This is a genomic window from Roseibaca calidilacus, assembly GCF_001517585.1.
GTDB classification, from domain to species: domain Bacteria; phylum Pseudomonadota; class Alphaproteobacteria; order Rhodobacterales; family Rhodobacteraceae; genus Roseinatronobacter; species Roseinatronobacter calidilacus.
The window spans coordinates 1,564,398-1,619,772 of sequence record NZ_FBYC01000004.1 but is presented as its reverse complement, the minus strand read 5'-3'; the positions used below and the strand labels follow the sequence as shown (position 1 = coordinate 1,619,772).

At 61.8% G+C, this 55,375-nt stretch carries 53 protein-coding genes, 1 tRNA gene and 1 pseudogene (2 of these 55 only partly in view); 30 read left to right on the top strand and 25 right to left on the bottom strand.

Going from position 1 to position 55,375, the window contains the following annotated elements:
• On the bottom strand, positions 1-70 hold the 5' end (the start) of the coding sequence (locus AWT76_RS11525) for a hypothetical protein (RefSeq protein ID WP_072246477.1). Its footprint begins 116 nt before the window's first position; 70 of the gene's 186 nt are visible here — the first part of the coding sequence; it begins with the start codon at positions 68-70; the stop codon falls past the left edge of the window.
• A 54-nt stretch (positions 71-124) separates the two neighbouring features.
• Between AWT76_RS11525 and AWT76_RS11520 the strand changes: the two genes are divergently transcribed.
• The 4 genes from AWT76_RS11520 to AWT76_RS11505 all read left to right on the top strand — a co-directional run bounded on the left by AWT76_RS11520 (position 125) and on the right by AWT76_RS11505 (position 2,777).
• Entirely contained in the window at positions 125-703 is a 579-nt protein-coding gene (locus tag AWT76_RS11520) for a shikimate kinase (RefSeq protein ID WP_245638811.1), read from the top strand.
• A 5-nt stretch (positions 704-708) separates the two neighbouring features.
• On the top strand, positions 709-1,818 hold the full coding sequence (gene aroB, locus AWT76_RS11515; RefSeq protein WP_072246476.1) for a 3-dehydroquinate synthase: 1,110 nt from the start codon (positions 709-711) through the stop codon (positions 1,816-1,818).
• A gap of 58 nt (positions 1,819-1,876) precedes the next feature.
• Positions 1,877-2,401 carry a DUF3833 family protein gene (locus tag AWT76_RS11510; protein ID WP_082700181.1) on the top strand — a complete coding sequence of 175 codons (525 nt, stop codon included), beginning with the start codon at positions 1,877-1,879 and terminating at the stop codon, positions 2,399-2,401.
• A 91-nt stretch (positions 2,402-2,492) separates the two neighbouring features.
• Positions 2,493-2,777 carry a hypothetical protein gene (locus AWT76_RS11505; protein WP_141655948.1) on the top strand — a complete coding sequence of 95 codons (285 nt, stop codon included), beginning with the start codon at positions 2,493-2,495 and terminating at the stop codon, positions 2,775-2,777.
• Here the strand turns inward: AWT76_RS11505 and AWT76_RS11500 are convergent.
• The 4 genes from AWT76_RS11500 to ilvC form a co-directional block, all read right to left on the bottom strand.
• Positions 2,774-3,109 (bottom strand): cupin domain-containing protein, encoded by a 336-nt coding sequence (locus AWT76_RS11500; protein WP_072246474.1) that lies wholly within the window; start codon positions 3,107-3,109, stop codon positions 2,774-2,776. The two genes, AWT76_RS11505 and AWT76_RS11500, sit on opposite strands and share 4 nt — an antisense overlap.
• 3 nt (positions 3,110-3,112) lie before the next feature.
• Positions 3,113-3,457, bottom strand: coding sequence for a DUF427 domain-containing protein (locus AWT76_RS11495; protein WP_342667167.1), 345 nt, complete (start codon positions 3,455-3,457; stop codon positions 3,113-3,115).
• Between the two features lie 53 nt (positions 3,458-3,510).
• Positions 3,511-5,328 (bottom strand): aminopeptidase P family protein, encoded by a 1,818-nt coding sequence (locus tag AWT76_RS11490; protein ID WP_072246472.1) that lies wholly within the window; start codon positions 5,326-5,328, stop codon positions 3,511-3,513.
• A 136-nt stretch (positions 5,329-5,464) separates the two neighbouring features.
• Entirely contained in the window at positions 5,465-6,487 is a 1,023-nt protein-coding gene (ilvC, locus tag AWT76_RS11485; RefSeq protein WP_072247662.1) for a ketol-acid reductoisomerase, read from the bottom strand.
• A 130-nt stretch (positions 6,488-6,617) separates the two neighbouring features.
• Here ilvC and AWT76_RS11480 point away from each other — a divergent pair, with 130 nt between their 5' ends.
• The 4 genes from AWT76_RS11480 to AWT76_RS11465 all read left to right on the top strand — a co-directional run bounded on the left by AWT76_RS11480 (position 6,618) and on the right by AWT76_RS11465 (position 9,050).
• Entirely contained in the window at positions 6,618-7,076 is a 459-nt protein-coding gene (locus tag AWT76_RS11480) for an Lrp/AsnC family transcriptional regulator (RefSeq protein ID WP_072246471.1), read from the top strand.
• Positions 7,077-7,161: 85 nt separating this feature from the next.
• Positions 7,162-7,617 (top strand): Lrp/AsnC family transcriptional regulator, encoded by a 456-nt coding sequence (locus AWT76_RS11475; protein WP_072247661.1) that lies wholly within the window; start codon positions 7,162-7,164, stop codon positions 7,615-7,617.
• A gap of 39 nt (positions 7,618-7,656) precedes the next feature.
• On the top strand, positions 7,657-7,995 hold the full coding sequence (locus AWT76_RS11470; RefSeq protein ID WP_072246470.1) for a DUF952 domain-containing protein: 339 nt from the start codon (positions 7,657-7,659) through the stop codon (positions 7,993-7,995).
• Complete coding sequence (locus AWT76_RS11465; protein ID WP_072246469.1) at positions 7,992-9,050, top strand: quinone-dependent dihydroorotate dehydrogenase; 1,059 nt, start codon at positions 7,992-7,994, stop codon at positions 9,048-9,050. The genes AWT76_RS11470 and AWT76_RS11465 overlap by 4 nt, the downstream gene beginning before the upstream one ends.
• A 5-nt stretch (positions 9,051-9,055) precedes the next feature.
• On the opposite strand, the gene AWT76_RS11460 is transcribed toward AWT76_RS11465, so the two are convergent.
• The 3 genes from AWT76_RS11460 to AWT76_RS11450 are packed head-to-tail and all read right to left on the bottom strand — an operon-like array spanning position 9,056 to position 11,275.
• On the bottom strand, positions 9,056-10,369 hold the full coding sequence (locus tag AWT76_RS11460; protein WP_072246468.1) for an MATE family efflux transporter: 1,314 nt from the start codon (positions 10,367-10,369) through the stop codon (positions 9,056-9,058).
• The gene (locus tag AWT76_RS11455; RefSeq protein WP_072246467.1) at positions 10,353-10,868 is read right to left on the bottom strand and encodes a PaaI family thioesterase; all 516 of its coding nucleotides are present in this window, start codon (positions 10,866-10,868) and stop codon (positions 10,353-10,355) included. The genes AWT76_RS11460 and AWT76_RS11455 overlap by 17 nt, the downstream gene beginning before the upstream one ends.
• Positions 10,865-11,275, bottom strand: coding sequence for a PaaI family thioesterase (locus AWT76_RS11450; protein WP_072246466.1), 411 nt, complete (start codon positions 11,273-11,275; stop codon positions 10,865-10,867). Before AWT76_RS11450 ends, AWT76_RS11455 begins: the two co-directional genes overlap by 4 nt.
• Before the next feature lie 164 nt (positions 11,276-11,439).
• On the opposite strand from AWT76_RS11450, the gene AWT76_RS11445 reads away from it, so the two are divergent.
• The 5 genes from AWT76_RS11445 (at position 11,440) to AWT76_RS11425 (ending at position 17,517) form a co-directional block, all read left to right on the top strand.
• Positions 11,440-11,838 carry a MerR family transcriptional regulator gene (locus AWT76_RS11445; protein ID WP_072246465.1) on the top strand — a complete coding sequence of 133 codons (399 nt, stop codon included), beginning with the start codon at positions 11,440-11,442 and terminating at the stop codon, positions 11,836-11,838.
• A 24-nt stretch (positions 11,839-11,862) separates the two neighbouring features.
• Positions 11,863-13,635, top strand: a complete 1,773-nt coding sequence (locus tag AWT76_RS11440; protein ID WP_072246464.1) for an acyl-CoA dehydrogenase C-terminal domain-containing protein — start codon at positions 11,863-11,865, stop codon at positions 13,633-13,635.
• 11 nt (positions 13,636-13,646) lie between these two features.
• Complete coding sequence (locus AWT76_RS11435; protein WP_072246463.1) at positions 13,647-13,859, top strand: hypothetical protein; 213 nt, start codon at positions 13,647-13,649, stop codon at positions 13,857-13,859.
• A 242-nt stretch (positions 13,860-14,101) separates the two neighbouring features.
• Positions 14,102-15,313 carry an acetyl-CoA C-acetyltransferase gene (locus AWT76_RS11430; RefSeq protein WP_072246462.1) on the top strand — a complete coding sequence of 404 codons (1,212 nt, stop codon included), beginning with the start codon at positions 14,102-14,104 and terminating at the stop codon, positions 15,311-15,313.
• Positions 15,314-15,324: 11 nt separating this feature from the next.
• Positions 15,325-17,517 (top strand): 3-hydroxyacyl-CoA dehydrogenase NAD-binding domain-containing protein, encoded by a 2,193-nt coding sequence (locus AWT76_RS11425; protein WP_072246461.1) that lies wholly within the window; start codon positions 15,325-15,327, stop codon positions 17,515-17,517.
• A 12-nt stretch (positions 17,518-17,529) separates the two neighbouring features.
• Here the strand turns inward: AWT76_RS11425 and AWT76_RS11420 are convergent, their stop codons facing one another.
• Positions 17,530-18,201, bottom strand: a complete 672-nt coding sequence (locus tag AWT76_RS11420; RefSeq protein WP_072246460.1) for a Hint domain-containing protein — start codon at positions 18,199-18,201, stop codon at positions 17,530-17,532.
• Between the two features lie 94 nt (positions 18,202-18,295).
• A complete protein-coding gene (locus AWT76_RS11415; protein ID WP_072246459.1) occupies positions 18,296-19,030 on the bottom strand; it encodes a Hint domain-containing protein in 735 nt (244 codons plus the stop codon).
• 252 nt (positions 19,031-19,282) lie between these two features.
• On the opposite strand from AWT76_RS11415, the gene AWT76_RS11410 reads away from it, so the two are divergent.
• Both AWT76_RS11410 and AWT76_RS11405 read left to right on the top strand, forming a co-directional pair.
• Entirely contained in the window at positions 19,283-20,908 is a 1,626-nt protein-coding gene (locus AWT76_RS11410) for an AMP-binding protein (RefSeq protein WP_072247660.1), read from the top strand.
• A 67-nt stretch (positions 20,909-20,975) separates the two neighbouring features.
• The gene (locus AWT76_RS11405; RefSeq protein WP_072246458.1) at positions 20,976-22,010 is read left to right on the top strand and encodes a hypothetical protein; all 1,035 of its coding nucleotides are present in this window, start codon (positions 20,976-20,978) and stop codon (positions 22,008-22,010) included.
• Between the two features lie 53 nt (positions 22,011-22,063).
• Here AWT76_RS11405 and AWT76_RS11400 read toward each other — a convergent pair whose 3' ends face one another.
• Positions 22,064-22,798 (bottom strand): alpha/beta fold hydrolase, encoded by a 735-nt coding sequence (locus AWT76_RS11400; protein WP_072246457.1) that lies wholly within the window; start codon positions 22,796-22,798, stop codon positions 22,064-22,066.
• On the bottom strand, positions 22,791-24,086 hold the full coding sequence (locus AWT76_RS11395; protein WP_072246456.1) for an MFS transporter: 1,296 nt from the start codon (positions 24,084-24,086) through the stop codon (positions 22,791-22,793). Before AWT76_RS11395 ends, AWT76_RS11400 begins: the two co-directional genes overlap by 8 nt.
• Before the next feature lie 116 nt (positions 24,087-24,202).
• On the opposite strand from AWT76_RS11395, the gene thrS reads away from it, so the two are divergent.
• Positions 24,203-26,149 (top strand): threonine--tRNA ligase, encoded by a 1,947-nt coding sequence (gene thrS, locus AWT76_RS11390; RefSeq protein ID WP_072246455.1) that lies wholly within the window; start codon positions 24,203-24,205, stop codon positions 26,147-26,149.
• 252 nt (positions 26,150-26,401) lie between these two features.
• Here thrS and AWT76_RS11385 read toward each other — a convergent pair whose 3' ends face one another.
• Positions 26,402-27,292, bottom strand: coding sequence for a hypothetical protein (locus AWT76_RS11385; protein WP_141655946.1), 891 nt, complete (start codon positions 27,290-27,292; stop codon positions 26,402-26,404).
• 260 nt (positions 27,293-27,552) lie between these two features.
• The gene (locus AWT76_RS11380) at positions 27,553-28,203 is read right to left on the bottom strand and encodes a rhomboid family intramembrane serine protease (RefSeq protein WP_072246453.1); all 651 of its coding nucleotides are present in this window, start codon (positions 28,201-28,203) and stop codon (positions 27,553-27,555) included.
• 80 nt (positions 28,204-28,283) lie between these two features.
• Here AWT76_RS11380 and trpS point away from each other — a divergent pair, with 80 nt between their 5' ends.
• The 3 genes from trpS to AWT76_RS11365 all read left to right on the top strand — a co-directional run bounded on the left by trpS (position 28,284) and on the right by AWT76_RS11365 (position 31,029).
• The gene (gene trpS, locus AWT76_RS11375; protein WP_072246452.1) at positions 28,284-29,309 is read left to right on the top strand and encodes a tryptophan--tRNA ligase; all 1,026 of its coding nucleotides are present in this window, start codon (positions 28,284-28,286) and stop codon (positions 29,307-29,309) included.
• Complete coding sequence (locus tag AWT76_RS11370; RefSeq protein WP_072246451.1) at positions 29,306-30,325, top strand: hypothetical protein; 1,020 nt, start codon at positions 29,306-29,308, stop codon at positions 30,323-30,325. Before trpS ends, AWT76_RS11370 begins: the two co-directional genes overlap by 4 nt.
• Before the next feature lie 107 nt (positions 30,326-30,432).
• Positions 30,433-31,029, top strand: coding sequence for a L,D-transpeptidase (locus AWT76_RS11365; protein ID WP_072246450.1), 597 nt, complete (start codon positions 30,433-30,435; stop codon positions 31,027-31,029).
• 149 nt (positions 31,030-31,178) lie between these two features.
• Here AWT76_RS11365 and recO read toward each other — a convergent pair whose 3' ends face one another.
• The 4 genes from recO to AWT76_RS11345 are packed head-to-tail and all read right to left on the bottom strand — an operon-like array spanning position 31,179 to position 35,262.
• On the bottom strand, positions 31,179-31,889 hold the full coding sequence (gene recO, locus AWT76_RS11360) for a DNA repair protein RecO (protein WP_072246449.1): 711 nt from the start codon (positions 31,887-31,889) through the stop codon (positions 31,179-31,181).
• A 39-nt stretch (positions 31,890-31,928) separates the two neighbouring features.
• Positions 31,929-32,876, bottom strand: a complete 948-nt coding sequence (locus AWT76_RS11355; RefSeq protein ID WP_072246448.1) for a glucokinase — start codon at positions 32,874-32,876, stop codon at positions 31,929-31,931.
• Between the two features lie 32 nt (positions 32,877-32,908).
• On the bottom strand, positions 32,909-34,234 hold the full coding sequence (locus AWT76_RS11350) for a GH1 family beta-glucosidase (protein ID WP_072246447.1): 1,326 nt from the start codon (positions 34,232-34,234) through the stop codon (positions 32,909-32,911).
• A complete protein-coding gene (locus AWT76_RS11345) occupies positions 34,231-35,262 on the bottom strand; it encodes a LacI family DNA-binding transcriptional regulator (RefSeq protein WP_072246446.1) in 1,032 nt (343 codons plus the stop codon). Before AWT76_RS11345 ends, AWT76_RS11350 begins: the two co-directional genes overlap by 4 nt.
• Positions 35,263-35,535: 273 nt before the next feature.
• Between AWT76_RS11345 and AWT76_RS11335 the strand changes: the two genes are divergently transcribed.
• The 5 genes from AWT76_RS11335 (at position 35,536) to AWT76_RS11315 (ending at position 41,887) form a co-directional block, all read left to right on the top strand.
• Positions 35,536-36,888: an ABC transporter substrate-binding protein gene (locus AWT76_RS11335; RefSeq protein WP_072246444.1), complete on the top strand. Its 1,353-nt coding sequence runs from the start codon at positions 35,536-35,538 to the stop codon at positions 36,886-36,888.
• Between the two features lie 73 nt (positions 36,889-36,961).
• Positions 36,962-37,939 (top strand): carbohydrate ABC transporter permease, encoded by a 978-nt coding sequence (locus AWT76_RS11330; protein ID WP_072246443.1) that lies wholly within the window; start codon positions 36,962-36,964, stop codon positions 37,937-37,939.
• Positions 37,940-37,962: 23 nt separating this feature from the next.
• Positions 37,963-39,114: a carbohydrate ABC transporter permease gene (locus AWT76_RS11325; protein WP_072246442.1), complete on the top strand. Its 1,152-nt coding sequence runs from the start codon at positions 37,963-37,965 to the stop codon at positions 39,112-39,114.
• 25 nt (positions 39,115-39,139) lie between these two features.
• Positions 39,140-40,777, top strand: coding sequence for an alpha-glucosidase (locus tag AWT76_RS11320; RefSeq protein WP_176699426.1), 1,638 nt, complete (start codon positions 39,140-39,142; stop codon positions 40,775-40,777).
• A gap of 18 nt (positions 40,778-40,795) precedes the next feature.
• Entirely contained in the window at positions 40,796-41,887 is a 1,092-nt protein-coding gene (locus AWT76_RS11315) for an ABC transporter ATP-binding protein (RefSeq protein ID WP_072246441.1), read from the top strand.
• A gap of 73 nt (positions 41,888-41,960) precedes the next feature.
• Here the strand turns inward: AWT76_RS11315 and AWT76_RS11310 are convergent, their stop codons facing one another.
• On the bottom strand, positions 41,961-43,394 hold the full coding sequence (locus AWT76_RS11310) for a DEAD/DEAH box helicase (protein ID WP_072246440.1): 1,434 nt from the start codon (positions 43,392-43,394) through the stop codon (positions 41,961-41,963).
• Positions 43,395-43,626: 232 nt separating this feature from the next.
• Here AWT76_RS11310 and AWT76_RS11305 point away from each other — a divergent pair.
• A tRNA-Leu gene (locus AWT76_RS11305) sits at positions 43,627-43,710 on the top strand.
• 133 nt (positions 43,711-43,843) lie between these two features.
• On the opposite strand, the gene AWT76_RS11300 is transcribed toward AWT76_RS11305, so the two are convergent.
• The 4 genes and pseudogenes from AWT76_RS11300 to bcp form a co-directional block, all read right to left on the bottom strand.
• Entirely contained in the window at positions 43,844-44,443 is a 600-nt protein-coding gene (locus AWT76_RS11300; RefSeq protein ID WP_072246439.1) for a bactofilin family protein, read from the bottom strand.
• Positions 44,433-45,776 (bottom strand): DUF5930 domain-containing protein, encoded by a 1,344-nt coding sequence (locus AWT76_RS11295; RefSeq protein WP_072246438.1) that lies wholly within the window; start codon positions 45,774-45,776, stop codon positions 44,433-44,435. Before AWT76_RS11295 ends, AWT76_RS11300 begins: the two co-directional genes overlap by 11 nt.
• Before the next feature lie 253 nt (positions 45,777-46,029).
• A pseudogene (locus tag AWT76_RS16500) lies at positions 46,030-46,246 on the bottom strand (DUF455 family protein); the annotation flags it as partial.
• Positions 46,247-46,375: 129 nt separating this feature from the next.
• Positions 46,376-46,837 carry a thioredoxin-dependent thiol peroxidase gene (gene bcp / locus AWT76_RS11285; protein ID WP_072246437.1) on the bottom strand — a complete coding sequence of 154 codons (462 nt, stop codon included), beginning with the start codon at positions 46,835-46,837 and terminating at the stop codon, positions 46,376-46,378.
• Positions 46,838-46,928: 91 nt separating this feature from the next.
• On the opposite strand from bcp, the gene queA reads away from it, so the two are divergent.
• The 4 genes from queA (at position 46,929) to lpdA (ending at position 51,493) form a co-directional block, all read left to right on the top strand.
• Positions 46,929-47,999, top strand: a complete 1,071-nt coding sequence (gene queA / locus AWT76_RS11280; protein WP_072246436.1) for a tRNA preQ1(34) S-adenosylmethionine ribosyltransferase-isomerase QueA — start codon at positions 46,929-46,931, stop codon at positions 47,997-47,999.
• A gap of 37 nt (positions 48,000-48,036) precedes the next feature.
• On the top strand, positions 48,037-49,305 hold the full coding sequence (locus AWT76_RS11275) for an MFS transporter (protein ID WP_072246435.1): 1,269 nt from the start codon (positions 48,037-48,039) through the stop codon (positions 49,303-49,305).
• 100 nt (positions 49,306-49,405) lie between these two features.
• A complete protein-coding gene (locus AWT76_RS11270) occupies positions 49,406-49,984 on the top strand; it encodes a DUF924 family protein (protein ID WP_072246434.1) in 579 nt (192 codons plus the stop codon).
• Positions 49,985-50,098: 114 nt separating this feature from the next.
• Entirely contained in the window at positions 50,099-51,493 is a 1,395-nt protein-coding gene (gene lpdA / locus AWT76_RS11265) for a dihydrolipoyl dehydrogenase (RefSeq protein ID WP_072246433.1), read from the top strand.
• Positions 51,494-51,587: 94 nt separating this feature from the next.
• On the opposite strand, the gene AWT76_RS11260 is transcribed toward lpdA, so the two are convergent.
• A complete protein-coding gene (locus AWT76_RS11260; protein ID WP_072246432.1) occupies positions 51,588-51,947 on the bottom strand; it encodes a rhodanese-like domain-containing protein in 360 nt (119 codons plus the stop codon).
• A gap of 216 nt (positions 51,948-52,163) precedes the next feature.
• Between AWT76_RS11260 and uvrA the strand changes: the two genes are divergently transcribed.
• On the top strand, positions 52,164-55,016 hold the full coding sequence (gene uvrA, locus AWT76_RS11255; protein WP_072246431.1) for an excinuclease ABC subunit UvrA: 2,853 nt from the start codon (positions 52,164-52,166) through the stop codon (positions 55,014-55,016).
• Positions 55,017-55,045: 29 nt separating this feature from the next.
• On the opposite strand, the gene AWT76_RS11250 is transcribed toward uvrA, so the two are convergent.
• Positions 55,046-55,375: the 3' portion of an LOG family protein gene (locus tag AWT76_RS11250; protein ID WP_072246430.1), read on the bottom strand. Its footprint extends 231 nt past the window's final position; 330 of the gene's 561 nt are visible here — the last part of the coding sequence; its start codon lies off the right edge, out of view; its stop codon occupies positions 55,046-55,048.

Here is a 55,375-nt window from a genome sequence, read left to right as displayed (position 1 = left end):
GTCGCAGCAGATATTTCATAAGCCTGTTCGTGCCTTCCGGTTGCCCCCTCATTACGGTGGCAAGCACCATGGGGGGTTTTCCTTTCGTCTTGGTGGCAATATCACGACAATGTAAGCGCAGGCCATGAAAACTTGGGCTGTTGCAGATCACAAGGGCGCATTCGGCATGAAACTGCACAAGACCGTTGTTCTGGTCGGCATGATGGGCGCGGGCAAAACCGCCATCGGCAAGCATGTCGCACAGATGCTGGGCGTGCCGTTCCGCGATTCGGACGAGGAAATTGTCGCCGCTGCGCAGATGAGCATCCCAGAGATTTTCGCCCGCGACGGCGAAGCGTTTTTCCGCAACCGCGAGGCAGAGGTGATCGCGCGCCTGTTGCAGGCCGATCCCGGTATTTTGTCGGTGGGCGGCGGTGCATTTCTGCGCGCAGATACGCGCGCGCGCATCCATGACGAGGGCGTGTCGGTCTGGCTGCGCGCTGATCTGGACCTGTTGTGGTCGCGCGTGCGGTCCAAACCCACGCGCCCGCTGTTGCAGACCGATGACCCGCGCGGCACTTTGGCGCGCCTGCTGCAAGAGCGCACGCCCTGCTACGCGCAGGCGGATCTGATTGCAGATGCCGACCCGACCTATTCCATCGCCGATATGGCGCAGGCGGTGTTGCAGGCCTTGGCCACCCGCCCCGATGTTCTGGAAGGATAAAGGCCATGACTGTTCAAACCGTCCATGTTCCTTTGGGGGATCGCGCGTATGACGTGGTCATTGGGCGCGGCCTGATAGCCAATGCGCCGCATTACCTTGGTCCGCTTCTAAAGCGTGACCGCGTGGCCATCCTGACGGAAACGCGCGTGGCAGCGCTGCATCTGGACCGGGTTCAGCGCGCCTTGGGCGATATAGCCAGCCCGGCACTGGCGTTGGATCCGGGCGAGGGGACGAAGAACTGGGCGGGGCTGTCGCAATCCGTTGAATGGCTGCTGGATGAAAAGGTCGAACGCCGTGATTTGATCATGGCGCTTGGCGGCGGCGTGATTGGCGATCTGGCGGGCTTTGCCGCGGCTGTGCTGCGCCGCGGTGTGCGCTTTGTGCAAGTGCCCACCTCGCTTCTGGCGCAGGTGGACAGTTCCGTGGGCGGCAAGACGGGCATCAATACGCGGCACGGCAAGAACCTTGTGGGCGCGTTTCACCAGCCTAGCCTTGTGCTGGCCGATATCGACCTGCTGGATACGCTGCCTGCGCGCGATTTTCTGGCGGGTTACGGAGAGGTGGTGAAATACGGCCTGCTGGGGGATGCCGCGTTTTTCGACTGGCTGGAAGCGAATGGCCCTGCCCTGGCCGCAGGCGATCACGCGCTGCGGCAATATGCCGTGCACCGCTCGGTGCAGATGAAGGCTGAAATCGTTGTGCGCGATGAAACCGAACAGGGCGACCGCGCGCTGCTGAACCTTGGCCACACCTTCTGCCACGCATTAGAGGCCGCGACCGGCTATTGCGACCGCTTGCTGCATGGCGAGGGCGTGGCGATTGGCTGCGCCTTGGCCTTCGAGTTGTCGGCCCGCATGGGTCTTTGCCCGCAAGAAACCCCCAGCCGCCTGCGCGCGCATCTGCGCGCCATGGGTATGGCGACCGATCTGGCCGATATTCCGGGCGATTTGCCCGATGCCGACGCGCTGATCGCCCTGATGGGGCAGGACAAAAAGGTGCAGGACGGGCGTTTACGCTTCATTCTTGCGCGCGATATCGGTCGCGCCTTTGTCTGCGACGATGTGCCGGGCGATCTGTTGCGCGCGGTGTTGCAGGACGGCTTGGCGCGGCGCTGACACTGGCCAAACCGGGCGGGGGCCTTAGCTTTGGGTAAACCCGAAGAAAGGCCGCACCATGCTAATGACCCGCCGCGCACTGCTGATAGGTCCTCTTGCCCTTGGCGCGTGTTCCCGCTTGCCCGCCAGCCCCGACGGGCCATTGCAACCGATCACGCTGGAACAGGCATTCGCGGGCCGCGCGGTGGGGGCGGGTGTGTTCCGGGTGGACCTGACCGGGTCCGAGCGCCGTTTTCGCGCGCGGCTGAACGGGCGGTTGCGGGGCGACAGGCTGACCGTGGTAGAGGATTTCATCTATGACGATGGCGAGGAAAACCGTCTGACATGGGTGTTCGACCGAGCCGGGCCGGGGCGTTGGACCGGGCGGCGCGAAGACACTGTGGGCGTGGCCGAGGTGGTCGAAACCGGCACCGAGATCCGCCTGTCCTACACTGCGGATTTCAACGCGGATGGCGAAATCACCCGGTTGGGCTTTGAAGATGTGATCTATTTTGGCCCCGAGGGCCGGGTCATCAACGACGCCGTTGTGACCCGCTTTGGCCTGCCGGTCGCGCGTGTGCGGTTCGAGATGGTGCAGCGCTAATCCTTTTGGCCTGTGCCAGGCTCTTGTGATACGGACATGTTAACCATATCTTTGTGGGTATAGGGGCAAAGGCACCGTCCAAGGAGCAGGTTTGAAACATTCGACACCCAAACGTCGCGACTCATTCGAGATGTTGGAAGAGGCGCTTCAATCCGGCTGGAGCAGTCTTGAAACAATCCCCTTGAAAGGCGAGGGAGAGTTCCTTGTCCTAACTGTTTCTGGCTTGGTTCGGCTGGCCCGCAATGGCAAAACCTATCGCAAGCCGCGCCGCGCCGATGCCTACGGCCCCGAACGCACCACGGTCAATTCCGTCAAAACCGGCAATTACCTTGGGGCGATGGCGTGGCGCTGGCCGATTGGGGCAGACCGCGCCTAGCGCAAAATCGCATAGCGATTTGCTTCCTCGAACACGTCGATCACGCGTGTCCCGGCCTTTATGCGGGCGCTATGCATCACACCTGCGGGTATTTCATAGCTGTCGCCGGGGCGGCGGATGGCTGTTTTGTCCCCGATGGTCAGTTCTATCTCGCCCGCAATGACCGTGCCCCATTGCGCGCCATGGGCATGCGCGGGCAGGTCCATGTCTTGCAGAAAGGTGAAAAACACCACCAGCCCTTCGGGAGAGCCGACAGCGCGGGCCTGCACCACATCTGCCGGGAAGGGAATATCCAGCCCCGGCAGCGCGTCGATGAATTGAGGAAAGGTCACCGCTCAGACCCGCTCTACCGTTACCTTGCCGGCGTCAAAGGCCAGATAGTCTTTTAACTGTTCTGCCCCGTCATGTGGCGCGGTAATGCTATAGGCGGCATTCTCGATCAGGCCTTCGGGGCTGGAGACATGGAAAAACTCGCCCGTCCCGCGGTCGTCACATTCCAGTTTGCGCGGCGAGGGGTCCAGAACTGCCCCAGCGATATCTTCGCGCGGAAAGTAGATGACGAAGGGCCAGTCACGCTGAACCAGTTCCAGTGCGCGGGTGCTTTCCCCGATGACAGAGCCACCAGCGCGCACAACCCAGGTGCCTTGGGCGGGGTAGATCTTCAGGATACTCATCGGCATGTCATATTCCCTTCGGTCAGAAGCGCAGGTCGCGCAAGGTCAGTTCCAGTCGTTCAGCCCACCAGCGGGGCGCAGGCCCGTTCAAGCCATGCGCGGGTTTCAGATGTGACGAGCGGCGACACGGACATGCAAACGCGCGCGTGATAGGCATTCAGCCAGTCGCGCGCGCCCGCACTCAATTCCGCTGACACTATAAGCCTGCGGTCGATGGGGGCAAGCGTCAAGGTCTCGAATCCCAGCCAGTCGCGCGGGTCTGCCCCACCGGGCATTTTCGCGCAGCGCACCGCAACAAGGTTTTCCAGACGGATGCCGAACGCCCCTTCGCGGTAATAGCCCGGCTCGTTCGACAGGATCATGCCTTCGGCCAAGGGCACTTGGCTGATGCGCGACAGCCGCTGCGGCCCTTCATGCACCGACAGGTAAGCGCCTACGCCATGGCCGGTGCCATGGTCGTAATCCAGCCCGGCCAGCCACAGCGGATAGCGCGCCAGCGCATCCAGATGCCCGCCGGCCACGCCGCGCGGAAAATGTGCGCGCGACAGCGCGATCATTCCGTCCAGCACGCGGGTAAAACACTGCGCTTCAAGCGTGCCCACGGGGCCGATGGCGATGGTGCGGGTAATGTCGGTGGTGCCGTCCAGATATTGCCCGCCACTGTCGACCAACATCAAGTCACCGGGCATCAGGCGGCGGTTGCTGTCTTCTGTCACGCGGTAATGCACGATGGCCCCGTTCGGCCCAGACCCGGCGATCGTGTCGAAACTGATATCGCGCAAGGCCCCGGTGGCCACGCGGCACGCTTCCAGATGGCGCACAATGTCAATTTCGGTCACGACATGGTCTGGGTTTTCCAGCAGCTTTTGCGATTGCTTGTCCAGCCAGCACAGGAATTCGGCCATCGCCGCCCCGTCGCGCAGGTGGGCGGCGCGTGCGCCGTCCAGTTCGGCGGCGGTTTTGCGCGCCTTGGGCCCAAGGCACGGGTCTTGCATGGGGTCAATCGGCACACCGGCCCCTGTCAGGATATCGCAGACCGCCAAGGGCGCGGTGGCACGGTCCACGCGCACCGGGCCGGTCAGGCTGCGCAGCGCAGGCTCGAACGCCGCGCGGGGGCGCAGGCTGATGCCGTCATCCAACGGGATACCGTCGAATTTGGCGGCCTCCGTGAACACATCCACCCGCCCGTCATCATGCAATACCGCCAAGGCCTGCACCACCGGCACGCGCGGCAAGTCTGACCCGCGCAGGTTCAGCAGCCAGCAGATGCTGTCAGGCTGGGTCAGAACCGTCGCCTTTTGCCCGTTCTGGACCAGCGCTTGCGCCGCCTCGCGCCGTTTTGTGGCACTGGACCGCCCTGCAAGGCGTTCGGGATAGGCGATCACCGCGCCCATGGGCGGGGCAGGGCGGTCAGACCAAAGGGGGTCGATCATATTGGCGGCAGGTTGCAGCGTGATCCGGCTGCCTGCCAGCCCGCGTTCCAGCGTCTCGATCTCGTCCGGCGTGTGCAGCCACGGGTCAAAGGCGATGACCGCGCCATTCGGGCAGGCGTCGCGCAGCCAGTCGGCGGGGCGGGTGTCGGGCCATGGCACGATCTGGAACACTTCGGCGCATTGCGCGCGCGCTTGCACGCGGTAACGCCCATCGACAAACAGACCGGCGCGGTCTGGCAGGACAATGCAGAACCCCGCAGAGCCGGTAAAACCGGTCAACCAAGCCAACCGCGCGTCGCAATCGGCAACATACTCGCCTTGGTGCAGATCGGCGCGCGGCACGATCACCCCGCCCAACGCCTTGGCGGCCAAGGCATCGCGCAGCGCGGCCAGTCGGGGCGGCCCATCTTGAGGGCGCGAGGGAGACGTAAAATCCTGAAACATCGGGGCCGGTCCTGCGCAGCAATCTTGCGTCCGATAGGTAGACAGGCCGCGCGCCCCGGTCAATGCCGCGCTTGCAAAAGAAACCCTCTGCGCCCATGGGGGCGCAGAGGGCATGGCTCAATCGCGGTCAGAGTGCTTAGTTGCGCTCTTTGTCCACCATTTTGGATGCGCCGATCCACGGCATCATCGCGCGCAGCTTGGCGCCGACCTGTTCGATCTGGTGCTCGTCATTGATGCGGCGGGTGGCCTTGAAGAAGGGCTGGCCCACGGCGTTTTCCTGCATGAAATCGCGCACGAATTTGCCCTGCTGAATGTCGGTCAGAACCGCCTTCATGCGGGCCTTGGTTTCGTCATAAGGCAGAATGCGCGGACCGCTGACATATTCGCCATATTCCGCAGTGTTGCTGATGGAATAGTTCATATTCGCGATGCCGCCTTCATAGATCAGGTCGACGATCAGCTTCACTTCATGCAAGCATTCGAAATAGGCCATTTCCGGCTCGTAGCCGGCTTCGACCAGCGTCTCAAAGCCCATGCGGATCAGCTCGACCAAGCCACCGCACAGCACGGCCTGCTCGCCGAACAGGTCGGTTTCGCATTCCTGACGGAAGTTCGTCTCGATAATCCCGGACCGCCCGCCACCGATTGCCGAACAATAGGACAGGCCGATTTCCATAGCGCGGCCCGTGGCATCCTGATGCACCGCGACCAAGCAAGGCACGCCGCCGCCTTTGGTATATTCACCGCGCACGGTGTGGCCGGGGCCTTTGGGCGCCATCATGATAACGTCCACGCCGGGCTTGGGTTCGATCAGGCCGAAATGCACGTTCAGACCATGGGCAAAAGCAATCGCCGCACCGTCGCGCAGGTTGTCATGGACGTATTTGCGATAGGTCTCTGCCTGCAATTCGTCGGGCATGGTGAACATGATCAGATCACACCACGCGGCGGCTTCGGCAATGCCCATCACCTGCAAGCCCTCGGCTTCGCATTTCTTGGCGCTGCTCGACCCTTCGCGCAGGGCGACGACCACGTTTTTCGCGCCCGAATCGCGCAGGTTCAGCGCATGGGCATGGCCTTGGCTGCCATAGCCCAGAATGGCCACCTTCTTGTCTTTAATCAGGTTCACATCGCAATCGCGATCATAGTAGACGCGCATGGCCGTCCCTCCATTGGTGTTGCATTCGCGCACAGAATAGGGGCTTTGGTCGAAAATACGTTTCAAACTTCTGATCTTTTCGTGTATCTACGCATAAATCATTCGTAAAATGCCAAAATTCTGAAAAATCATGCAAATTGATGATACGGATCGCCGCCTGTTGCGCCAGCTTTTGGCCAATCCAATGGCCCCGACCGCCGACCTTGCCGCGCGGGCCGGCGTGACCGAAGCCACCTGTTGGCGCCGCCTTGACCGCTTGCGCGCGCGCGGCATCTTGCGCGGCCAACAGGCGGTCATCGACTGGCGCGCGCTTGGCTTTCAGGTCGAAGTCTCGCTTCGCGTTACGCTTGATAAGACCAACCCGCGCGCCTTCGACGAATTCATTGCCCAAGCCCGGCTTGTTCCTGAAGTGCTTGAAATCCAGACATTCCTTGGCCGCGTGGACCTGCGTTTGAACATCATCGCCCGCGACATGGGCCATTATCAGGAGATTTACCGCGACCGTATCCTGACCCTGCCGCATATCACCGATCTGGAAGCGCTGATGCATCTGTCCGACATCAAATCCGACGAAAGCCTGCCGATATGATCTTCATCCTTGCCCAAATATCCCGGGGTGAATGGGCCGCGCCAGCGGGCCAGAGGGGCAGCGCCCCTTCTGCACGGGTCCCAACATGATCGCGCTCGATGATCTTGACCGCCAGTTGCTACGCCTGCTGGCGCAAGATGCCACGCTGTCGGCGGGGGCGCTGGGCCGCAGCTTGGGTCTTAGCCAGCCCGCCGCGTGGCGCCGCCTGAAACGCTTGCGCGATGCAGGTGCGATTGCCCGGCACAGGCTGGATCTGGACCTGCCCGCGCTGGGCTTTGGCGTGACCGTCTTTCTTGGCATCACGCTGGCCGCCAAGGGGCGCGTCAGTCTTGCAGATTTCGAACGTGCCGTTTCGGCCATCCCCGAAGTGCAGACGGTGCAGCATGTGCTGGGCCTGTATGATTACCGCCTGCGCGTTGTCGCCCGCGACCTGTCAGATTTCGAACGCGTGCTGCGCCGTCGTATCATGACGCTGCCGGGCGTGGGGGCGGTCGATGCCAATGTCCTTCTAAGCGAAGAACGCCTGCCCGGACCCTTATAGCCGATTGACCAAAGCGCCCCCTTGGGGCATGACGCAGCCATGCTGATTTACAAGATATTCCACCGTCCCGAATGGGATGAGATGAAAGCCAAAGGGGAAACCCTCGGCGCGCCGGTCGATCTTGCCGATGGTTTTATCCATTTCTCGACCGCGGCGCAGCTGATGGAAACCGCCGCTAAGCATTTCGCGGGGCAGAGTGATCTTGTCCTGGTCGCCGCCGACCCTGACCATCTTGGGGCTGCCCTAAAATGGGAGGTGTCGCGCGGGGGTGCACTTTTCCCACATCTTTACAGATCGTTCACCATGGAAGATGTGGTGTGGGATACCTCGCTGCCCTTGGGCGCAAGCGGCCATATCTTTCCAGAGGGGCTGGTATGAGCGCGCTGGAACGTCTGGGCATGGCGGCGCTGCGTGCTTTCGACCCCGAAACGGCGCATGGGTTTGCCATTCAGGCGCTGCGCAGCGGGCTTGCGCCGCTGCCGCGCCCGGTCGTTTCGCCCCGGCTGGCGGTGCGCGTTGCGGGGCTGGATCTGCCCAACCCCATTGGCCTTGCCGCAGGCTTTGACAAAAACGCGCAAGCCTTGGGCGGTCTTTCCCGCGCGGGTTTCGGTTTTGTCGAAGTGGGCGCGGCCACGCCCCGCCCGCAGCCCGGCAATCCGCGCCCGCGCTTGTTCCGGTTGCCCGAGGATGGCGCGGTCATAAACCGCTTCGGCTTCAACAATGACGGGGCGGAAGCGATTTCCGCGCGCCTTGCAAAGCGGCCCAATGGCATGGTGCTGGGCCTAAATCTGGGTGCCAATAAGGACAGCGCCGACCGCGCGGGCGATTTTGCGCAAGTTCTGCGCATCTGCGGTGCCCATGTCGATTTCGCAACTGTCAATGTGTCCTCCCCCAACACCGAGAAGCTGCGCGACCTGCAAGGGGCAGCGGCGCTGTCGGCGCTGTTGCAGGGTGTGATGGACGCGCGCGCGGAACTCGCGCGGGCGGTCCCCGTATTCCTGAAAATTGCGCCCGATCTTAATCCGGACGAGCTGGCCGAAATCGCGGCTGTGGCACAAGAGACCGGTATCGATGCGATCATCGCCACCAATACCACGCTGGAACGCAAAGGTTTGAAAAGTGCCAGTTCAGGCGAAAAAGGCGGCCTGTCCGGCCAGCCATTGTTCGAAATGTCCACACGGGTTCTGGCGCAGCTTTCGCAACTGACCGGCGGAAGGATGCCCCTTATCGGCGTTGGCGGTGTCGGTAGCGCCGAGCAAGCCTATGCCAAGCTGCGTGCAGGTGCGTCTGCGGTTCAGCTTTATTCCGCGCTTGTCTATGAAGGCTTGTCGCTGGTGCCGCGTCTGAACCGGGGCCTGTTAGACCTGATGGACCGTGATGGGCACAGCCATATCGCGGAAATCACCGGCACCGGCCGCGCAGACTGGCTCTAGCCCCCTTACACCCCGCCCGCCACACGCCGTTCCAGCGCCGGGTAGAGTGCGCCAAGGAACACCGCGCGCAGAATGTTCAGAAGCATCAGCGCCGACCAGAGTGCGACATTGCCAAAACCCGGCACGAAGGCCCAGATTACCAGTGCATAGATCGCGACCGCCAAAATAACCGTGTTGCGCATCTCGCGCGTGCCGGTTGCGCCAATGAAGATGCCATCCAGCATATAGGCCGCGCAACTTGTCAGCGCCATCGCGGCGACAAAGGGCAGATAGGCTATGGCGGCTGCCTGCACGTCCAGATCGCGCGCCATCATCGCGATCACGCTTGGCCCGCCCAGAAGGAATACAAGCGCCATAATACCCGCCAGCGCAAAGGCCCAGATCCCGGCGCGCAACCCCGCGCGGCGCATATCCGCCACGGCCCGCGCGCCCACGGCCTGACCCACCAATGCCTCGGCGGCAAAGGCGAAGCCGTCCAACGCGTGGGCGATGATAATCACGAATTGCCACAATATCTGGTTGGCGGCCAAGTCCACATCGCCAAACCCCGCAGAGATGAACAGAAATCCTGTCATGGCGCCTTGCAGCGCGACCGAGCGCAGCATGATGTCGGAATTGACCGACCACATCCGTTTCAGCCGTGCGCGGTCGAATACGCGTGGCCAGTCGCGCCATTGATTGCCCGAAAACGCGGCGCGGCACAGCCAAAGGCCAAGCGCCAAGGCCGTCAGTTCCGCAATCAATGTGGCGGTGGCCACGCCCGGCACGCCCCAACCCAAGCCCAGCACGAACCACAGCGACAGCACCACGTTCAGCCCGCTCATCCACAGTTGCAAGGCCAGCACGCTGCGGGTGCGTTCGGTTGCGATCAGCCAGCCGTTCAGCGCGTAAAGCGCGATGGTTGCGGGCGCGCCCCAGATGCGGATGGCAAGGTAATCGCGGGCCAATGCTTCGACCGTGGCGCTGGCGGGCGCGATCAGGAAGGCCGCGTCCATCAGCCCGACCTGTCCCAGCACCATGACCGTGCCCGCGCCAAGGCCCAGCAGCACCCCACGCGTCAGGATTGCGCCGCTTTCCGCCAGATCGCCCGCGCCGGTGGCTTGCGCCACAAGCCCCGTCGTGCCCATGCGCAGAAATCCAAAGACCCAGTAGATGCTGGTCAGGATAATCGCGCCTAGGCCCACGGCGCCGATGGGTGCGGCCTCTCCCATCTGGCCGATAATGCCTGTATCGACCGCGCCCAGAAGCGGCACGGCGATATTGGCCAGAAGGATGGGTGCTGCAATGCGCAGGATGCGCCGGTCAGTGATCGCGGGCATCTTGGCCTGTCTGGGGCATCAGGAAATGCCCCGTTGCCTGCGCAAACAGCCGCGCGCGGTTGTCTTGCCACGCTTCGACATGCACGCTGGCGTAGCGGCGGCCAGAGCGGTTGACACGGGCGCGCGCATAGCCGTCGCGCGGCAGGCCAGAGCGCAAGAAATCCACAGTGAAATCAATGGTTTTTGGCAGGCGTGGCAGGTTTTGGGTCATGTCCTCTGGGGTGATGCGGCCCGCTTCCAGATCGGGCCAGATTGTGGCCCAGCTCAGTTCGATAATCGCCGCCACTTCCAGGAAGGACGCGATCACCCCGCCATGGATGGCGGGTAACAACGGATTGCCGATCAGCTTGTCGTCATAGGGCAGAATGGCGGTCAATTCGTCGCCATGGCGTTCGAAATAGATGCCAAGGAACTGCGCATAAGGCACCGCGCTGACAAGGCTGGCCAAGGCCCGGTCGCGGCGCTGCTTGACGGCCTGCACGGGTTCGGGCGCGGTCATGGTGTGGCCCCTTTCGCCGCAAAAGTGAAAGCCCCCGTTGCGCTGGCCAAGGGCGTGTCGCCGCCGTCATGCGCGGTGGCGCGCACGAAGGCCACGTTGCGGGTGACATGGTAGCATTCGGCCTTCGCCACCAGCCGCGCGCCCGGTGTGGCCGCGCGCATATAGTCGATACGCAGGTCGATCGTGGCCGTGGTCGTGGCACCGGGCACGGACAGCACCGCAGCCCCGCCGCAGGTGTCCATCAACGCAGAAACCGCGCCGCCATGAATGACCCCTGTTGCCGGGTCCCCGACGAAGCGCGCATCCCACGGCATAGAGATTTCGGCGCGCCCTGCGCCCAGATCATCTAGCCGCATGGCAAGCGCCTTGGCAAAGGGCAGCGCGTTAATGAAGTTTTGGGCATTCATAGGCAAGCTCCGCGACATATGCCCATATCTGCACGCGCAGGACGGGCAAAGGCAAGGGGCAGAGGTTGACGCCACGTTGCCCTTTACGTTAACGTCAACTTATGGTTTCGTAACATCAGACCCGGTTGCGGACCGAAATTCCTAGCATGAGTGGGATTCGTGACATGCCAGAAGAGTTCAAGACCATCCGCCAGATGTGCGCCGATTTCGACGTCACGCCGCGCACGCTGCGCTTCTACGAAGCCAAGGAATTGCTGTTCCCGCAGCGCGACGGTCAGCACCGCCTGTTCACCCGCCGCGATCAGGCCCGGCTAAAGCTGATCCTGCGTGGCAAGCGCTTTGGGTTCAGCCTAGAGCAAATTCGCCAGTTGCTGGAAATGTATGACCGCGACGACAGCGAATTGAAGCAACTGCGCAAGACCTACGACATCGCGCAGGAACGCTTGGCCGATATGGAACGCCAGCGCGCCGAGTTGACCGATGCGATTTCCGAGTTGAAGCAAGACCTTGCCTGGGCGGATGACGTGCTGTCCCAGGCTGACCGACCGCGCGCGGCCGAATAAGCGCGCGTTTCAAGGGAGAGAGAGATGCCAAGCTACACCGCCCCCGTCAAAGACATGCAATTCGTGCTGCACGATGTGCTGAATATCGGCGCAAGCGATATTCCGGGCTATGACGATCTGGACCGCGACACCACCGGCGCCATTCTGGAGGAAGCGGCAAAGCTGGCCGAAGGCGCGCTGGCCCCGGTAAACGCCACGGGCGACCGCGAAGGCTGCCGGTTGGAAAACGGCGTGGTGCGCACCCCCACCGGCTTTGCCGAAGCCTTTGCGCAAATCAAGGATGGTGGCTGGAACGGGTTGGATCTGCCCGAAGAATATGGCGGCCAGAACCTGCCCTATGTGATGAATTCCGCCACGGGCGAATTTTTCGTATCGGCCAATATGGCGCTGAACATGTATCAGGGCCTGACCCATGGCGCGATTTCCGCCATTCTGGCGCATGGCTCTGACGCGCAAAAAGCGCAATACCTGCCCAAGCTGGTCTCGCTCGACTGGACGGGCACGATGAATCTGACCGAACCGCATTGCGGCACCGATCTGGGCCTGATCCGCACCAAGGCAGAGCCGCAGGAGGATGGCAGCTATGCCATTACCGGGCAAAAGATTTTCATCTCGGCAGGCGAACACGACATGGCCGAGAACATCATCCATCTGGTGCTGGCCAAGGCACCGGGCGGGGGCGCGGGGACCAAGGGCATCTCGCTGTTCATCGTGCCGAAATTCCTTGTCAACGAGGATGGCAGCTTGGGCGCGCGCAATGGCGTCAGCGTCGGCAATATTGAAGAGAAGATGGGCATCCACGGCAATGCGACCTGCGTCATGAATTATGACGGTGCCACGGGCTACTTGGTGGGCGAGCTGCACAAGGGCATGCGCGCGATGTTCACCATGATGAACGAAGCGCGCCTTGGGGTGGGGCTGCAAGGCTACGCCCAAGCGGTCGTCGCCTACGAAAACGCGCTTGCCTATGCCAAGGACCGGCTGCAAGGGCGCGACGTAACCGGGGCGAAAAACCCCGATGGCCCGGCCGACCCGCTGCTGGTGCACCCGGATATCCGCCGCATCCTGATGGACCAGAAAAGTTTTGTCGAAGGTGCGCGCGCCTTTACCATGTGGGGGGCCAGCCTGATCGACCGCGCGCATCGCGCGACAGATGCCGATGCCGATGGCCTGATCTCGCTGCTCACCCCGGTCGTTAAGGGCTTTTTGACCGACAAGGGCTTTGACATGTGCGTGCAGGCGCAGCAGGTCTATGGCGGGCATGGTTATATCGAAGAATGGGGCATGTCCCAATTCGCCCGCGACGCGCGGATCGCCATGATCTACGAAGGGGCGAATGGCGTGCAGGCGCTGGACCTTGTGGGCCGCAAGCTGGCGCAGGACGGCGGCAAGCATGTCATGGCCTTCTTCGCGCTGGTCAAGGACGAGGTCGCGGGCAGCGATGACCCCCGCCTGACCGACCTGCGCGACGCGTTGAAAGCGGCGTCCAAGGACATGCAGGCGGCGGGTATGTTCTTTATGGAAAATGGCATGAAGAACCCCAATGACGCGCTGGCCGGGTCCACCGATTTCATGCACCTGTTTGGTCATGTCTGCCTTGGGCTGATGTGGCTGCGCATGGCCCGCGCGGCCTATGCCGCGCTTGATGCCGGCACCGGCGATCCTGCGTTTTATGAGACGAAACTGGCGACCGCGCGCTATTACATGGCCCGTCAACTGCCCGCGACAGCGCTGCATCTGGCGCGCATCCGGTCGGGCGCGGAAACCGTCATGGCCTTGGCAGAGACTGATTTCTGAAAGGAGCACGCATGCCCAAACGCTTTCGCCTGACCCGCCGCTTCAACGCCGCCATGACAGAGGACGGCTATCGCCGCCTGCGCCGCTTCGCGCAGGACGCCGGGCTGGACGAGGGCGAGGCGCTGTCCTTCCTGTTCGAGAATTTCGACTCTGTCATGGATGCCGACAATCTGGGCCACAGGTTGCGGTTGTTCAATTCCGAATTGGAGGCACGCAAGAAGTGATGCGTGTGCCCGGGGCAGAACGGACGGACGGCTTTGGCGGAGGGGTGTTTTGGGGCCGATCAAGCGGTCTGCGCCCCGCTCTTTGGCCCGTGGTGTCACGGGATGCGACGCGCGGTCGCAGGCGCTGCCGCCGCTGAACTTGGGCCTGATGCGGGCAACTGCGTGTTGTCACGGATGGGCCGTATCTTGCGATTGTTAAGTGCGACACGACATTTGCCAGAATTGGCACGAGGAGGGAAACCATGACCGACGCTTACATCTATGACGCCGTGCGCACGCCGCGCGGCAAGGGCCGCGCCGATGGCAGCCTGCACGAGGTGACGGCAATGCGCCTGTCCGCTGGTGTTCTGGATGCCCTGAAAGCGCGCAACGATCTGGACACCCGCGCGATTGAAGATGTCATCTGGGGCAATGTCACGCAGGTGGGCGAGCAGGGCGGCTGTCTGGCGCGCACCGTGGTCATGGCATCCGAATTCGACGAACAGGTTCCGGGCCTGTCGATAAACCGCTTCTGCGCCAGCGGCATGGAAGCGGTCAACCTTGCGGCCAACCAAGTGCGGGCGGGGGCTGGTGCGGCGTATGTCGCCGGCGGGGTCGAGATGATGAGCCGCGTGCCCATGGGGTCGGACGGGGCGGCTGTCGCGGTGGACCCAAGTGTCGCGATGGAGAAGTATTTCGTGCCGCAAGGGATATCCGCCGATATCATCGCCACGGAATATGGCTTCACCCGCGAGATGGCCGATGCGCTCGCGGTCGAAAGCCAGCGCCGCGCAGCATTGGCGTGGGAAGAGGGCCGGTTTGATCGGTCCATCGTGCCGGTGCGCGACATGAACGGCCTGACCATTCTGGCGCGTGACGAATACCCGCGCCCCGGCACCGATATGCAAAGCTTGGGCGCATTGAAACCTGCCTTCAAAGAGATTGGCGAGATGATGCCCGGCTTCGACAAGGTGGCGATCATGAAATACCCCCACCTTGAGAAAATCGAACATATTCACCATGCGGGCAATTCGTCGGGCATTGTCGATGGCGCGGCGGGCGTGCTGATTGGCAGCAAGGCATTTGGCGAAAAATATGGTTTGAAACCAAGGGCCAAAATCCGCGCGACTGCAAAAATCGGCACCGATCCCACGATTATGTTGACCGGCCCCGTGCCCGTAACTGAAAAGATCCTGCGCGACAGCGGCATGCAGATTTCCGACATTGACCTGTTCGAGGTGAATGAGGCCTTCGCCGCCGTGGTGCTGCGCTTCATGCAGGCTTTCGACGTGCCTGACAGCAAGGTGAACGTGAATGGCGGGGCGATTGCCATGGGCCACCCGCTTGGTGCGACAGGCGCCATGATTATCGGCACGCTGCTGGATGAGATGGAGCGCACCGGCCAAGGCGTGGGCCTTGCCACCTTGTGCGTGGCATCCGGCATGGGTGCCGCCACCATCATCGAGCGCGTGTAAGGGAGGTGACAATGCAGGAATTCATTTACGATCTGGACGTAGACGGCGTGGCCACCATCACTTGGGACGTGCCCGGAAAATCCATGAATGTGCTGTCGCTGGAGGGTTTTGCGCAACTGGAAGCGCATATCGAAACCGCGCTGGCAGATGAGGCTGTGAAGGGCGTGATTATAACGTCCGGCAAGCCCGATTTCGCCGCCGGGATGGACCTGAACATTCTGGCCACCGGCAAGGGTGTGGTTGACGCCGACCCAGCCAAACAGGTGTTCGATGCGATCATGGGCATGCACGCGATCCTGCGCAAGATCGAACGCGCGGGCATGGACCCGAAAACGCTGAAAGGGGCAAAGCCCATTGCCGCGGCGCTGCCCGGCACGGCGCTGGGCATCGGGTTGGAACTGCCCTTGGCCTGCCACCGCATTTTCGCGGCGGACAATCCGCGCGCCAAGATCGGCTTGCCAGAGATCAAGGTCGGTATCTTCCCCGGTGCAGGCGGCACGACGCGGCTGGCGCGCAAGCTGGGCGCGATGGGCGCGGCCCCCTTCCTGTTGGAAGGCAAGCTGATGGACCCAAAACGCGCCAAATCTGCGGGCCTGATTGACGAGGTGGTCGCCCCGGAAGACCTACTTGCCCGCGCGAAAGACTGGGTTTTGGCCGCGAAAGATGCCGATCTGGTCAAACCATGGGACGCCAAGGGCTATAAAATACCCGGCGGCGCGCCCTACCATCCGGCGGGGTTCATGACCTTCGTGGGGGCATCCGCCATGATCAATGGCAAGACGCAAGGGGTCTACCCGGCGGCCAAGGCGCTGCTGTCGGCGGTCTATGAAGGGGCTTTGGTGCCGTTCGATGCCGCGCTGAAGATCGAGGCGCGCTGGTTTACCTCTGTTCTGATGAACCCGTCCTCGAGTGCGATGATCCGGTCTTTGTTCATCAACAAGGAAGCGCTGGAAAAAGGCGCGAACCGCCCCGATGCGCCCGATGCCAAGGTCCGCAAGCTGGGCGTTTTGGGCGCGGGCATGATGGGCGCGGGCATTGCCTATGTGGCCGCCAATGCGGGCATAGAGGTGGTGCTGATCGACGCCGCCCAAGACGCGGCCGAGCGCGGGCACGCCCATGCCGAGGATATCCTGAACAAGGGCATGAAGCGCGGCAAGGTCACCGAAGAGGGCAAGGCGCAGGTTTTGGCCCGCATCACGCCGACGACAGATTATGCCGCGCTTGATGGCTGCGATCTGGTGATAGAGGCCGTTTTCGAAGACCCAAAGGTCAAGGCAGAGGTCACGCAAAAGGCCGACGCGGTGCTGGGCGCGGATGCGATTTTCGCCACCAACACGTCGACGCTGCCGATTGCCGATCTGGCAAAGGCCAGCGCGCGCAAGGCCAATTTCATCGGCATCCATTTCTTCAGCCCGGTCGATAAAATGGCGCTGGTCGAGATTATCAAAGGCCGCGAGACGGGCGATCTGGCCGTGGCCAAGGCGCTGGATTTCGTGCGCCAAATTCGCAAAACGCCGATTGTCGTCAATGACGCGCGCTTCTTTTATGCCAACCGCTGCATCATCCCATACCTGAATGAGGGGATGCGCATGGTCCGTGAGGGCGTCGCCCCCGCGCTGGTGGAAAACGCTGCCAAGCTGATGGGCATGCCGCTGGGGCCGTTGCAACTGGTGGATGAAACCTCGTTGGATCTGGGGGCAAAAATTGCCAAGGCCACCCGCGCCGCGCTGGGCGACGCCTATGCCGATGGCGATGTTGACGAGGTCATCTTCTGGATGGTCGAACAGGGCCGGTTGGGGCGCAAATCAAGCGCCGGCTTTTACGCCTATGACGACAAAGGCAAACGTCTGGGCCTGTGGGAAGGGTTGGCCGCAAAATACCCGCAAGCCGCGGAGCAGCCCGACCTGACCACGGTGCAACACCGCCTGATGTTTGCACAGGCGCTGGAAGCCGTGCGCGCGCTGGAAGAGGGCGTTCTGACCGATATCCGCGAAGGCGATGTCGGCGCGATCATGGGCTGGGGGTTTGCGCCTTGGTCGGGCGGGCCGTTTTCATGGCTGGACATGCTGGGCGCGCCCTATGCGGTCGCAGTTTGCGACCAGTTGGAAGCTGCGCATGGGCCAAGGTTCAGGGCACCGCAGATGCTGCGCGACATGGCCGCGGTGGGGCATCGCTTCTACCATGCCAAGGCAAAGGCGGCATAAGATATGGGCGGCTTAGGCCGCCCGTTCTTCTTTCAGGCTATCGGCCAACGCGCTTAGGTCTGCAAGCGGCAGGCGGGTATATTCGCGTGCGGGCAGGTTGCTGCTGGCCTCGAACGGAGAGAAGTCGCTTTCAGCGCGGGCGGTCACAAGGGCCGTTCCGCAGGTGTGGATCAACTGCTCTTGCGCGAAGGTCGGCATGTAGATGCTTAGATCGCCGTGCAATGGCTTGCGATGGATGCCGTCAAAGCCGTCCAGCATCAACGCCTGAATCAGCACGAACGGGTCGCCATATTGCTCCTCTGCGAAATCGGATTCGATGATGATCTCTTGCAATGGCAGCAGTTCGATCTGGCGACGGTTGCCCAGAACACCGCGTGGCACGACCATGATGAAGGCCTTGTGCGGGGGCAGGGCATGGTATGGGATGGTCAGCTCATGCACTTCTGCCACGGGTTGCATACCGCTGTCGAAGGTCAGAACCATCTCGCCCGGCCGCACCGTTTCAATCTTGCGCCAGCCGGTGCCGGTGGCCACAAGCGTGCCCGGCAAAAGCCCGTCTTCACGCAGCGCCATGGCATAAAGCGCTGCGTCTTTTTGCATGGTTGTGGAAATCGCGGCGATGCTGCCCGATTTCGGGAAAGTGTTCGCATCACGTGTCGTGCCGAACGGGTGGTGATGTGTCATCTTTGAACTCCAAAGTCAGAACAAGGTTAACGAAGCCATGCAATCATGGCCTTTTCTTGGTCATGGAACGCCCTTGGCGCGGCATGTGGCATTTTCAGTGCAACCGGGCGGTTTGGACCGGGGTTGTTGCCCGAGCCGCGACCGCGCGACCCGGCTGCGTGGCACATTGCACCGGCGCGCCCGCTTGCATCTTGACCCAGTGTTGGAAGGCCCGAGCCTGCTCTGCCGTCAGACGCGGGTAGGTTCTATGGCGCGGCGCGCGCGGGGCGCGGTCGGTCGCGTGGCAGGATAGCAGGGCAGAGCCATCGGCATGGATGATCTCTTCGCGGGCAAAGGCCAGCATGTAGCTTTGCACACCCTGCTTTAGCCCTATGCGCGAAATGCCTTTGTAGCCTTCTAGGCAAGCGGCGTGAACCAGCATGAACTGAGCGCCGAAATAGATTTGCGCATAAGGGCAATCCAGCAGCACAAGCTGGCTGGGCAGCAGGGTCATGGCGCGCCGATTGCCGATTGCGTCCCGGGGCACATGAAGCGCGCGTGCCTTGCCGCCGGTCCGAGGGTCAGGGCCGACCGGGTTGGTCAGAACAGATTCAAGGCGACGCATGCCATGATCGAATGTCAGCACCATATCGCCCGCCACAAGGGTTTCGACGGGGCGCCAGCCCGTTTCTGTGGCGATCATGCGACCGGGCAACAAGCCTTCGACAATGCTGCCGAAATCCGGCAGTAGCGCGCCGGGTGTCTGGGCGCTTGGCCAGACATTGCTGCGATCATGAAATGTGCGATAACGCGCACCGGAACTGGTAACCGTTAGAAGCGAGGGTAACATGGGATGTCCTCTCTTTGCGGTTGCGCCACCCAACAGGTTGCGTGAGCACAACGTTAACCTGTGTTAACGGACAAAATCGGGGACAAACTACGGTATTTTCCGGAATTGTCGCCTTTGTTGTGCCACAAAGCGGCTGCCTTGCAGGCGGGTCTTGCAATTTCGCTATCTATTTTGCTACGTCGTAGCAATAATATTTCGCAGGCCATTCCACTCATGGCCCGCGCGCGAAATATCTGCAACCAGGAGGCGAAAATGGGCTGGCTAAGGGATGAAACCGGGTTGGCGCGGTGCGCCGCGAATTTCACGCCGCTGACGCCCTTGTCGCATTTGCGCCGCGCCGCCGACCTGTTCGCCCCGCGTGACGCGATCATCTACGGCACAGAGCGGCGCAGCTATGCGCAATATCACGCGCGGGTGTCGCAATTGGCCTCTGCGCTGGTGGGGCGGGGTGTGGCCCCCGGCGATGTGGTTGCCACGCTCTTGCCCAATGTGCCCGCCCATGCCGAAGCGCATTTCGGCGTGCCGGCCTGCGGGGCGATCCTGAACGCGATCAACACGCGGCTGGATGTGGATACGGTGCAATATATCCTTGGTCATGGCGGTGCTGCGCTGCTGCTGGTCGATAGCGCGCTGCTGGATTTGGCGGAAGCCGCCTGCGCCATGCTCGACACGCCGCCCCTGCTGGTCGAAGTGCCCGATGCGCAGGCCCGGATTGCCGCCAGCGGCAGGCATCTGACCTATGACGCGCTGCTGGCCGAGGGGGATGCCGGTTTCGACTGGATTATGCCCGCCGACGAATGGGAAAGCCTTGCGCTGAATTACACATCCGGCACGACGGGGCGACCCAAGGGCGTGGTGTATCACCATCGCGGCGCGTATCTGTCCACGCTGTCGCAGCCGATTTCATGGCAGATGACCTTGTTTCCGCGCTACCTGACCATCGTGCCCATGTTCCATTGCAACGCGTGGTGTCATCCGTGGATGCTGCCCGCACTTGGCGGCGCCATGATCTGCCTGCGCGATATTACGGCGGCGGGGGTCTATGATTCGATTGCAGATGAGGGCGCGACGCATCTGGCCGGCGCGCCCATCGTGTTGCAGACCATCATCAACGCCAAGGACCATGAGCGCAAAGGCTTTGACCATATTGTCCGGGTGTTCACCGCAGGCGCGCCGCCGCCTGCTGCTACGCTGGCCGCGATTGAACCCTTGGGCTTTGATGTGACTCAGGTTTACGGGCTAACCGAAACCTATGGCCCCGACACCGAATGCCTGTGGCATGACGGGTTTGACCATTTGCACGGCGATGACCGGGCAGAGATCAAGGCCCGCACCGGCGTTGCCATGCCCTTCACAGAGGGGGTGACGGTCATGGACCCCGAAACCATGACCCCGGTGGCACGCGACGCGGCGGCCTTGGGGGAAATCATGCATCGCGGCAATGGTGTGATGAAAGGCTATTACAAGAACCCGCAAGCCACTGCCGAGGCGTTCAAGGGCGGCTGGTTCCACTCCGGCGATATCGCCTTTCAGCACCCGGACGGCTACATCAAAATTGCCGATAGGGCGAAGGACATCATCATCTCTGGCGGCGAGAACGTCTCTTCTGTCGAGGTCGAGGGCGTGCTGATGAAACATCCTGCCGTTGCGCTTGCCGCGGTGGTCGCCAAGCCAGACGCAAAATGGGGCGAAGTGCCTTGTGCTTGCATTGAACTGAAGGACGGGCAAGAGGTGTCCGAAGCCGAGTTGATCGCATTTTGCCGCGAACGGCTGGCCGGCTTCAAGACGCCCAAGCGCGTGCTTGTGCTGGATTTGCCCAAAACCTCTACCGGGAAAATCCAAAAATTTGAATTACGCGAACAGGTGCGTGATTTGTAAGCGTCTGGTCATGCCGCTTGGGCTGCGATAGGGAATGAGCATCGGGTAATCATAACCACAGGGCGCCATGACCGCGCTGGACAAGTATCGCAAACTGGAAGGACTCGGCCTGTGGTCTGCGCGGGTTGAAGACCAGCGCCGCGAGGTCGTGGTCAATTTCGGCGATGCGACCCTTGTCATTTCCGACAGCCGCTCGATGCAGGTTTTGTCGCATTGGTCCTTGCCCGCGGTGCGGCGGCGCAACCCGCGTGAACGCCCGGCCCTATACAGCCCCGATGGCGATGGCGCAGAGGTGCTGGAACTGGATGACGACTGGTTGATCGAAGCGCTGGAAGTGGTGCAGGCCGCACTGGCACCGCCCCGGCGCTGGCGCGACCGTCTGGGGGGTAAGGTTTATGCAGCGTTTGCGGTCGCGGCGCTGGTGGGCGTGGCGGTCCTGTTCCCCCCTGCGCTGGAACGCCATACCGCGACGGTATTGCCATGGACCACGCGCCATGAAATCGGCTCTGCGCTGGTTGCGGATCTGCAAGCACAGGGCGCGCAGCTTTGCACCGCCAGCCAAGGCCGCGCGGCGCTGGACGCGCTGCAACGGCAGGTGCTGGAACAGCCCGCGCGGGTGCATGTGCTGCAAGACACGCCTGCCGCACGGGTCACGGGTTTGCCCGGCGGGGTGTTCGTGATCGACGCGCGGCTGCTCGACATGGCCGACAGCCCAGAGGCATTAGCCGGTGCTTTGGTGCTGGCACAGGCGCGGCTGCGGATGGGGGATCCGGTGGCGCCGGTGCTGGGGCATATCGGTGTGCTCAGGACATTGGGCTTGCTGACCTCTGGCACGGTCCCGACCGAAGCGTTGTCGGGTTATGCCGGGCCCTTCATGCGCGCCGATGCCCCTTTGCCCGATGTGGCACAGCTTTTGTCGCGGTTTCAGGCGTTGGACCTGTCGGCCCGTGCGTTTGCGGATAATCCCGAAGCGCTGGACCCAGATGTCGGACCGCTTTTGCCCGATTTGCGCAAGGGTGACCCGTTGGCGGGCGCGGCACCCAGCCGCGCGTTGCTTAGCGATGGGCAATGGGTCAGCTTGCAGAATATCTGCGTGTTCTGATGGTTTTGGGGGCTAATTGCCCCGCAAACTTTCCCTTTTCGAACATTCGCCGCTTAACTTAGCTCTGCAATCGCGCGCGCGATCAGGGTCAGACAATCGGGCGTGGAAAAGCGGTGATCGGCATCCTTGACCAGTTCCAGCCGCATATCGGGGCAGTCGGCATGGTCCATCAGGCGCAAGGGGACAGAGGTTGCCACGGCCTCGTCGCGCGTGCCTTGCAGCAGGCGCACAGGGAACGGCAAGGCCAAGGGGCTGCGCAGCACAAGCTGGTGCTTGCCATCCTCGAACAGGCGGCGGGTCAGGGTATAGGGCGCGTCATAGTCGTTGGGCAGGGTGGTCTGGCCCTTGTCCATGATCTCGGCTCGTTGGGCGTCGTTCAGGCCGGGCCACATGCTGTCCTCGGTGAAATCGGGGGCGGCGGCAATGCCAACCAGCGCGTGCACCCGCGCGGGCATGGCGCGCGCCAGCAACAGCGCGATCCAGCCGCCCATGGATGAGCCGACCAGAATTTGCGGCCCCTCTGTCAGAGCGGTAAGCGCGGCCATTGCATCTGCCGCCCAGTCGCCAATGCACCCATCGGTAAAGGCACCGGAGCTTTCGCCATGCCCAGAATAGTCAAACCGCAGGAACGCTCGGCCATTGCTGCGCGCCCAGTCTTCCAGCCACACGGCCTTGGTGCCCGACATGTCCGACATGAACCCGCCCAAAAAAACAATGCCGGGGCCGCGCCCGTCGGTCTTGTGATAGGCCAGCTTGCGGCCCTGCGCCGTTTCCAGATAGTCAACCATCGCCCAATTCCTTCAATCCGTAAGCGGTCCATGCGCCGCCCAAAGCCATCAGCGTGAACAGCGCCAATGTCAGTTCTGCCCCGCCCAAGGCGGCCAAGGCGCCGAACAGGCCGCTGGCCAGCAAGATCACCCCGATAACGGTATTTGCAATCGCGGTATAGATCGCGCGGCGCTCTGGCGCGGCCATATCTACGATATAGGTGGACCGCCCCAGCCGCACGCCTTGATGCGCCACCATCAGCCCGAACAGCGCCAGCGGCATGGCCCAAAGCGTGCCCGTCAGCCCGAGGGCCGCGAATGCCAACGCAAAGATCATGGACACGGCCCCGCAAATGCCGGTCAGCACCAACACCATGCGCGACGACCGGTCCGCCAGCCGCCCCCAGACATAGCTTGACAGCAGTGCGGCAAGGGCAGAGGCCAGCACCAGCGTGCCCAAACCTTGCAGCGCGTCATTGTCCGATGCCAGCACAACGATCCATGGCGGCGCAAGCGCGGTTGCGGTCAAAAGCCCCCGCGCCACGATAAAGCGCGCAAGGCCGCGATCCTCGCGCAAGTAGCGCAGGTTGGCGAAGGCGGCCGACGCACCATTGCCGCCGCCCTCGGTTTCGCCCGCTTCTTCGCGCAGCCCGGCAAAGACCGCGCCTGCCATGACCCACGCAACCGCCGCCACAATCAGCGCGCCCGTGACGATGGCAAAGCGCGCCTCTGCCAGCCAGATCAACGCCAGCGCGAAGGCGAACAAAACGCCCGCCGCCCAAGTTCCCGCCAGCCCCGTGACGGTGCCGCGCTGGCCCTTGGCGACGGTTTTGCCCAGCACATCCTTGTAGGCGACCGAGGCGACCGAGCGCGACACGGCCAGCACAGCCAGCCCCAGCAGGATCAACATGCCTGCCAATGCGCCTTGGGCGGTCAGTGCCGCCAGCGCGATCACGCCCGCGCCTGCGCCTTGGCCCAGTGCTGCCGCCGCCCATGCCCATTTGCGCCGCGCCATGGCGCGAATGCGCGCGGCGGTAAACAGTTGCGGCAACAGCGCTCCTGCCTCTCGGATCGGCACCAGAAAACCGATCATCGCGGCAGGTGCGCCCAGATGCGTCATCAGCCATGACAGCACCAGTTTGGGGTCCACCAACCCGTCGGCGGATTTGTTCAGCCCCAAGGCCAGCGCGTGACGCAGGAAGCTGCCGGGCTGGGCGCGGCACGCGGCGTCGGAGATGTCGCGGCAGACGCGGCCTTCATCCTCTGATGACAGCATGTCATAGGCGGTCTGCACGGCGGGTCGGGTCATTTTCCATCCTCTGTTTTCGCGCAGCTTGACTTTCCCCGCACCCAAGGTCAAACCCTGCGCAACATATAACCCGCAACCGGGCGTTCCGTGGGCGCCAAACAGACGAGGACCGGCTTATGGCCCAGATTTCCCTGACATTTCCCGATGGCAATGCGCGCGACTATGAGGCGGGCGTAACGGCGGCAGAGGTCGCTGAAAGCATCTCCAAGTCCTTGGCCAAAAAGGCCATTTCCGCCACCGTGAACGGCGCGCATTACGACCTGCAATGGCCGATCATGGCAGATGCCAGCATCGCCATTCACACCATGCAGGACGATGCCCAAGCGCTGGAACTGATCCGCCATGATCTGGCGCATATCATGGCGCGGGCCGTGCAGGAAATCTGGCCGGATGTCAAAGTGACCATCGGTCCTGTGCGCGACAAGGGCTGGTTCTACGATTTTGACCGCGCGGAACCCTTTGTGCCCGAAGATTTGGCGCAGATCGAAGAGCGGATGCGCGCGATCATCAACGCGCGCGAGCCTGTGCGCACGGAGGTCTGGGACCGCGCCCGCGCCATCCAGCATTACAAGGACGCGAATGAGCCGTTCAAAGTGGAACTGATCGACCGCATCCCCGAAGGTGAAGACCTGCGCATGTATTGGCACGGGCCTTGGCAAGACCTGTGCCGTGGCCCGCATTTGCAGAACACCGGCCAAGTGCCGGGCGACGCGTTCAAGCTGATGAGCATTGCCGGGGCCTATTGGCTGGGCGACAGCACGCGCCCCATGTTGCAGCGCATCTATGGCGTGGCGTTCAAGAACCGCAATGACCTGAAAGCGCATCTGACCATGCTGGAAGAGGCGGCCAAGCGCGACCACCGCCGCTTGGGCCGCGAGATGGACCTGTTCCACATGCAGGAAGAAGCGCCGGGCCAGATTTTCTGGCACGCGAATGGCTGGAGCATCTACACCACGCTGCAAGATTACATGCGCCGCCAGCAGCGCCGGGGCGGCTATGTCGAGGTGAACACGCCGCAGGTGGTGAACCGCAAGCTGTGGGAAGCGTCGGGGCATTGGGAGAACTATCAGGAAAACATGTTCATCGTCGAAGTGGACGAGGACCATGCGCGCGAGAAAACCATCAACGCGCTGAAACCCATGAATTGCCCTTGCCATGTGCAGATTTTCAACGTGGGCCTGAAAAGCTACCGCGACTTGCCCTTGCGCATGGCCGAGTTTGGCTCGTGCAACCGGTATGAGCCTTCGGGTGCGCTGCATGGCATCATGCGGGTGCGCGGCTTTACGCAGGATGATGCGCATATCTTCTGCATGCCTAGCCAGATCGAGGCGGAATCGACGAAATTCATCGAATTCCTGTCGGGCATCTATGCCGATCTGGGCTTTACGCAATGGCGGATCAAGCTGTCCACCCGGCCCGAACAGCGCATCGGCACGGAAGAAAGCTGGGATTACGCCGAAGATGCCTTGGCCAAGGCCGTGGTCGCCGCAGGCCATGCTTACGAGATTTTCGAAGGCGAGGGCGCGTTCTACGGCCCCAAGCTGGAATTCGTGCTGACCGACGCCATCGGGCGCGACTGGCAATGCGGCACGCTTCAGGTGGACCCGAACCTGCCCGAACGTCTGGACGCCAGCTATATCGGGCAGGACGGCGAAAAGCACCGGCCTGTCATGCTGCACCGCGCGGTTCTGGGCAGTTTCGAGCGGTTCATCGGCATCCTGATCGAGAATTTCGCGGGCAAGCTGCCGCTGTGGCTGGCCCCGCGTCAGGTTGTGGTCGCGTCGATCGTGTCGGATGCTGACGACTACTGTCGCGAGGTGGTCGCAGCGTTGCAGGCGGCGGGCCTGCGCGCCGAGTTGGACCTGCGCAACGAGAAGATCAACTACAAGGTGCGTGAACACTCGCTTGGCAAGGTTCCGGTCATCCTGGCTGTGGGCGCGCGCGAAGTCGAAGAGCGCACCGTGTCCGTGCGTCGCTTGGGCGACACGCGCACGCAAACGCAAGGCTTGGACGCGTTGGTGACTGACCTAGTGGCCGAGGGCACACCGCCCGATCTGCGCTGAACTGCGTCGCGTTCGATTGTATGTGTGCGGCGTGCTCTGGCTGTTTGTGTTCGCATGTTCTTGTGCAAAATCGGACACCGCTTTAGCGTAACATGTCCTACGCACAAAATAGCACATCCATCTGCTCGCATCAGCTTGGGATGCGCCCGATGAAAAGTGCAAGCTGTCGAGGTTGGTCCGCTGGTCTGACAGTGCGCGCCCACGCTCGAACCTGCCCCCGGATACAGATAACTCCGGCCCCGTCGGGGGCAGCTAGCCTTCAACTCTATGAGAGAAAACATAGTCACGACCGTCCCATTGCCAAAAGACGAATGGTTGGTTGATCCCTCGCTGGTTCTGGTAAACGAGATTGGGCCAGCCATTACTTCGCGCCTGCGTATCTACTGCCACCCAAAATGAAGGCGCATGGGGTCCGACCTGTTGCCAGTCCTGATTAACCGGCTTGGCCAGAACAATTGTTCCGAAACCGTTGAACCCAAAATGAAAATTCGACGCGCCAACGGTAGCGATAATGAACCGCCAGCCATCATCGAGGTCAACAAACCATGCGGCCTCGACGTCGATATCTGGCTTGCTCGCTTCCAGGCGCATCTGAGCAAGATCATCGGACAGAATGGTCCTTGCCAAAGCGACCGCTTCGGCAGAGCTATGGCCAATGCCCGATCTGAAGCGCTGTGGCGCTGTAATCGGCGTCGGGTAGGCACACCCGGCTTCAACCGCCCCCAAGGCACGCGACGAGCCGCGAAGTCCGAACGTTGCGCTGTAGGGGGTGCCACCCGTGGGAAAGGTGATTTCGACCCGATTGCCCGACTTGAGCGCTTGGATGATTGATGGGGTGATAACGAGGCCTTCGTCTGCGCTTGGGGGGCGCGGCTCGAAAGTTGTCTCGAAACGCTGACCATCGACACTGATCGTCGCGGGAGACCGCGATCCGGTCCTCTCAGGCGCGACCCCAGCGAATAAATACAGCGACCATTCCCCCTGATGGCAGACAATTTCAAAGCCGCCGGTATTCGGCCCGCCCGTCGGTGTGCCCGAAATGGGTGGGGGGGCGGTGGCCCTGTCGGGACCGTGTGTCCAAGATTGCGCAAACGCTGCCGGTGCGATCATTGACATTAGAACAGATAAAAACACGTGTTTCATTGAACGCATCCACGTTGCCCCAATATGAAATTTATGTCGCGCTTTTCCGTCAAAGCAAGGGTGATTGTTTTCCGCATCCGTCTTGGGGCATGGTTCTTGAACACAGCGCCCGCTGCCAATAAGTCTGTGAGTGGAAAAGGCGGCGCGGAGGCGGGGGCACCAGCCCCGACCAATCCCCGCAGGTGCGGTCTTTTCCACCCATCATATTTGCCGGGCGCGATGGCGGTCAGAGCATCTATTCCGTCTATCCACAATACGGCCTAGCGTCGGCGCAGCCGTTCCAGAATTGGCCCGTCCAATGCGCGGGCCAAGGCGGCCCCCATGCCAAGCGCGGTCAGGTCCGCCAGCCAATCCATACCGCCCCCGGCCATGGCGGTCAGTGCCAGCCGGGCCGCGACCAGCACCGCCACCATGAACAGCGCAGGCCGAGTGCGCAGTAGCATGCCATAGGCGCCCGCCAGCGCGAAGATCATCGGGTAGCCGCCAATCAGCCATGCGCCGGGATCGGCGACCAGCCCAAAGACCACGCCGCCCATTGCTTGCGCGACCAGCAACAGCACAAGCACCTTCACCGACCCAAGACGTTCGGCGCAGATCTTGCCAAGCGCGGCGGTTATGACCATGACCAAGGCGGCTTGCATTGGGCCAAGGTGAAAGAACCCGTAGGCCAAATAGCGCCACAGCCCTTCTGGCGGGTAGCGCCCGCTGTCCCACATCCAGCGCTGCAATTCGGGGCTGATGCCAAAGGCCACCAGTGCTTGCGCGCGCCATCCGGCGCTTCCAGCCCAGTTGACCAGCCCATGCGCCCCAGCCCAAAGCACAAGCTCCACCCCGGCCACGCCAAATGTCAGCAGCCAAACGGCCCATGGCAACGGGTTCACAATGGGGGCAGGGCGCGGGACGTCATGCATGGGCGGGCCTTGGTTGACCTTGACAGCCCCCAAGGCTAAGCGATTGCCAACAGCAATTCCAGCACGGAGCATCGCGTCTCATGTCCGACACGGCTTTCGCCACGCGCATCTTTTCCGGCATCCAGCCCTCGGGCGGTTTGACGCTGGGCAATTACCTTGGCGCGCTGAAACGCTTTGTGCAGGCGCAAGATGCCGGCACGGAAACCATTTATTGCATTGTCGATCTGCACGCGATCACTGTCTGGCAAGACCCTGCCAAGCTGCGCCACGCCACGCGTGAATTGGCGGCAGGCTTTATCGCGGCGGGCATAGACCCGGCGCGGTCTATCCTGTTCAACCAAAGCCAAGTGCCCGCCCATGCCGAACTTGCGTGGATTTTCAACTGTGTGGCCCGCATGGGCTGGCTAAAGCGCATGACCCAGTTCAAGGACAAGGCGGGCAAGAATGCCGAAAACGCCAGTGTTGGCCTGTTTGCCTACCCCGCGCTGATGGCCGCCGATATTCTGGCCTATCACGCCACCCATGTGCCGGTGGGCGAGGATCAAAAACAGCATCTGGAACTGACCCGCGACATTGCCGCCAAGTTCAACCATGATTTCGGGGTCGAGTTTTTCCCCATCGTGGAACCCGTGATCGAAGGTGCCGCAACCCGTGTCATGTCTTTGCGCGATGGCACCAAGAAAATGTCGAAATCCGACCCGTCAGATATGAGCCGCATCAACCTGACCGATGATGCCGATACGATCGCGCAAAAACTGCGCAAAGCGCGCACCGACCCCGACCCGTTGCCCGACAGCCTTGACGGGCTGGCAGAGCGGCCCGAGGCGCGCAATCTTGTCAATATCTATGCCGCTTTGGCCGATATGACCCCCGAAGCCGTGGTGACGCAATATGCCGGTCAGGGCTTTGGCACGTTCAAACCCGCGCTGGCCGATCTTGCGGTCGAAAAACTCGCCCCGATCAACGCGGAAATGAGCCGCCTGATGCAGGATGTGACAGAGATTGACCGGATTTTGGGCGCGGGGGCGGCGCGCGCCAATGCCATCGCACAGCCAATCTTGGAACAGTGCTACGACATCGTGGGGCTGGTGCGCTCTCGCCCATGATCTGGGCGCGCCGCCTGCTGGCCGCCTTGGCGCTGGGTTTGGCGCTGGCAAGCGGTTGGCAGGTCGTGGCGCTGTGGCGCGCTGGCGGCTGGTGGGTCGAGCGTGCGGAAGATAGCTTGGCGCAGGTTTACACGGCGGCGCTGGCCCGCGCGGCGACGCCCGCGCGCGTGGCGGAATTGCTGGATACGCGGCTGGCCGAAACCCCGCGCAACTGGCATGTTATCGACGCGCTTCTGGCTGAAAACGTGGCCTTGCCGCCTGACCTGCAAACCCGGATCGACGCTGCCCGCGCGCAAGATTTCAGCTTCGCGGCAAAGGCCCGCGCCTGCTGGGCTTGTAGTTATGACCTGTCGCGCTGCACCCTTGGCCCCGATCTGGCCTGCGGCATCGGGATGAACCTGACGGTTGCGGGCGATCTGCTTGTCTTGGGCCGCGAGGGGCTGGCAGCCGGGCAGGGCGCAGAGGTGGACCGGCTAGACCTGACATTGGCGCTGGTCGGGGTCGCCGCGACCGGGGCGGTGGTGTTCACCGGCGGCACGTCTTACACCGTCAAGGCCGGGGCCGGGCTGCTGCGGGTCGCGCATCGGATGGGGCGGCTCGCGCCCGATCTGCGCCGCGTCTATATCCGCGCTTTCCGCGAGGGGGTGGATTGGGCAGCGCTGTCGCGCGGGGCTCCATTGGGCCGCGCCACGCGGACAGACGCGCTGACGCCTGCGATTCGGTTGACCAAAGAGTTTGGCGCCATGCGCGCCAGCGCGGGAACACGCGCCACCTTGCACCTGATGGGCGCGGCGCAAACCGTGCCAGATGCGCGTGCCATGGCCCGCACCGCCCGTGCCCTTGGCCCGCGCAGCACCGCGGCGCTGGAAGTGCTGGGCAAATCGCGCGTTCTGCGGCTGGGCCTGCGCCTGTCGGACGAGGTCTGGGCATTGGCCGCCACCCTTTCGGGGATGCTGTCGGCCTTGGGCGGCCTGATTGCGGGCCGTGCGCTGCGCCTGCTGCGACGACGGCTCTGAAATCCGATGCAACCGCGCCACAGCGCCGCTTCCCCACGCGGTCGTGACTTGCTATTCTGGGCGCTTCACAGGCATTTATGCGACAAATTCGACAAGAGGAATATGGCATGTCTGACAAACTCTCACGCCGCGCGCTTCTGGGGTCCGGGGCGATGGTTCTGGGGGCTTTGGCGACCCCGTCGGTCTTGCGCGCCCAAGCCTTGCCGGACTACGAGGGCGAGGAAAATATCCGCACCGCGCCTCGCAACGTGATGGGCTTTCGCAACCATCACTGGAAAGATCATTTCAAATCGCTGCGCAAGGGGGCCATCCTGTGCGACACCTATTCGCGCGCGCTGCATTACTGGTCCGAGGATGAAAGCACTTATCTGGTGCATCCTTGTTCGGTGCCGATGTCTGAAGAATTCACCCGGCGCGGTTATACCGAAATCACGCTCAAGCGGTTTGAACCCACGTGGATTCCCACGCCGTCAATGCGCGAACGTGACCCGTCCTTGCCTGAGCGTGTCGAAGGGGCGGACCCGCGCAACCCTCTGGGGTCGCGCGCGTTGAACCTTAGCTGGCAATATTACCGCATTCACGGCATCGACAACCCTGCCAAGATCGGGCGGCGGGCGTCGAACGGGTGTTTCGGCTTGCTGAATCCGCATGCGGAAAACCTGTATGAACTGGTCCAGATCGGCACGCAGGTGCGCGTAATTTAGTGACTGTCGCGCAAAGCTGGTTTCGGGTTTTGCGCGACAACACAGGCCCCCACAAACGGTGGGGCAGGTTATGCAACCGCCACGCACGACAGGCGGCCAGAAGTTCCGCATAAAAGCCCCGGCCAAAGGTCCAGGGCTTTGTTCTGTGGTCACGCCACCGCGCGCAAAAGCCTTGCCCGCGCCTCTGGCAAGGGTTTGTCCATGGCGCGCGCCAGCCAATCGGTCAGGAAATGGCCGCTCAGCGCCAGCGCGTTGCGCAACCCTTCGGCATCCAGCGCACCGCCGGGGCGTAGGCCTTCCGGCAGTGGCAATAGCCGCGCGGCATAGTCGCCCGCGCCCTCTGCGGTGACAGCGCGGCCCGTGCGCGGGCTGACATAGGCCAGCCCCTTTGTTGCGCCCGTGACGGTGCATTGCGCAAGGTCCAGCCCATAGCCGGTTTCCTCTAGCAAGGTCAGTTCCCACAGCGCGTAATCGTGCAGCCAGCCGGGCTGGCCCAGCCGGTCCAGCAGCGCAAGCGTGTGGCGGTATAGCTCTGGATAGGGCTGGCGTTCGGGCAGGGCGTAACGCGTCAGCGCGCAGACCGCGCCCAACCCCAGCAGCGCCAGCCGGTCCGACAGGATCGCCCCCGCCCGCCCGCGCAAAGGTTCCACCGTGAAATTGCCCAACTGGCTGTCCAGCCGCGCGCGCCATGTGGCATCCAACTGCGCGCCGGGCTGCAACAGCGGCGCCATCTTGCGAGAAGCCCCCCCGCGCAAAGCGCCGCCATAGCGCCCGTGCAGCCCGCTGAACACATCGATCAGCGCGGTCCCTTCGCCCAAGGGGCGGCTTGCCAGAAGGATTGCTTCATCGCGCCATTCCATGCGCCAGCGTTGGCCTAAACCACGGCGCGGGGCAAGGGGTCAGGCCGCCAGATAGACCGCGCAGCCGGTGAGCGCTGCGAAATCATCCTCGACCAGTGCCACGGGGAATTGCGCCACCAGATCGCTGAACCGGCCCATATCGGTAAAGGCCGCGTCATAGCCAAAGCGCGCCATGAACGGTGTAAAGGCCCGGGCAACACCGCCAATGTAATAGATGCCGCCGAATGGCAGCGTGGTCAGCGCCAGATCAGCGGTGTATTGCGCCAGCAAACGCACATAATGGCGTCCTGTCCGCATGGCGAGCGCATCGCCCTCTGCCATGGCCGTCATGATCGCGCTTGCATCGCGGGCTTGTGCGCCGCCCGCCTGTTCCGCGTGATAGGCGTAAAGCCGTTCCAACCCCGACCCGGCCAGCACATCCTCGACCGATGCAAAGCCGCGCCGCGCGACAAGCCAACGGGCAAGGTGCTGATCTTCCTCGGTTTGTTGCGGCAGGTGAATATGGCCCGCTTCGGCAGGCGGCACGACAAACCCATGCCCTGCCGGATATACCGGGGCTGCATTCACGCCCGTTCCAAGCCCGATGACCAGCCGCGTGCCGCCTTCGGGCGTGCCATCGCGGATCACGCGCAAATGGTCGGCGGCCAGATAGGGCAGGGCGTGGCCCTGTGCTTGCAGGTCATTCAGCAAAGCCACCTGCCGAATGCCGGTCATGCGCGCAAGATCACCCGCCTGCATGGACCAACCCAGATTCGTCATGGCACCGCAATCGCCCCGCACTGGTCCGGCCAGCGCAATCGCTGCGCGCGCAGGCAGGCTGCGATGCTTGGACAAATATTCCGCCAGCACCGTTTCCAACCCCGAATGGTCTGCATTGCGGAAGCGTTCGGTCGTGCCTGCGATAATCGTTGTGCCGCGTGCCAGCGCCACACGCGTGTTCGTGCCACCAACATCGGCCACCAGAACGGGAGCGTCTTTGTCTGCCATGTCCAAACCCTCGGGCTATGCGCCCGCGCGCTTCATGTTCGCGCTAACGCCTGTTTCAGTGCCTGATAAGACGCTTTGGGGCGGCGTTGCAAGCTCTCGAAATCGACATGGACCAGCCCGAAGCGTTTTTCATAGCCAAGGGACCATTCGTAATTGTCCAGAAGCGACCAGATTATATAGCCCTTCAGGTTCGCGCCCTTGGCGATGGCGGCCTTTGCCGCATCCAGATGGTCATTCAGATAGGCAATCCGCGCATGGTCGGGCTGATCGGGGCTGTCCGGGTTCGCCATGCCGTTTTCTGTAATGTATAGGGGCAAGTTTCCAGCATATTCGCCCACAAAATGTAGGAAATGTGCAAGTCCTTCGGGGCAAACCTCCCATCCCATCTGGGTTTTGGGCAGGTCGCCCACATGTTCGGACAGGTGCGGCCAAGCGGTGTTCGGATCCGCGGCGATGCGTTTGCATGTGTAGTAGTTAAGCCCCAGCCAGTCGAGCGGTTGGCGAATGGTCGCCATGTCGTCCTGCCAGCCGTCGGGCATGTGGGGGGCAAGCCCCTTTAGCACATCGGCGGGGTATGCACCTTTGAACATGCCGCCAATGAACCAGCGATTATAGATGCCATCGTAAAGCCGTGCTGCGGCGTGTTCTGCGGCGTTGTCGGTCAGCGGCAGGGCGTATTCGAAATTGCACACCGCGCCGAGGTTGGACATACCCAATCCGCGCATCACTTGCGTGGCGCGGCCATGCGCCAGCCCGATATGGTGCATGGCGCGGGCCGTCGCGCGAATGTCGCGCAGGCCGGGCGCATGAGCGCCCATGAAATGCGACAGCCAGCCCACGCACCACGGCTCGTTAATGGGGGCGGCGGACCAGATTCGATCGCCGATGCGCTTGCACAGGATTTCGGTGTAATCCGCGAACCACTCTGCCACGTCGCGGTTGCGCCAGCCGCCCAGATCGGCCAAGGCCGAGGGCAATTCCCAATGATACAGGGTCAGCGCGGGCTTGATGCCACGTTCCAGCATGCCATCGACAAGCCGGTCGTAAAAATCCAGCCCTTCTGCATTCACCGCGCCGCGCCCTTCGGGCAGCACCCGTGCCCAAGATGCGGAAAAGCGGTAAATATCGAACCCGGCGGCGGCGATCAGGTCCAGATCCTGCTGCCACATATGGTAGTGGTCGCAGGCGCGGCCCCCGTGTTCGGCCCGCACCACATTGCCGGGCGTGGCGGCGAAATCGTCCCAGTGGGTGCGGCCTGCGGCCCCAAAGCCGTGCCCCTCTATCTGGTAGGCCGATGTTGCCACGCCGAACTGAAAATCGGCGGGAAAATCGGCGCGACGATGCGTGAAGTCGGTCATGATCTGTGTCGTCCTGTGCTGTCACCCAGCACCAGCCGGGTCTCCATCAGTTTTGTCAGCGGCCCCTGTGCCGGGTCATTGACCAGCGCCAGCAGCATTTCCGCCGCCTGCCGCCCGGCGGCGCGCACCGAGGAACAGGTGGCGGTAAATTGCGGCACGTCCAGCCCATTGGGCATGTAGGACAGGTCATCATCATGGGTGATGACCGACACGTCGCGCCCCATGCGCAGCCCGGCCTCTGTCAGGGCACGGCGCAGGCCATAGGCCACCACCATGGAAGAGGCCAGAAATGCGGTTGGCGGATCGGGCAGTTGCAACATGTCATGCGCACTTGTGTGGCCATAGGGTTCTGTCATCTCGCCCGCCCGCATCAGGGCCGGATCGGGGGCGATGCCTGCCTGTGCCAGCGCATCCAGATAGCCGCCGCGCCGCCGCATGGCGAAATCCATGTTTTCCAGCCCGTTGATAAGCGCGATGCGGGTATGGCCAAGCTCCAGCAGGAATTCGGTGGCGCGGCGGAACGACCGGCGGTTGTTGATATCCAGCCATGAATAGGGGGTGTTCGCGCCTGAACTGCGCCCATGCACCATGAAGGGCAAACCAAGGTCATGCAGCAGCGCGATGCGGTCATCATGCAGGCGCGGACCGTGCACCATCAACCCATCGACCGTGCCGCGCGCGACAAGGTTGCGATAGGTCGTTTCCTCTTGCGCGTCAGAGACCACGCTGAGCACCATGTCGTAACCGGCACCGGAATACACCTCGCCCGCACCGGCGATGAAATCCGCAAAGATCGGGTTGACGATCTCGTGGCTGGTCGAGAGCGGGATGACATGGCCGATTGCGCGCGCCTGCCCGGTGGCAAGGCTTTTGGCGCGGGTGTTGGGGTGATAATTGGCCGCGCGCGCCGCGTCCTGCACGCGTTGGCGTGTCTGGGCGTTCACCTCTGGATAGCCGTTCAGCGCCCGGCTGACCGTGGTCGGGGACAGGCCAAGTTGCATGGCCAATTCCTTGAGAGTAACGCCCATGATTTGTTCAAACCGTATTGAAAAGCGTGGCAGAGACTAATCCGAAACGATCTGAGATGAAAAGATAAATCTGCGATATGCCGAATGCTGCACCTGCGAAATCCACTTGAAAACAAGGGTTTTTGTGAATTTCGCGATTGACAGGGCCAAGGTGATGCGCAACTGTCGATGCATCCAAAGCGGTTTGGAAAGCCGATTCCAAACTGCTGGGATGCTGGTCAGCACTTGATGAATAATTGTGCATAACACACCGTCAACCTTGGGAGGATGACAATGAAATCCAGACTTTACACAGGCGTGGCCGTGATCGCGCTTGTCGCATCGGGGGCCTCGGCGCAGGACTTGCTTGTGGCGCCGGGCGAGGGGGCTTTCACTTGGGATAGCTACACCGCCTTTGCCGACGCGACCGATCTTGCCGGGCAGACCGTGACCATCACCGGCCCGTGGACGGGCAACGAGGCTGAGAAGGTCAACAAGATTTTCGACTATTTCGAAGCTGCGACCGGGGCCACCGTGGACTATTCCGGTTCTGACAGTTTCGAGCAGGATATCGTGATTTCGACCCGCGCGGGCAGTGCGCCGAACTTGGCTGTGTTCCCGCAACCGGGTCTGGCTGCCGATATGGCCGCACAGGGCCTGCTGACCCCGCTGCCCGAAGGCACGGCAGAGTTTGTTGCGGAAAACTACGCGGCTGGGCAAAGCTGGGTTGATCTGGGCACCTATGCCGACCCGGATGGCAACGATCAGCTTTACGGCCTGTTCTACCGTGTCGATCTGAAATCGTTGGTCTGGTATTCGCCCGACGCGTTTGACGAAATGGGCTACGACATTCCAGAGACGATGGAAGAGTTGAAAGCCCTGACCCAGATGATCGTCGATGATGGCGGCACGCCGTGGTGCATTGGTCTGGGGTCGGGCGCGGCCACCGGCTGGCCCGCCACCGACTGGGTGGAAGACATGATGCTGCGCACCCAGCCGCCCGAAGTGTATGACGCGTGGGTCAGCAACGAGATGCCGTTCAACGATCCGGCCGTGATCGCCGCGATCGAGGAATTCGGCGCATTCGCACGCAATGATGCGTTTGTGCAGGGCGGTGCGCAAGCCGTGGCCACGACCGATTTCCGTGACAGCCCGGCGGGCCTGTTCTCTATCCCGCCCAGCTGCTACATGCACCGTCAGGCGTCGTTCATCCCGGCCTTCTTCCCAGATGGCACCGCGGTGGGCGAGGATGTGGATTTCTTCTATTTCCCCGCTTTCGAGGAGGCCGATCTGGGCCGACCGGTTCTGGGCGCTGGCACATTGTTCGCCGTCACCGACCCGTCGGATGCGGCCACGGCGATGTTGGAATTCCTGAAACTGCCCATCGCGCATGAAATGTGGATGACGCAGGGCGGGTTCCTGACCGCGCATGGCGGCGTGAACCTGGAAACCTATGCAAGCGATTCCGAGCGCGCGCAGGGTGAAATTCTGGCCAACGCCACCACCTTCCGCTTCGACGCATCTGACCTGATGCCGGGCGAAATCGGTGCGGGCGCGTTCTGGACCGGCATGGTCGATTACGTCACCGGCGCAAGCGCCGAAGAGGTGGCTGCCGATATCCAGGAACGCTGGGACACCATCAAGTAAGCGACCTGACAACAGCCCCTCGCCCAAGCGGCGGGGGGCATGACCACGCGCGCCACGTGAAGGGAGCACAGCCATGTCACCAGTTTTGCAGGGCCTATTGACCATCATCATCGGTGTGGGTGGCTGCGTGGGGTATTTCTACGCGTCGAACATCGTACTCGACAAGGTGATCTTCCCGGCCAAGGGGCCGCAGGCGGGCCGGAACATAAACCGCGCCAACAAGGTGCGGCCATGGTTGTTCTTGTTCCCGGCCATGTTCGCGCTGGGCTTGTATCTGGTTTACCCGGTGGTTGGGTCGTTCTACCGGTCCATGTTCGACCGGCTGGGCACGAATTTCATCGGTTTTGACAATTACGCCAATCTGTTCGCCGAAGCGTCCTTCCGAACCGCCGTGCTCAACAACCTGCTCTGGGTTCTGGTTGTGCCTGCAATGGCAACCTTTCTTGGGCTGCTGGTCGCGCAACTGACCGACCGCATGGCTTGGGGCAACATAGCCAAATCGCTGATCTTCATGCCGATGGCGATTTCCTTTGTCGGCGCCTCGCTGATCTGGAAATTTGTCTATTCGGCCAATCCCGATATCGGGATCATCAACGCGATCCGCGGCAGCATGGGCATGACCGCCCTTGACCCGCTGCAAGTGCCGTTCTGGAACAATTTTTTCCTGATGTTCATTCTTGTCTGGATCCAGACAGGCTTTGCCATGGTCATCCTGTCTGCGGCCTTGCGCGGCATCCCGGAAGAAACCATCGAAGCCGCGATCATTGATGGCGCGAACCCGTTCCAGGTGTTCTTCCAAATCAAGGTGCCGCAGATCATGGGAACGATTGTCGTGGTCTGGACCACGATCACCATTCTGGTGCTGAAAGTGTTCGATATTGTCTACACCATGACCGGGGGCAATTTCGACACGCAGATCCTGCCAAGTTACATGATGTCCTTCATGTTCCGCGACGATGGGCGCGCGACCGCCGTGGCCTTTGTCATCATGGTTCTGGTGCTGCCGGTGATGATCTGGAACATCGCCCAAGCGCGCAAGGAAATGCGCTGAGAAGCGCGAGGGAGGGATAACCAATGGATAATATCGCAGGCCAGAACCAAGGCGGAAAGATCGCGGTCAACATTACCGTCATCATCCTTGTGCTGCTGTGGCTGTTGCCGACCATCGGGCTGTTCGTGTCGTCCTTCCGCGAGCGGGACCAGATTTCGGCATCCGGCTGGTGGCAGACGCCCTTCGCGGTGGACCTGAATTTCCGCGCGCGGGTTGCCGCGGACGGGGCGCGCCAAGAGGGTGATTTGTATGTGCTGGAAGGCAACCTGTTCGACGAACCCGCCCTTGCAGAAGCGTTCCCCGATGACAATGGCAGCATCTCTGCCTTTGGCACGCGGGCGGTGGCCCCGAATGAGTTTACGCCCGGCACCGCGACCGAATTGCGCCGCGGCGGCACCCTGACGGTGCAGGCCGATGGCAGCTATAGGCTGGAAAGCCCCGACCCGATAGAAAGGGGGCCAACAGTATATCTGGCCGCCGAAACACCCCCCAAGTTCACGCTGTTGAATTATGACACGGTGCTGAACGCCAATGGCATGGACCGCGCCTTTATCAACACGCTGACCGTGACCATCCCGGCCACGATCATTCCCATCCTGATTGCGGCCTTCGCGGCCTATGCGCTGGCCTGGATGGATTTTCCGGGCCGCGGGCTGCTGATTGCCGCCGTCGTGGGGCTGTTGGTGGTGCCCTTGCAACTGGCGCTGGTGCCGCTTCTTAGCCTGCATACAGATATCGGCATCGGGCAAAGCTTTCTTGGGATATGGTTGGCGCATACCGGCTTTGGCCTGCCCTTGGCGGTGTATTTGTTACGCAACTACATGGTCGGACTGCCACGCGACATAATCGAGGGTGCCAAGGTCGATGGCGCCACCGATTTCCAGATTTTCACCAAGATCATTCTGCCGCTCAGTTTTCCGGCACTTGCCTCTTTCGCGATCTTCCAGTTCCTCTGGACATGGAATGACCTGCTGGTGGCCAAGGTTTTCTTGCCATCGGGCGCGGAATCTCAGGTCATGACCGTGAAGATCGCCGACGACCTGCTGGGGTCACGGGGCGGCGATTGGGGCATTCTGGCCACGGCGGCCTTTGTCTCTATCGCGGTGCCGCTCTTGGTTTTCTTCACAATGCAACGCTACCTCGTGCGCGGCCTGTTGGCCGGCTCTGTCAAGTAAGGAACATAACGTGAGTGCTACTGCTATGTTGCAGCCCGATCATGGGCTGGAACTGAACCCCGATTGGTGGCGCGGTGCGGTGATCTATCAGATCTACCCCCGCAGCTTTCAAGACAGCAACGGCGACGGTATTGGCGACCTGTGCGGCATCGTCCAGCGCCTGCCGTATATCGCCAGCCTTGGCGTAGATGCCATCTGGATCAGCCCGTTCTTCACCTCTCCGATGAAGGATTTCGGCTATGACGTGTCGGATTATTGCGATGTGGACCCAATGTTCGGCAGCTTGGCCGATTTTGATGCGATCATCGCGACCGCGCATAACCTTGGCATAAAGGTGCTGATCGACCTTGTGCTGTCGCATTCGTCCGACCAGCATCCGTGGTTCAAGGAAAGCCGCTCGTCGCGCGACAACCCGCGCGCCAACTGGTATGTCTGGGCAGACCCGAAACCCGATGGCACGCCGCCCAATAACTGGCTGTCCATCTTCGGTGGGTCCGCTTGGGCATGGGACGCGACGCGCCTGCAATATTACCTGCACAATTTCCTGACCTCGCAGCCCGATCTGAACTTTCACGAACCGGCGGTGCAGCAGGAATTGCTGGATGTCACGCGCTTCTGGCTGGAGCGCGGGGTCGATGGCTTCCGTCTGGACACGATCAATTTCTATGTCCACGATTACCAGCTGCGCGACAACCCACCCTTGCCGCCAGAGCAACGCAACGCGAATATTGCACCCGCGGTGAACCCCTATAACCATCAGGAACACCTGTACGACAAGAATCAGCCAGAGAACCTTGAATTCCTGCGCCGTTTCCGTGCGCTGCTGGATACCTATGGCGCCGCCGCCGTGGGTGAAGTGGGCGATGCGCAGAAAGGCCTCGAAATCCTCGGCGAATATACCTCGGGCGGCGACAAGGTGCAGATGTGCTACGCGTTCGAATTCCTGGCAGCCGACCAGCCTTCTGCCGCGCGCATTGCCGCCGTGCTGCGCCATCTGGATTATGTCGCCCCCGAAGGCTGGGCCTGCTGGGCGTTTTCCAACCATGACGTGATGCGCCATATCACGCGCTGGGACATGTCACCCGCTGCTGTGCGCGCCTATGCCACGCTGATGATGTGCCTGCGCGGCTCGGCTTGCCTCTATCAGGGCGAGGAGCTGGGCCTGCCCGAAGCGGAACTGGTGTTCGAAGACCTGCGCGACCCTTACGGTATTCAGTTCTGGCCCGAATACAAGGGCCGCGACGGGTGCCGCACGCCGATGGTCTGGGAGAAGAGCACGCTGAACGGTGGCTTTTCAACCGATGTGCCATGGTTGCCGGTCGCGCGCGAACATATCGGCCTGTCGGTCGATGCGCAGGAACGCGCGCCCGATGCGTTGCTACATCATTACCGCCGCGCCATTGCTTTCCGTCATGCGCACCGGGCGCTATCGCGCGGGGTTATGCGTGATCTGCATGTGTCGGGCGACACGCTCTCCTTCATCCGCGAGGAGGCGGGCGAAGTGATGTTCTGCGCCTTCAACCTTAGCCACGACCCGACCACCCTTTACCTGCCGGAAGGCAATTGGGTGACCGTCGGGCAAGAGCTGAACTCTTCCGGTGTCGGAGAGGACGGGTTGGTGCATCTGGGACCATGGCAGCCCTGCCTGGTTCTAAAACGCTAAACGAGGGGGGAGGAACCCATGGCCGATCTGAAACTGACCGATGTCGAGAAAGCCTACGGCGAGGTCAAGGTGCTGTCAGATGTCAATCTTGACATCAAACAGGGCGAATTGATCGTGTTTGTCGGCCCCTCGGGCTGCGGCAAATCCACGCTTTTGCGCATGATTGCGGGGCTGGAAAAGATCACGGGCGGCACGCTGGAAATTGACGGCATGGTCGTCAATGACATCCCGCCCGCACAGCGTGGCATTGCCATGGTGTTCCAGTCCTACGCGCTCTATCCGCATATGACGGTGCGCGACAACATGGCCTTTGCGCTAAAGATCGCGAAAAAGTCGAAGGCCGAAATTGACGCGGCCGTGACCAAGGCCGCCGACATTCTGCAACTGGGGCCGTATCTGGACCGCCTGCCCAAGGCGCTGTCAGGCGGGCAGCGGCAGCGGGTGGCGATCGGGCGCTCCATCGTGCGCGACCCGAAGGTGTATCTGTTCGACGAGCCGCTCTCTAACCTTGACGCGGCCTTGCGCGTGGCCACCCGGATCGAGATCGCGAAGCTGAAGGAATCGATGCCGAATTCGACCATGGTCTATGTCACGCATGATCAGGTTGAAGCAATGACACTGGCCAGCCGCATCGTGGTGCTGGCGGGCGGGGGCATTGCGCAGGTCGGCACGCCGCTGGAACTGTATGAACGCCCCAATGGCGAATTCGTGGCGCAATTCATCGGTTCTCCAGCGATGAACCTGCTGCCGGGTGAAGTGGTCGGCACGGGCCAACACACCCGCGTGAAACTGGATGGCGGCGGCGTGGCCACGGCCAATATCCCGACCACGGATGCGGATATGGGGTTGAAGGTCAATCTGGGTGTGCGCCCCGAAGACCTAATCGCCAGCGATGACGATGATTACCTGTATCAGGGCGAGGTTGACCTGATCGAAGCGCTTGGCGAATTGACGGTGCTTTATTTCAAACCCGATGCCCCCAATGCGAATCCGGTTCTGGCCAAGCTGGGCGGCACACATGCCGGGCTGCGCGGCAAGATGGTCAAGCTGAAAGCCGATCCGGCCAAGCTGCACCTGTTCCACAACAAAGTATCGCTGCTGTATCGCTAAGCTACGCGACGCAAAGCAAAAACCGCGCGAAGGGTCACCTTTGCGCGGTTTTGTTTTGTGTTATCCGCGTGGTTCACGCGGTGCGGAACTCGCGCATCAGGAAGTCGGGCACATGGTCGCCCATGCCCACGGGCGCGTCATGCCGGTTGTCGCGGCGGTCGCGTTTGCGATCCGGGCGGTCCTGCTGTTGTTGCGGCTGAGGCTGAGGCTGAGGCTGCGGGGCAGGGGCGCTGGCCTCTACCGGCTCGACCGCGGCATCAATATTGTCATTGGCGGGCTTGCGCGTGCGGCGGCTGCGCTTTGGCTTTTCGTCGCTGTCTTCTGCCTTCTCGGCACGCCCGGCGGCGCGCGGGGGCTCCAGCTCGGGCGCTGTGCCGCGCGGCAGTTGCTTGCCCAACAGCGATTCAATTGCATCCAGATATTTCTGATCGGCGGGCACCATTAGCGAAATCGCCTTGCCCGACCGCCCCGCGCGGCCCGTGCGGCCAATGCGGTGAACGTAATCTTCCGGGTGCGACGGCAGGTCGAAATTGAACACATGGCTGACAGAGGGAACATCCAGCCCGCGCGCGGCCACGTCGGATGCGATCAGCAGACGCAATTCACCGGCGCGGAATTTCTCTAGCGTGCGGGTGCGCACGGATTGGTCCAGATCCCCGTGAATGGGGGCGGCATCGAAATGGTGCTTGGCAAGTGACTTGGCAAGCACATCGACATCAACCTTGCGGTTGCAAAAGATGACTGCGTTTTCCAGATTATCGCCCTGCGCTTGGATGATCTTGCGCAGCGCCTCGCGCTTCAGCTTGGCGGCCGCATCGCGCTTGGCCGCAGGCAGTTCGATCAGTTCCTGCGCAATGGTTTCCGAAGCCGTCGCCTGCCGTGCGATTTCCACGCGGGCGGGGTTGGCCAAGAACATATTGGTAATACGCTCGATTTCCGGGGCCATGGTCGCGGAATAGAAAAAGGTCTGCCGCGTGAAGGGGGTCAGGTTGAAGATGCGTTCAATATCGGGAATGAAGCCCATGTCCAGCATCCGGTCGGCTTCGTCCACCACCATCACCTCAACCCCGGTCAGCAGCAGTTTGCCGCGCTCGAAATGGTCCAGCAGGCGGCCCGGCGTGGCGATCAGCACGTCCACGCCCCGGTCGATCAGCTTGTCCTGCTCGCCAAAGGCCACGCCGCCGATCAGCAGCGCCTTGGTCAGGCGGGTGTATTTGGCGTAAGTGTCGAAATTCTCGGCCACTTGGGCGGCCAGTTCGCGTGTGGGCGCCAGCACAAGGCTGCGCGGCATACGCGCGCGCGCGCGGCCACGGCCAAGGCGCGTGATCATCGGCAGCGTGAAAGAGGCGGTTTTGCCGGTCCCGGTCTGGGCAATGCCCAAAACATCACGGCCTTCCAGCGCGTGCGGAATTGCTTCTGCCTGAATGGGGGTCGGCGCGGTGTAGCCTGCCTCATCAATGGCTTTCAGGACCTTGGGGTCCAGCTTTAGGTCGGAAAAAAGGGTCATATGCGTCCATCTGATACGGCATCGGGCCGTTATCTGTTTTGGGACGCCCTTATTCCGCGCCCCGCTCAACTCCGCGTCGGAACCGACGGGATGGCCAGCATGTAGCGTAAAACAAGGGCTTGGTCAATCTTGGCAGGGCGGCGCGCCGAATTGCACGAAAATCTGCATTCGCAGCGCATTCCCTGCCTTGCAGGTGCCTGAAAACCAAGATATTGCAGCGTTAGCTGACCGTGCGGGTGTGGCGGAATGGTAGACGCAGAGGATTCAAAATCCTCCGCCGCAAGGCGTGGGAGTTCGAGTCTCCCCACCCGCACCAGCTATCCTTCAAACCAATGATGATTGCTTGGCACCGCTCTGCAAGCGCTGCGTTTTGCTTTTGTTGCGCATTAAAAAAGCCGCACGAAAACGCGCGGCTTTCAAATCTCTGGCACGGCGCTGGCTGTCGCCAATCAGGCGCCGGTGGCCTTACGCTGTTCCGTGGCTTTCTTGACAGCCTCGGACCCTTCCGGCTTGGCGGCGGGGGCCTGTGCGGGGCTTGGCGCGGCTTTCTGCTCTGCCACATGGCCGCGATTGGTCTGCAACGGGTCGTCCTGACGCTGCACGGAGCCTTCGAAATGCGCACCCGATTCGATGGCGATCGTCTTGTGGATGATGTCGCCCTCGACCTGCGCAGAGGAGGTCAGACGCACTTTCAACCCGCGCACACGGCCGATGACACGACCGTTCACGACGATATCATCTGCCACGATCTCTCCACGGATGGTGGCAGTTTCGCCGACGGTCAGCAAATGGGCGCGGATGTCGCCATCTACGATCCCTTCAACCACCACATCACCGGTGGTCTTGATGTTGCCGGTAATCGTCAGGTCAGCGGCCAGCAAGGATGCAGCGCTTTTCCCCTTGGTGGATTGCGCAGGCGCGCTGTCCATGCTCGACTGGCGCAAGAACGACGGAGCCGGTTCCTGCGCAGTTTGGGTTGCGGGGGCCGCCGGGGCCGGGGTGGTTGCAGCCTTCGGGCCAGGTTCGTTGATGCGGCTTTTAGAAAACATTTTGTCCTGCCCTTACATAGGTGATCGGATTTACAGGTTGACCGTTGACGCGCACTTCATAGTGCAAGTGAACGCCGGTCGACACGCCAGTGGTGCCCATACCACCAATTTTCTGCCCGCGCGAGACCCTTTGTCCCTGACGCACGTCAATAGAGTTCAAATGCGCGTAATAGGTTTCCAGCCCGAAATCATGCTCGATGATGACAATATTGCCATAACCGCGCATCCGGGTGGCTTTTTTCACCACGCCATCGGCGGCACTCAGGATGGGGGTGCCACGGGCAGCGGCCCAGTCGATACCGGTGTGCATTTTGGTGCGCCCGCTGACGGGGTGGCGGCGCATTCCATAGGGCGAGGTCAGGCGCACACGGCTGGCCACAGGGTGCGCGATTGGCAAACGTTCCAACCCGCGCCGATACGCTTGCACCGTGTTCAGCTTTTCCAGCACGCTGTTGGCGCGCGAAATATCCGGGCTGGCAGCCATCGACCCAGAGGTCGAGACCGAAATCGGGCGCAGCGACGCGCTTTGCGAGCTTGCGCCTTGCTGCACAAGACGGCGGATCTGGTCGGGCGAGACATTGGCAGAACGGAACACCCGCTCCAGCGGCCCGATCACCGAATCCAGCGCATCTTCCAACTGGCTGAAAATGACGTGGTTGCGGTCTTTCAGCAGTTCATTTTCCAGCGCCAGCATTTGTGCTTGGTTCTGGGTCTGCTCTGTGGAAACGTTTTGCGCGTGCAAATCTTGCCCGACGTCATTCATGGCAACCAGCAGATAGTCCAGCATGTCCTGCACGTCGCGCTCACGGTCGGCGGCGGTGCGGGCCGTGCCGGTTTCGGCTTCAAGCGTCCGGCGCGCTTCTGCCAGTTGTTTGCGCGCGTCATCACGTTCGCGGACCACGCGCGAAACGGTCGCCTGAACCGTATCAATGCCCTTTTCCAGTTCCATCCGGCGCTGTTCCGACGCCAGCAGTTCCAGTTGCATGTCTGCGATTCGGGCCATGGCCTCGCCGAAACGGACCTGCGCTGCTTCTGCCGATTGCGCGTGGCGGTCGCGTTCCTGTGCCATCTGGTTCAGGCGGTTTTCATACGTCGCCTGTTCGCGTTGAGCTTGTTCGCGCAGCGTGCCAGAGCCGACGCTGTCCATCAGCAAGATGGATGTCGCCAGAACGCCCCACGCGAAAAACCCGGTTACCGCCGCGATCCCGAGAAGCTGCGTCATCGGTCGCAAACGCACGAAACGTGTGGTGTTGTCGGATCTCAGGAACAGGCGCTGTTCCGGCAGCCGGTGTTCCAGCCGCTGGTTCAGTCTTACGAGCTGTCGTCTAAACATTACCATCCCGTCGGGTCATTTTTAGGTGGGGGCGTGCAAAAGATCGCACATACAGGCGCAAAACATGCGCAAAACTCGGAAAACACCCCGTTAATTTGCTCTAATCGGGGGGGCGCGTTCCTGCAATCTATTAATGGAGCGTTATATCCCGCAAAGGTTGTAAATAAGCGAAATCAGCGAAATTTCGCCGATACTGCTGTAAGAATGCCCCTGAAGCGCTTGAAGATAAAGCACATAAGCAACTTTCACGAAGCTATGCTGCCGGTTCAGTCAACGGCCAGTAGAAATCTGCGGGCAACCCGGCTTGCGCGCGTTTTTCCGCGTTGACGGGTGGTTTGGGCGGGCTGTAAAAAGCGTCGCGCAAGGTCCAGAAACACCGGTTGTAGGTCCAGACCCTGCCTGCCGCACAGGTAGTTGAACCATTTCGACCCATAGGCGACATGGCCGACTTCTTCGGCATAGATGGTTTTTCAGCGCGGCGACTGCCCGCACCCCTTGCGCGCGGTGCACCACGCCCGTGCATGGGCATGGCTCAGCGTGGTTTTCGCGCGACATGGCGGTGGTCAAAACCTCCACCGCCATGTCGCGCAAAGTCAGGCTCATGCGCCGCGCACCGCCTCCAGAACCTCTGCGGCATGGCCTGCGGCCTTCACCTTGCGCCAGATATGGGAAATGCGCCCCTCGGCATCGACCATGAAGGTGGTGCGTTCAATGCCCATGCTGGTTTTGCCATACATGCTTTTTTCCACCCATGTACCGTAACGCTCGCAGACATCGCTTTCGGCATCCGACACCAGCATCACGCCCAAGTCATGCTTGGCAATGAACTTGTCATGCTTGGCGACGGTATCTTTGGATATGCCGATGACCTTGGCACCCGCGGCCTCGAACTCTGCGGCCAGTGCGGTGAATTCGATGGCTTCGGTCGTGCAGCCCGGCGTATCGTCGCGCGGGTAAAAATACAGCACCACTTTCGACGGTTTCAGGGCAGATAAAGCCACCATCTCGCCACCGTCGCGGGGCAGGGTGAAATCGGGGGCAAGGTCGCCGTTGGACAGCATAGGGCACTCCTTCATCACGGTTGCGTTGGGCCTGTTGTAGCGGGCTGCGGCGCAAGTTAAAGCCCCGTTCGTGAAAACCCAAGGTGGCACAATGAAACTCTCGGATTTCGACTTCGACCTGCCAGAGGCACTGATCGCCACGCGGCCAGCCCGCCCGCGTTCGTCTGCCAAGCTGTTGGTGGCGCAGGGCGACACGATTACGGATCGCCATGTGCGCGACCTGCCCGAGGTGTTGCGCGCGGGCGATCTGCTGGTGTTGAACACGACCAAGGTTATCCCCGCGCGCCTGTCGGGCCATCGCCACCGCGATAGCGCGCAAGGGCCGGTGGTCGCCCGTGTCGAAGTTACGCTGACCGAACCGCAGCCTGACGGGTCATGGCGCGCCTTGGCCAAGCCCTTGCGAAAGCTGGCCGAGGGCGAAGACATCGTCTTTGCCGCCGGGCTGGTCGCGCGTGTTGCAGAACGGGGCGCGGAAGATGTGCGGCTGGCCTTTAACCTTGACGGCCCCGCCTTTGATGCCGCGCTGGAACAGGCGGGCCAAATGCCGCTGCCGCCCTATATTGAAGCGCGCCGCAAGGCCGATGAACAGGACCGCACCGATTACCAGACCGTTTTCGCGCGTGATGCCGGCGCGGTAGCCGCCCCGACCGCATCCTTGCATTTCGACGAGGATCTGCTGGCGCAGTTGCGCGCCAAGGGCGTGGAATTTGCCGAAGTGACCCTGCATGTCGGGGCGGGCACCTTTTTGCCGGTCAAAACCGATGACGTGTCCAACCACAAGATGCACGCCGAATGGGGGCATGTAAGCGAAACCGCCGCTGCGCAGATCACCCGCGCCCGCGCCGAGGGCCGCCGCGTGATCCCCGTTGGCACAACGGCCCTGCGCGTGATCGAGACCGCCGCAACCGGCCCCGGCCAGATTGCGCCTTATACCGGCATGACCGATATTTTCATCACCCCCGGCTTCCGCTTTCAGATTGCCAGCGGGTTGATGACCAATTTCCACCTGCCGAAATCGACGCTGATGATGCTGGTCGCGGGCCTGATGGGGCGCGCGCGGATCATGGCAATCTATGCCCATGCGATTGCGCAGGACTACCGCTTCTTTTCCTATGGCGACTCCTCGCTTCTGTTGCCGGATGACCTGTCGGGCAACCCGTGATAGGCTTTTCCCTGAAGATCAGACGAAAGCACCCCTCATGTTGAAGGTTTTCGCAGGCTCTTGGGCGCTGCTTCTGGGCATCATGCTGTTGATGGTCGGAAATGGTGTGCAAGGCACGCTTTTGGGTATTCGCGGCGACATAGAGGGCTTTTCCACGGGTCAGATGTCGATCGTGATGTCGGGTTATTTCGTGGGGTTTCTGCTGGGCTCGCGCATGGCACCCGAATTGATCCGCCGGGTGGGGCATGTGCGGGTGTTCGCGGCGCTAGGTTCGCTCATTTCGGCGGTGCTGGTGCTTTATGCCGCGATCCCGGAATGGATTGTCTGGGCGCTGTTGCGCGTGCTGATCGGGTTTTGCTTTTGCGGTGTTTACGTCACGGCGGAAAGCTGGCTGAACAATTCCAGCAGCAATGAAACCCGCGGCCAGACCCTTTCGCTTTACATGATCGTGCAGATGCTTGGCATCATTTCTGCGCAGGCGCTTATCAACTTTGCCGACCCTGCGGGGTTCTTGTTGTTCGTTATTCCGTCTGTGCTGGTGTCGCTGGCCTTCGCGCCGATCCTGCTGTCCATCAGCCCCGCGCCGCCCTTTGACAGCACCAAATCGCTGTCGATCCGCGCGCTGTATGACGTGTCGCCCTTGGGCGTGGTGGGAATTTTCCTGATGGGGGGCGTGTTTTCGGCACTGTTCGGGATGACGGCGGTCTGGGGCACATTGGCTGGGCTGAACGTGCTGGAGATTTCGGCCTTCACCGCGGCGATATATTTTGGCGGGCTTGTGTTCCAGCTTCCCATCGGTTGGCTGTCGGACCGGATGGACCGACGCAAGCTTGTCATCGTGGTAGCGATGATCGGCACCTTAACAGCCGCGCTGCCGGTCTTGCTGCCAATGCCCTTCTGGTTGCTCGTGGCCGTGGCGTTGATGATCGGCGGCATTTCCAACCCGCTTTACGCCCTGCTCTTGGCGCATACCAATGATTACCTCGATTCTGACATGATGGCCGCGGCCTCTGGCGGGTTGTTGTTCGTCAATGGTTTGGGCGCGATTGTTGGCCCGCTGGTCATTGGTCGGCTTATGGGTGTGATCGGCCCCGACGGGTTTTTCCTGTTCATCTCGGTTCTGACGGCCCTGCTTGCGCTCTATGCGCTGTGGCGCGCCACGCAGCGCCCGGCGCCGCTGGTCACCGAAACCGGACCGTTCGCGCCGGTTTCGCCGGTTGTGTCCGCCGCGACGGTAGACGCGGTCTATACCGACCTTGCAGAGCAGGCAGCCCCGGCGGATGGTAACGCAAGCGTAACAAAATGAGCAGAATCACGCCCCGGCCTGAAATATTGTTACATGGATGTTGTCAGGCGCGGGAAAGCCTGCAAAACTGCTTTAACGTAAAACAATCTGGATTTGCACAATGTCGACTGTGGAAGAGGTAATCGCGTTCTGGGTGGATGAAATCGGCCCGCAAGGTTGGTATGCGCAGGATGCCGCGCTGGATGCCAAGATCCGCGACCGTTACCTGCCCCTATGGGAAAAAGCCCGCGCTGGACGGCTGTGCAACTGGGCATCCTGCCCCAAGGGCTGTCTTGCCTACCTGATCGTGACCGATCAGTTCCCGCGCAACATGTTCCGGGATGATCCGCGCGCTTTCGCGACCGATGAGATGGCCCGCAAGGTTGCGGCCCGCGCCTGCCATCTGCGCTTCGATGGGCAGATAGAGGAACCTGCACGTCAGTTCTTTTACCTGCCGCTGATGCATTCCGAAAGCCAGATGGACCAGGATCGCGCTGTGCGCATGTTCCTGTTGCGCATGCCCAATACCGGGGCACAGAACCTGCTGCACGCGCGCGCCCACCGCGCCGTGATCCGCGAATTCGGGCGCTTCCCCTACCGCAACAACGCGTTGGGGCGCCAGACGACATCGGCGGAACAATCCTTCCTGACAGAAGGCGGTTATGGGCTGGCTGTGCGCCGCTTGCAGAAAGCCGCCTAAGCGCCAGCCATGCGCCCCCGTCATGGCGGGGTTTCGGGGTATGCGTTGCGACGTTGCGAAAACTAGTTTAATGGCAAACTAATTTCGCCCAGCACTTCAGGAGGAGAGACTCGCATGGCGGCCAAATCGTTCGACGTTGTTGTTATCGGGGCCGGTCCCGGCGGGTATGTTGCCGCGATCCGCGCCGCCCAGCTTGGCAAGTCTGTTGCCGTGGTCGAACGCGAGCACTTGGGCGGAATCTGCCTGAACTGGGGCTGCATCCCGACCAAGGCCATGCTGCGCAGCGCAGAGGTGTTTCACCTGATGCACCGCGCCAAGGAATTCGGGCTTAGCGCCACGGGGATCGGCTATGATCTGGATGCGGTCGTCAAGCGTTCGCGCGGCGTGGCCGGCCAATTGTCGGGCGGCGTGGCGCATCTGCTGAAAAAGAACAAGGTCACGGTCATCATGGGCGCGGCCAAGCTGGCGGGCAAGGGCCGCGTGGCGGTGACGACCGACAAGGGCACCGAGGACCTGACGGGCAAGAACATCATCCTTGCCACCGGCGCGCGCGCCCGCGAATTGCCGGGGCTGGAAGCCGATGGCGATCTGGTCTGGACCTACAAACACGCGCTGACGCCCAAGCGGATGCCCAAAAAGCTGCTGGTTATCGGCTCTGGCGCGATCGGGATCGAATTTGCCAGCTTCTTCAACACGCTGGGCGCGGATGTGACCGTGGTCGAAGTGCAGGACCGCATCCTGCCTGTGGAAGATGCCGAGATTAGCGCCTTTGCCAAGAAGCAATTCATCAAGCAAGGCATGACGATCATGGAAAAAGCCATGGTCAAAAAGCTGGACCGCAAGGCCCCCAAGGTGACCGCGCACATAGAGCGCGGCGGCAAGGTGGAGCAGCACGAATTCGACACAGTGATTTCTGCTGTGGGCATCGTGGCCAATACCGAAAACCTTGGGCTGGAAGAACTGGGCGCGAAGATCGACCGTTCTTTCGTCGTGACAGATGCCTATTGCCGCACCGGGGTCGAGGGGCTGTATGTGATTGGCGATGCAACCAACGGCCCATGGTTGGCGCATAAGGCCAGCCACGAAGGCGTTATGGTGGCAGAGCTGATCGCAGGCGGCCATCCGCACGCGGTGGACCCCGACAGCATTGCCGGTTGCACCTATTGCCACCCGCAGATCGCCAGCGTTGGCCTGACCGAAGCGCAGGCGAAGGAAAAGGGGCTGGATATCAAGGTTGGCCGCTTCCCCTTCATGGGCAATGGCAAGGCGATTGCGCTGGGTGAGCCCGAAGGCCTGATAAAGACCGTGTTCGACGCCAAAACGGGTGAGCTGCTGGGCGCGCATATGGTCGGCGCGGAAGTGACCGAGTTGATCCAAGGCTACGTGGTCGGCCGCCAGTTGGAAACCACCGAAGAAGACCTGATGGCAACCGTCTTTCCGCACCCGACGCTGTCTGAGATGATGCATGAATCGGTGCTGGATGCTTACGGGCGCGCGATCCATTTCTAAGCTCTGACCAAACGGAGCGGCCTTGCGGCCGCACGCCATGTCCAAAGCCCGCGACGCTGTCGCGGGCTTTGTGATTGGTGCCTGTGGCTGGCGGTCAGCGCACCACCGCACCGCCCGCGCGTTGCCAATCGTGCAATGTGCCAAGGTTATACACCTCGGCAAAGCCATTGGTGCGCATCACATCCGCCGCACGCCCCGACCGCGCGCCAGATGCACAGTAAAGCGCCACCGCTTTGTCCGTGTCCAGCTTGCGGTTGAAATGGCCGCTTTTGGGGTCGGTCTGCGCGCCGATCTGGCCCAGCGGAATATGCAAAGCGCCCTTGGCCTTGCCGCTTTGGCGCAATTCACCCGCTTCGCGCACATCGATCAGCGAGAGCGTGCCGTCCTTGACGCGGGCAATTGCCTCTGACGGGTTAATCCGCGCGGGGCGGGATTTTGAAAGAAATCCGAACATCTGTGCAAACCTTCAAGCCAGTTTGGCCATAAATCATGCGACATGGGCAGGATTGCAAGTAATAAATTCACTTTTGTGAATATTTAAGCCAAATGCCGCCGAAAATGCTGGATTATTATTGTTCAACACCACCATGTTTCCAGTTTGTTCACATTATTCGATTGGAGACTCACCCGCGTCCCGCTATCTTGCGCCCAAAGCGCAAGAGGTATGGCTATGGCCGAGCAGAAATTCATCGAAGTGCGCGGCGCGCGCGAGCATAACCTGAAGAATATCGACGTGGACCTGCCGCGCGATCAGCTTGTGGTTATCACCGGGCTGTCAGGGTCTGGCAAGTCGTCGCTGGCGTTCGACACGATCTATGCCGAAGGCCAGCGCCGCTATGTCGAAAGCCTGAGCGCCTATGCGCGCCAGTTCCTTGACATGATGCAAAAGCCCGACATGGACCATATTTCCGGCCTGTCGCCTGCGATTTCGATTGAACAAAAGACCACCAGCAAGAACCCGCGGTCTACCGTCGGAACGGTGACGGAAATTTACGACTATATGCGCCTGTTATTTGCGCGCGCGGGCACGCCCTATAGCCCCTCGACCGGACAACCCATTGAAGCGCAACAGGTTCAGGACATGGTCGACCGGGTGATGGGCCTGGAAGAGGGCACCCGCGCCTATCTGCTGGCCCCCATCGTGCGTGACCGCAAGGGCGAATACCGCAAGGAATTTCTGGAACTGCGCAAGCAAGGGTTTCAGCGCGTCAAGGTGGACGGGCAGTTTTATGAGTTGGATGAACCGCCCAGCTTGGACAAGAAGTTCCGCCATGACATTGACGTGGTGGTGGACCGCATTGTCGTGCGCGCAGGCATTGAAACCCGGCTGGCGGATTCGTTGCGCACCGCGCTGGATCTGGCCGATGGTATTGCCGTGTTGGAGGAAGCGAAAGAGGACGGCGAACGCCTGACATTCAGCGAGAAATTTGCCTGCCCGGTCAGCGGCTTCACCATTTCCGAGATCGAGCCGCGCCTGTTTTCCTTCAACGCGCCGACTGGGGCCTGCACCGAGTGCGACGGGCTGGGGGTGGAGCTGTTCTTTGACGAACGCCTTGTCGTGCCCGATCACGCGTTGAAGCTGTATGACGGGGCGATTGCGCCATGGCGCAAAGGCAAGTCACCCTATTTCCTGCAAACCATTCAATCGCTGGCCGCGCATTACGAATTCGACGCGAAAGCCCCGTGGAAAGACTTGCCCGCGCATGTGAAGCAGGTCTTGCTTTACGGGTCGAACGGAGAGGAGTTGCCCTTCCGATATGACGAAGGGGGCCGCGTCTATAACGTGACCCGCGCGTTCGAGGGCGTGATACCCAATATGGAACGCCGCTACCGCGAAACCGACAGCGCATGGGTGCGCGAGGATTTCGAGCAATACCAGAACAACCGCGCCTGCGGGGCCTGCGGCGGGCACCGGCTGCGGCCAGAGGCGCTGGCGGTCAAAATCGGCGGTCTGCACATTGGGCAGGTCACGGAGATGTCGATCCGCGATGCGCTGGACTGGGTTCAGACCGTGCCGGATGCGCTGACCAAGCAAAAGAACGAAATCGCCCGCGCCATTCTGAAAGAGATCCGCGAACGTTTGGGGTTTCTGGTCAATGTAGGTTTGGATTATCTGACCTTGGGGCGACATGCGGGCACACTGTCCGGCGGCGAAAGCCAGCGCATTCGCTTGGCCAGCCAGATCGGCAGCGGGTTGACTGGCGTTCTGTATGTGCTGGACGAACCCAGCATCGGGTTGCATCAGCGCGACAATGACCGGCTGTTGGTGACGCTGCGCAACCTGCGCGACCAGGGTAACACCGTGATCGTGGTGGAACATGATGAAGAAGCCATCCGCACCGCCGATTTCGTGCTGGATATCGGCCCCGGCGCGGGTGTGCATGGTGGCCAGATCGTGGCGCAAGGCACGCCCGCGCAGATCATGGCCGACCCGGCAAGCGTAACGGGCCAATACCTGACCGGCACGCGAGAGGTCGCCGTGCCGAAAACCCGCCGCAAGGGCAATGGCAAGAAGCTGAAGGTCGTCAAGGCCAGCGGCAACAACCTGCGCGATATCAGCGTGGATTTCCCGCTGGGCAAATTCGTTTGTGTTACCGGTGTGTCGGGGGGCGGCAAATCGACCCTGACAATCGAAACATTGTTCAAAACCGCATCTATGCGGCTGAACGGTGCGCGCCAGACGCCCGCGCCTTGCGAGACGATCAAGGGGTTGGAGCAGTTGGACAAGGTTATCGACATTGACCAGCGCCCCATCGGGCGCACGCCCCGGTCAAACCCTGCGACCTATACGGGCGCGTTCGGGCCGATCCGCGACTGGTTCGCGGGCCTGCCAGAGTCGCGGGCGCGCGGCTACAAGCCGGGGCGCTTCAGCTTCAACGTGAAGGGCGGGCGCTGCGAGGCCTGTCAGGGCGACGGGGTGTTGAAGATCGAGATGAACTTCCTGCCCGACGTCTATGTCGAATGCGAAACCTGTAAGGGCAAGCGCTATAACCGCGAAACGCTGGAAGTGCTGTTCAAGGGCAAATCCATCGCCGATGTGCTGGATATGACGGTGGAAGAGGCGCAGGGCTTCTTTGAAGCGGTGCCAAGCATCCGCGAGAAGATGGATGCGCTGATGCGCGTGGGGCTGGGCTATATCAAGGTGGGCCAGCAGGCGACCACGCTGTCAGGGGGCGAAGCGCAGCGCGTGAAACTGTCGAAAGAACTGGCGCGGCGGTCCACCGGGCGCACGCTGTATATTCTGGATGAACCGACCACCGGTCTGCATTTCGAGGATGTGCGCAAACTGCTGGAAGTGCTGCATGAACTGGTCGATCAGGGCAACACGGTGGTGGTGATCGAACACAATCTGGACGTGGTGAAAACCGCCGACTGGATCATCGATATTGGCCCCGAGGGCGGCGATGGTGGTGGGCAGGTGGTGGCGACCGGCACGCCCGAAGATGTGGCCAAGGTCGAAGCCAGCCATACCGGGCGCTACCTTGGCCCCTTGCTAAAGCCGAAAAGGGTGGCGGCGGAATAGGGCAGGTGGGCGCTGTTGGCGCGGCTGGCCTAGTGGCCCAATGCCGCGTCCAACCCGGCCACAACCTGTTCCACGCTATCGCAAAGCGTGAAGAAGCCGCGCAAGGACGGCTCTGCAAAGCCTTGGTCGATGATGTGATCGACCAGTGCGGCCAAGGGCGTCCAATAGCCGCCAGTGTTCAACACAAAAATGGGCCGCGCGTGTAGCCCAAGCTGCCGCCATGTCAGCACCTCGAAAAACTCGTCCAACGAGCCCGCACCGCCGGGCAGCACCACCACCGCGTCGGAATTGCTGAACATGACCTTCTTGCGCTCATGCATGGTTTCGGTCACGACCAGCGTGCCCAGATCGCGCTTGGC

What these genes read in the sequence shown, in the direction of transcription:
- AWT76_RS11520 (WP_245638811.1), top strand. Translation starts at nt 125, where the DNA reads ATGAAAACTTGGGCTGTTGCAGATCACAAGGGCGCATTCGGCATGAAA.
- aroB (WP_072246476.1), top strand. Translation starts at nt 709, where the DNA reads ATGACTGTTCAAACCGTCCATGTTCCTTTGGGGGATCGCGCGTATGAC.
- AWT76_RS11510 (WP_082700181.1), top strand. Translation starts at nt 1,877, where the DNA reads ATGCTAATGACCCGCCGCGCACTGCTGATAGGTCCTCTTGCCCTTGGC.
- AWT76_RS11495 (WP_342667167.1), bottom strand. Translation starts at nt 3,457, where the DNA reads ATGCCGATGAGTATCCTGAAGATCTACCCCGCCCAAGGCACCTGGGTT.
- AWT76_RS11490 (WP_072246472.1), bottom strand. Translation starts at nt 5,328, where the DNA reads ATGTTTCAGGATTTTACGTCTCCCTCGCGCCCTCAAGATGGGCCGCCC.
- ilvC (WP_072247662.1), bottom strand. Translation starts at nt 6,487, where the DNA reads ATGCGCGTCTACTATGATCGCGATTGCGATGTGAACCTGATTAAAGAC.
- AWT76_RS11480 (WP_072246471.1), top strand. Translation starts at nt 6,618, where the DNA reads ATGCAAATTGATGATACGGATCGCCGCCTGTTGCGCCAGCTTTTGGCC.
- AWT76_RS11475 (WP_072247661.1), top strand. Translation starts at nt 7,162, where the DNA reads ATGATCGCGCTCGATGATCTTGACCGCCAGTTGCTACGCCTGCTGGCG.
- AWT76_RS11470 (WP_072246470.1), top strand. Translation starts at nt 7,657, where the DNA reads ATGCTGATTTACAAGATATTCCACCGTCCCGAATGGGATGAGATGAAA.
- AWT76_RS11465 (WP_072246469.1), top strand. Translation starts at nt 7,992, where the DNA reads ATGAGCGCGCTGGAACGTCTGGGCATGGCGGCGCTGCGTGCTTTCGAC.
- AWT76_RS11460 (WP_072246468.1), bottom strand. Translation starts at nt 10,369, where the DNA reads ATGCCCGCGATCACTGACCGGCGCATCCTGCGCATTGCAGCACCCATC.
- AWT76_RS11455 (WP_072246467.1), bottom strand. Translation starts at nt 10,868, where the DNA reads ATGACCGCGCCCGAACCCGTGCAGGCCGTCAAGCAGCGCCGCGACCGG.
- AWT76_RS11450 (WP_072246466.1), bottom strand. Translation starts at nt 11,275, where the DNA reads ATGAATGCCCAAAACTTCATTAACGCGCTGCCCTTTGCCAAGGCGCTT.
- AWT76_RS11445 (WP_072246465.1), top strand. Translation starts at nt 11,440, where the DNA reads ATGCCAGAAGAGTTCAAGACCATCCGCCAGATGTGCGCCGATTTCGAC.
- AWT76_RS11440 (WP_072246464.1), top strand. Translation starts at nt 11,863, where the DNA reads ATGCCAAGCTACACCGCCCCCGTCAAAGACATGCAATTCGTGCTGCAC.
- AWT76_RS11435 (WP_072246463.1), top strand. Translation starts at nt 13,647, where the DNA reads ATGCCCAAACGCTTTCGCCTGACCCGCCGCTTCAACGCCGCCATGACA.
- AWT76_RS11430 (WP_072246462.1), top strand. Translation starts at nt 14,102, where the DNA reads ATGACCGACGCTTACATCTATGACGCCGTGCGCACGCCGCGCGGCAAG.
- AWT76_RS11425 (WP_072246461.1), top strand. Translation starts at nt 15,325, where the DNA reads ATGCAGGAATTCATTTACGATCTGGACGTAGACGGCGTGGCCACCATC.
- AWT76_RS11420 (WP_072246460.1), bottom strand. Translation starts at nt 18,201, where the DNA reads ATGACACATCACCACCCGTTCGGCACGACACGTGATGCGAACACTTTC.
- AWT76_RS11415 (WP_072246459.1), bottom strand. Translation starts at nt 19,030, where the DNA reads ATGTTACCCTCGCTTCTAACGGTTACCAGTTCCGGTGCGCGTTATCGC.
- AWT76_RS11410 (WP_072247660.1), top strand. Translation starts at nt 19,283, where the DNA reads ATGGGCTGGCTAAGGGATGAAACCGGGTTGGCGCGGTGCGCCGCGAAT.
- AWT76_RS11405 (WP_072246458.1), top strand. Translation starts at nt 20,976, where the DNA reads ATGACCGCGCTGGACAAGTATCGCAAACTGGAAGGACTCGGCCTGTGG.
- AWT76_RS11400 (WP_072246457.1), bottom strand. Translation starts at nt 22,798, where the DNA reads ATGGTTGACTATCTGGAAACGGCGCAGGGCCGCAAGCTGGCCTATCAC.
- AWT76_RS11395 (WP_072246456.1), bottom strand. Translation starts at nt 24,086, where the DNA reads ATGACCCGACCCGCCGTGCAGACCGCCTATGACATGCTGTCATCAGAG.
- thrS (WP_072246455.1), top strand. Translation starts at nt 24,203, where the DNA reads ATGGCCCAGATTTCCCTGACATTTCCCGATGGCAATGCGCGCGACTAT.
- AWT76_RS11385 (WP_141655946.1), bottom strand. Translation starts at nt 27,292, where the DNA reads ATGAAACACGTGTTTTTATCTGTTCTAATGTCAATGATCGCACCGGCA.
- AWT76_RS11380 (WP_072246453.1), bottom strand. Translation starts at nt 28,203, where the DNA reads ATGCATGACGTCCCGCGCCCTGCCCCCATTGTGAACCCGTTGCCATGG.
- trpS (WP_072246452.1), top strand. Translation starts at nt 28,284, where the DNA reads ATGTCCGACACGGCTTTCGCCACGCGCATCTTTTCCGGCATCCAGCCC.
- AWT76_RS11370 (WP_072246451.1), top strand. Translation starts at nt 29,306, where the DNA reads ATGATCTGGGCGCGCCGCCTGCTGGCCGCCTTGGCGCTGGGTTTGGCG.
- AWT76_RS11365 (WP_072246450.1), top strand. Translation starts at nt 30,433, where the DNA reads ATGTCTGACAAACTCTCACGCCGCGCGCTTCTGGGGTCCGGGGCGATG.
- recO (WP_072246449.1), bottom strand. Translation starts at nt 31,889, where the DNA reads ATGGAATGGCGCGATGAAGCAATCCTTCTGGCAAGCCGCCCCTTGGGC.
- AWT76_RS11355 (WP_072246448.1), bottom strand. Translation starts at nt 32,876, where the DNA reads ATGGCAGACAAAGACGCTCCCGTTCTGGTGGCCGATGTTGGTGGCACG.
- AWT76_RS11350 (WP_072246447.1), bottom strand. Translation starts at nt 34,234, where the DNA reads ATGACCGACTTCACGCATCGTCGCGCCGATTTTCCCGCCGATTTTCAG.
- AWT76_RS11345 (WP_072246446.1), bottom strand. Translation starts at nt 35,262, where the DNA reads ATGGGCGTTACTCTCAAGGAATTGGCCATGCAACTTGGCCTGTCCCCG.
- AWT76_RS11335 (WP_072246444.1), top strand. Translation starts at nt 35,536, where the DNA reads ATGAAATCCAGACTTTACACAGGCGTGGCCGTGATCGCGCTTGTCGCA.
- AWT76_RS11330 (WP_072246443.1), top strand. Translation starts at nt 36,962, where the DNA reads ATGTCACCAGTTTTGCAGGGCCTATTGACCATCATCATCGGTGTGGGT.
- AWT76_RS11325 (WP_072246442.1), top strand. Translation starts at nt 37,963, where the DNA reads ATGGATAATATCGCAGGCCAGAACCAAGGCGGAAAGATCGCGGTCAAC.
- AWT76_RS11320 (WP_176699426.1), top strand. Translation starts at nt 39,140, where the DNA reads ATGTTGCAGCCCGATCATGGGCTGGAACTGAACCCCGATTGGTGGCGC.
- AWT76_RS11315 (WP_072246441.1), top strand. Translation starts at nt 40,796, where the DNA reads ATGGCCGATCTGAAACTGACCGATGTCGAGAAAGCCTACGGCGAGGTC.
- AWT76_RS11310 (WP_072246440.1), bottom strand. Translation starts at nt 43,394, where the DNA reads ATGACCCTTTTTTCCGACCTAAAGCTGGACCCCAAGGTCCTGAAAGCC.
- AWT76_RS11300 (WP_072246439.1), bottom strand. Translation starts at nt 44,443, where the DNA reads ATGTTTTCTAAAAGCCGCATCAACGAACCTGGCCCGAAGGCTGCAACC.
- AWT76_RS11295 (WP_072246438.1), bottom strand. Translation starts at nt 45,776, where the DNA reads ATGTTTAGACGACAGCTCGTAAGACTGAACCAGCGGCTGGAACACCGG.
- bcp (WP_072246437.1), bottom strand. Translation starts at nt 46,837, where the DNA reads ATGCTGTCCAACGGCGACCTTGCCCCCGATTTCACCCTGCCCCGCGAC.
- queA (WP_072246436.1), top strand. Translation starts at nt 46,929, where the DNA reads ATGAAACTCTCGGATTTCGACTTCGACCTGCCAGAGGCACTGATCGCC.
- AWT76_RS11275 (WP_072246435.1), top strand. Translation starts at nt 48,037, where the DNA reads ATGTTGAAGGTTTTCGCAGGCTCTTGGGCGCTGCTTCTGGGCATCATG.
- AWT76_RS11270 (WP_072246434.1), top strand. Translation starts at nt 49,406, where the DNA reads ATGTCGACTGTGGAAGAGGTAATCGCGTTCTGGGTGGATGAAATCGGC.
- lpdA (WP_072246433.1), top strand. Translation starts at nt 50,099, where the DNA reads ATGGCGGCCAAATCGTTCGACGTTGTTGTTATCGGGGCCGGTCCCGGC.
- AWT76_RS11260 (WP_072246432.1), bottom strand. Translation starts at nt 51,947, where the DNA reads ATGTTCGGATTTCTTTCAAAATCCCGCCCCGCGCGGATTAACCCGTCA.
- uvrA (WP_072246431.1), top strand. Translation starts at nt 52,164, where the DNA reads ATGGCCGAGCAGAAATTCATCGAAGTGCGCGGCGCGCGCGAGCATAAC.